The following is a 47,944-nucleotide window of genomic DNA, read 5'->3' on the forward strand; positions in this document are numbered from 1 at the left end:
CAGTCGATGACCATCGGCAGCGACGGCACCATCAGCGTGCAGATGGCCGGTGAAGCCGCATCGGTCGAGATCGGCTCGCTGACTCTCACCGACTTCATCAATCCCGCCGGCCTGCAGTCCAAGGGCGAGAACCTGTACCTGGAAACCACTGCCTCCGGTCCGGCACAGAACGGTACGCCCGGCCTCAATGGCCTGGGCAACGTGGTGCAGGGCGCACTGGAAGGCAGCAACGTCAACGTGGTCGAAGAGCTGGTGTCGATGATCGAAACCCAGCGCGCCTACGAGATGAACGCCAAGGCGATCTCCACCACCGATTCGATGCTCGGCTACCTCAACAACAACGTCTGACCGGGCATCAGAGGATCAACGTCATGCACCCCACACGCTCCCTGTCTTTGCTCTGCGCTGTGCTCGGCCTGGCCCTCGCCGGCGGCTGCACGCTGGCCGGCGACGTCCGCCCGTACCAGCCGATGGCGCCGATCCAGCCGCTGGTCGTGCCTGCTGCCGCCCCCAGTGCTGGCGCGATCTATGCCGCTGGCCCAGGCCTGAACCTGTATGGCGACCGGCGCGCGCGTGACGTGGGCGACCTGCTCACCATCACCCTGATCGAAAACACGACGGCAACCACCACCGCCAGCACCGCCATCAGCAAGAAATCCGATATCGAGATGGGCACGCCCACCTTGTTCGGGGCACCGGTGACGCTGGGTGGCAAGGACATCCTGGGTGCCTCGGCGGCATCGGACCGTGACTTCAGTGGCAAGGGCAACAGCGCGCAGAGCAACCGCCTGCAGGGCAGCCTGACCGTGACCGTCATCCAGCGCCTGCCCAATGGCAACCTGGTGGTGCAAGGCCAGAAGAACCTGCGCCTGAACCAGGGCGATGAGCTGGTGCAGATCCAGGGCATCGTCCGTTCCGCCGACATCGGCGCGGACAACACCATTCCCTCCAGCAAGGTGGCCGACGCCCGCATCGCCTACGGCGGCCGCGGCGCGGTTGCCCAGTCCAACGCGATGGGCTGGCTGGGGCGTTTCTTCAACTCGGCGTTCGCGCTGTTCTGAGCATGACCATGCGTATCCCTACCCTGCTCCGTTGCGCGCTGGTGGCATTTGCCATCAGCGTCGTCCTGCCCGCCCACGCCGAGCGCATCAAGGACCTGGCCCAGGTCGGCGGCGTGCGCGGCAATGCCCTGGTGGGTTATGGCCTGGTGGTTGGCCTGGATGGCAGTGGCGACCGCACCAGCCAGGCCCCGTTCACCGTGCAGAGCCTGAAAAACCTGCTGGGCGAACTGGGCGTCAATGTTCCGGCAAACGTCAATCCGCAGCTGAAGAACGTTGCCGCCGTCGCCATCCATGCCGAGCTGCCACCGTTCGCCAAACCCGGCCAGACCATCGACATCACCGTGTCCTCGATCGGCAATGCGGTATCGCTGCGTGGCGGCTCCTTGCTGATGGCACCGTTGAAAGGTGCCGACGGCCAGGTCTACGCCATTGCCCAGGGCAATCTGGTCGTTGGCGGCTTTGGCGCGCAGGGCAAGGATGGCTCGCGCGTGTCGGTGAACATCCCCAGCGCCGGTCGCATTCCCAATGGCGCCACCGTTGAGCGTGCCCTGCCCGACGTCTTCGCCGGTGGCGGCGACATCACCTTGAATCTGCACCAGAACGATTTCACCACCGTCTCGCGGATGGTCAGCGCGCTCAACGCCACCTTCGGCGAAGGTGCGGCGCGGGCGGTCGACGGCGGCACGGTGTCGGTGCAGACGCCGACCGATCCGGGCGCACGCATCGGCATGCTTGCACGCATCGAGAACGTGGAGCTCTCACCCGGCACCGCACCCGCGCGCATCGTGGTCAACTCGCGTACCGGCACCGTGGTCATCGGCGCGCAGGTGCGGGTCAGCCCCGCAGCCATCTCTCACGGTTCCTTGACGGTGACCGTCAGCGAATCGACCCAGGTCAGCCAGCCCAACGCATTTGCAGGTGGGCAGACGGTTGCCACGCGGCAGTCCACCATCACGGCCAGCAACGAAGGCAGCCGCATGTTCCGCTTTGACGGCGGCGCGACCCTGGACGAGATCGTACGCGCGGTCAACGAGGTTGGGGCTGCACCAGGCGACCTGATTGCGATCCTGGAGGCCCTCAAGCAGGCCGGCGCGTTGACCGCCGATCTCGAGGTCATCTGACATGCGCATTGCTGCCGCCCCGCTGGAACTGAACCAGAGCACCGCCAACGATCCGGCGCGGATCGACAAGGTCGCGCGCCAGCTGGAAGGCCAATTCGCGCAGATGCTGATAAAGAGCATGCGCGAGGCCAGCTTTGGTGACTCGCTGTTCCCCGGTGAGAACCAGATGTTCCGCGAAATGTACGACCAGCGCATTGCCGAGGCGATGACGCGTGGGCGCGGCATGGGCTTGTCTGCAATGATCGCCCGCCAGCTCGGCGGTGGCGACACCACGGCGCAGGCGCTGGATCCGGCAATCAAGCCCGAAGCTGCGGCCCGCGCCTACCGCCTGGCCAGCCCCGAAGGCGCGGCGCTGCCCCTGCACGACAGCAAACCGGCGCTGGTTGATCCCCTGCAGGGCCTGCCCGACGAAGGGCGCTCTGCATTGCTGGAACCGCAGGCTCAGGCCCTGGACCTGATCGCCGGTCGCGAAAGCAGCAACCTGCATGCAGCACTCGGCGGCAGCAATCCCTACCAGGAGAGCGCACCGCTGGCAGCTGCGGATTGGGCAGCCCTGAGCAATGACCGCTGGAGCAATGTCTCGGCCGCTGAGCGCGGCGATAGCGTGGACACCCGCAGTGCCGACGCCGCTACCGCCCAGCTGGGGGCACATACACCGGAAGGCTTTGTGGCCAGCGTCTGGCCACACGCCGAACGCGCCGCCCGCGAGCTGGGCGTGGACCCGCGCGCCCTGGTGGCGCAGGCCGCACTGGAAACCGGTTGGGGCAAGCGCCACATCAAACGCGACAACGGCAGCAGCAGCCACAACCTGTTCGGCATCAAGGCCGCGGGCTGGAGTGGCGAGCGCGCCACCACCGGCACCCATGAGTACGTCAATGGCCAGCGCCGCAATGAAGTTGCCAGTTTCCGCGCCTATGGCTCGGTCGCCGAAAGCTTCAACGATTACGTGCGCATGTTGAAAAACAGCCCGCGCTACCAGTCCGCACTCAAGGCCGGCGGTGACGTGCGCGGTTTTGCACAGGGCTTGCAACGGGCCGGTTATGCCACCGACCCCGCCTATGCCAACAAGATCGCCGCCATCGCTGCCGGCCCAACCATCGAGCGCGCCGTTGCCGCCATTGGTGACGCCGGTCTGCGCCTGGGCCAGACATTTGCAAGTGCAGCCGGCATGACCGGCCTTACCCGTCGTTGAGATAGCCGTCCATGTCCAATGTTCTTTCCACCGGTACCAGCGCACTGATCGCCTTCCAGCGGGCGCTGTCGACCGTCAGCCACAACGTGGCCAACATCAAGACCGACGGCTACAGCCGCCAGCGGGTGGACTTTGCCACCCGCAACCCCACCGACCTGGGGTATGGCGATGTCGGCAATGGCACCAAGATCACCGACATCCGTCGCGTGGCCGACCAGCTGGCGATATCCCGCCTGCTGGACAGCAGCGGCGAACTGTCCCGGCTGCAACAGCTGTCCTCGATGGCAGATCGCGTGGATGCGTTGTTCTCCGACTCGGCCACCAATGTCAGTGGCGTGTGGTCCAACTTCTTCGACTCCATCAATGGCCTGGCGGCCAACGCTGCCGGCACCGCCGATCGCCGTGATGTACTGGACAACGCCAACACGCTGGTGGCGCGCTACAAACAGCTCAACAACAACCTTGACGCGCTCAACACCGAGGTCAACAACGGCCTGATCGCCGGCACCAACGAGGTCAACCGGCTGGCCAAGGAGATCGCACAGCTCAACGGCACCATCGGCAGCAATGCCAATGCCGCCGCGCCCGATCTGCTGGACCGCCGCGACCAGCTGATCTCGCAACTGGTGGGATACACCGGTGGCAATGCGGTGATCCAGGACGGCGGCATCATGAACGTCTACACCGCCGGTGGACAGGCACTGGTTGTCGGCACCACCGCCTCGGAAATCACCACCGCACCGGACCCCTACCAGCCCGAGCGCCTGCAGCTGGCAATCAAGACCCAAGGCGTGACCGTCACGGTGGACAACAAGTCCGTCGGCGGGCAGATGGGCGGCCTGCTGGAGTTCCGCGACGACGTACTGACGCCGGCCCAGGCCGAGCTGGGCCGGCTGGCCGTGGGCATGGCCCTGCAGTTCAACCAGGCCCACGCCGAAGGCATGGACCTGTACGGGGACATGGGCGGCGACTTCTTCAACCTGGGCGCGCCCAAGACCACTGCCAATACCGGCAACCTCGGCAACGCCGCACTGAGCGCCAGCTACGGCGATACCACCGCCCTGGACGGCCAGGCGCTGCTGATCAAGTTCAACGGCAGCAGCTGGGAAGCCAGCCGCGCCGATACCGGCGTGGGCGTGGCGATGACCGGCTCCGGCACCGCCGCCGACCCGTTCGTGGTCAACGGTGTGCAGTTCGTGGTCAGCGGCAGCGCCGCAGCCAATGATCGCTTCCTGCTGCAACCTACCGCCGGGGCGATCAATGGCCTGGGCGTGGCTGTCACCGATCCGTCGCGCATTGCCGCTGCCAACCCGATCAAGGCAGCGGCCGATCTGACCAATACCGGCACCGGCGTGCTGGGCAAGCTCGACGTCATCGACGCCGGCAATGCCGCCCTGCTCAATCCGGCCAGCATCGAGTTCATCGATGCCAACCAGTACACCGTCGATGGCGCCGGCCCGTTTACCTACACCGCCGGGCAGACCATCACCGCCAATGGCTGGAGCGTGGTGCTGGATGGCAAGCCCGCCGCTGGCGACAGCTTCTCGGTGGGCAGAACCGCCGCCGGCTCCAGCGACAACGGCAACGCCACCCGCCTTGCCGCGGTGGAAGACGCCAAAGCTTTCAACGCCGGCACGGTGACCCTCAACGGTGCGCTTGGCAGCCTGACCACCCAGGTGGGTTCGGCAGCGCGTGCCGCTGACTACTCGCTGCAGGCGCAACAGGTCATCAACGACAACGCCAAGGCCAACCGCGACTCCATCTCCGGGGTGAACCTGGATGAGGAAGCGGCCGACATGTTGCGCCTGCAACAGGCCTACCAGGCGGCATCGCAGCTGATTTCCACGGCCGACACCATGTTCCAGACAATCCTCAAGGCGGTGGGCTGATGAATCGCATCTCCAGCAACATGATGTATGACCAGTCGGTGGCGCTGATGCTGTCCAAGCAAAGCAAGCTCAACCATCTGGAGCAGCAGCTGTCCACCGGCAAGAAGATCGTCAGCGCCAAGGATGACCCGGTGGGCTCGGGCACGGCGGTCGGCATGGACCGCGTGCTGGCCGAGCTGGAAAAGCTGGGCAGCAACGCCAACACCGCGCAGAACCGTCTGGGCCTGCAGGAAAACGTACTGTCGCAGGCCGGCGAACTGCTGCAGCAGGTGTCCGACCTCACCGTGCAGGCCAACAACCCCGCGCTATCAAACGAAGACCGCAAGGGCGTGGCCAACGAGCTGAAAGCCATCAAGGATTCGCTACTGGCGCTGGCCAACACCACCGATGGCAGCGGCCGCTACCTGTTTGGCGGTGCTGCCGACGCCAATGCGCCCTTCACCGTCAGCAATGGCATTGTCAGCTACAACGGCGACCAGACCCAACGCCAGGTCGAAGTCGCCCCCGGCACCTTCATCAAGGATGCCCTGCCCGGCAGCGAGATCTTCATGCGCGTGCGCACCGGTGACGGCACCGTCGACGGCGCCGCCGCATCGGCCAATACCGGCCAGGCTGTGTTGACCGATATCAGCCGCGACGGCTCCGGCAGCTGGGATGGCAGCAGCTACAGCCTGCATTTCACCGCGGCCGATACCTATGAGGTGCGCGACGCCCGCAATGCGGTGATTGGCACCGGCACCTACGCGTCCGGCGAGGACATCACCTTCGAAGGCCTGCGTGTACGCATTGAAGGTACGCCGGCGGCAGGCGATACGTTCAATGCCGGCCAGGCCGGCACCCGCGACGTGTTCGCCACCATCGACCAGCTGGTGCAGACCCTGCAGATGGATGCCTCCACCCGGGCCGGCCGCACCGCCCAGCAGAACGCCCTGCAAGGCAGCATCCGCGACGTGCGCCGTGCGTCGGAACTGATGATCGACGCGCGCGCCGCCGGTGGCGCACAACTTGCAGCGGCTGACGACGCGGCATCGTTGCGCGAAGCCAATACCGTCACCCTGCAAACCTCACTTTCGCAGATGCGTGACCTCAACTATGCCGATGCCATAGGGCAGTACAAGCTCGAAGGTGCGGCGCTGCAGGCGGCACAGACCATCTTCACCCAGATGCAGTCCATGTCGCTGTTCAACATGATCCGCTGATCAACATCGACGGCAGCGTCGCTGCCACATCTACAACGCAAGGCCCTGAGTACAACGGAGAAGCCCCATGGCACAGATCATCAACACCAACATCATGTCGCTGAACGCTCAGCGCAACCTCAATACCAGCGGCACCTCGTTGGCCACCACGATCCAGCGCCTGTCCTCCGGCCTGCGTATCAACAGCGCCAAGGATGATGCTGCTGGCCTGGCGATTTCCGAGCGTTTCACCACCCAGATCCGCGGCATGGACCAGGCCGCGCGCAATGCCAACGACGGCATCTCGCTGGCGCAGACCGCCGAAGGCGCGCTGGGTGAGATCAGCAACAACCTGCAGCGCATCCGCGAGCTGGCCGTGCAGTCGCGCAACGCCACCAATTCCGACTCCGACCGCGCCGCGCTGGACGCTGAAGTGCAGCTGTTGAAGGCCGAGATCCAACGCGTTGCCGAGCAGACCAACTTCAACGGCACCGCGCTGCTGGATGGCAGCTTCCAGAACCAGGCCTTCCAGGTGGGCGCAGACCAGGGCCAGGTGATCAACATCGCGCAGATCGCCAATGCCAACATCCAGGAACTGGGCAACTGGAACCGAGTGAACACCGCTGCTTCGCTGCCGTCTGTTGCTGCTACCGGTGGCGCGGATGCAGGTACGCCCAACACCGCGGCAGGTACGATCAGCAAGGCATCGTTCGCAACCCCTACCGGGTCGGCCGCGCCTTTCACCTATGACAGCTTCAACCTCAGCGTCAACGGCAAGACCGTATCGGTGGCGGGTGTGACCAACGGCACCACCGCAGCTGATGCGCAGGACAAGCTGCTGGCAAACATCGCTACCGCGATCAACAGCGACCCCTCCATCGGTGGCGCCACCGGTATCCAGGTGGATGCAACCAGTGGTGTCATCACCAACAACGGTGCAGCCGTCACCATTGGTGGCCCGGGCGCATCGGTGATCGGTGGGGCCGTGGCCGTGGCCAGTGCCACCGGCTTCGTCGCCGCCGACTTCGGCGCCGGCAGCTTCAAGATCACCGGCACCCAGGGCGAGGCCGTCATCAACTACCCGGCTGCCGGTGGCAGCGCACAACGTGCCAGTGACCTGGTCAAGGCCATCAACAACCAGAGCTACAACACCGGCGTCACCGCGTCGCTGGAAGACGGCAAGCTGGTGCTGTCCTCGGCTACCGGCAACATCGCTGTGTCCGCCACCGGTACGGGTGCGAACGCCAACGCCGACCTGCTGGCAGCCACCGGCCTGGCCGCCGGTGCGACCGGTGCGATTGGCGACACCCCGGCACCGGCAACCACGGTGGGTACCGCGTGGGTCACCGGTTCGCCGGAAACCGGCTTCGAGGATCTGGACATCACCACCTCCGAAGGCGCCGACAACGCACTCAATGCGATGGACGCCGCGCTGCAGGCCATCAACTCGGCACGCGCCGACCTGGGTGCGATCCAGAACCGCTTCACCTCCACCATCGCCAACCTGAACACCTCTTCGGAAAACCTGTCGGCCGCACGCAGCCGTATCCGCGATGCCGACTACGCCAAGGAAACCGCCGAGCTGACCCGCACGCAGATCCTGCAGCAGGCAGGCACGGCCATGCTGGCGCAGGCCAACCAGGTGCCGCAGAACGTGCTGAGCCTGTTGAAGTAACAGCGGCGAGGCTTGAGCGGGTTCGCGCCGCTCAAGCCTCCAAGCTACCCAGGTAGTGCCGAGCCATGCTCGGCAGCGGCTTTACCGGCATATCAGGCCCGTTTCACGGCCTGATATGCCGCAGGGTTTCGCAGCTTGCACAGCACTATCTGCCTATTCCGGCACTGCCGAAACCTGCCCGACGCAGGCTCCACCGCCGTACCCTTTGCCGAGCATGGCTCGGCACTACAGACGCACAAGCCCCGGGAGACCGGGGCTTGTGCGTTCTGCATTCCTGCTTCTGGCCGGCTTGCACTTACGGCAGCCCTAAAGCTGTCCGCGGACCTGCCGTTATTGGTATCAGCAGCGGTGCTACGGCTCCTACACCCCGCCCCACTGCACCCAGTACCGGCCAGGTGATGTGCCGGACCAAACGCCAAACAGGAAGCCCGAATCATGGCACAAGTCATCAACACCAACATCATGTCGCTCAATGCTCAGCGCAATCTGAACACCAGCGGCTCCAGCCTGGCCACCTCGATCCAGCGCCTGTCTTCGGGCCTGCGCATCAACAGCGCCAAGGACGACGCCGCCGGCCTGGCGATCTCCGAGCGCTTCAGCACCCAGATCCGCGGCATGGACCAGGCTGCCCGCAATGCCAACGACGGCATTTCGATGGCGCAGACCGCCGAAGGCGCGCTGACCGAGATCGGCAACAACCTGCAGCGCATCCGCGAACTGGCCGTGCAGTCCCGCAACGCCACCAACTCCGATTCCGACCGTGAAGCGCTGAACGCCGAAGTGCAGCTGCTGAAGGCCGAAATCCAGCGCGTTGCCGAGCAGACCAACTTCAACGGCACCAAGCTGCTGGACGGCAGCTTCCAGGCACAGTCCTTCCAGATCGGCGCCGACCAGGGCCAGACCATCGACATCGCCCAGATCGCCAATGCCAACATCAAGGACCTGGGCAACTGGAACAAGGTGGATACTGCCGCCGCGGCATCTGCTGCGGCACCGACGGGCACCGTCACCGCTGGCGGTACTGGTGAGATCGATCTGACCAGCCTGGCCGTCGACGCCACCAATGGCGTGGCCGCCTTTGACATCGAAATCAACGGCGCCAAGGTGAACATCACCGCGACCGCTTTCGCCACCGACAACGCCACCACCCAGCAGGCTGTTGCCACCAAGGTTGCCGCCGCCATCAACGCCGCGACCGGTGGTTCGGAAGCTACGGCCACCGCTGGCAAGATTGCACTGGACAACAGCGCTGACGGCTCCAAGAGCCTGTCCGTGAAGGCTGCAGGCGGCCAGTTCACCAGCACCTCTGTTGCCGGTGAAACCGTCTCCTTCGACGCCGGCAGCTTCATTCTGAAGGGTGAGAAGGGCGACGTCACCATCAGCTTCGGCGCAGCTGGCAGCGCTGCGCAGCGCGCAAGCGACCTGGTCAAGGCGATCAACAACCAGAGCTACAACACGGGCGTCAGCGCCTCGCTCGACAAGAATGGCCAACTGGCACTGTCGTCATCCCTGGGTGACTTCGAAATCGCCGGAACCGCCGCTGATGTGCTGAAGCAGACCGGCCTGACCACCGGCAAGACGGTGGATGGCAGCGGCGGCAGCGCTTGGGCTGGCGGTGTCGCAGCCACCGGCTTCTCCGACCTGGACATCTCCACCACCGCTGGTGCCGACAACGCACTGAACGCCATGGACGCTGCCCTGAGCACCATCAACTCGGCCCGCGCCGACCTGGGCGCCGTGCAGAACCGTTTCACCTCGGTGGTGGCCAACCTGAACACTTCGTCGGAAAACATGTCCGCTGCCCGCAGCCGCATCAGCGACACCGACTACGCCAAGGAAACGGCCGAACTGACCCGCACGCAGATCCTGCAGCAGGCCGGTACCGCCATGCTGGCCCAGGCCAACCAGACCAGCCAGAACGTGCTGAGTCTGCTGCGCTGATCCAGTAACCGCTGACCGCATCACCCGGTGTCCGCACCGGGCTTGCCAGGCCCTGCCCTTGTGGCAGGGCCTGTCTGTTTCTGACGTTCGCACGCCCTCGCCTGCCCACTGGCACGGCGCTTGCCTATGGATCAGGGATACCCGGCTAAAGCTTGAGCGCCGGGTGCCGATATCCGGGGAGCCAGCAAGGCTGCCCCTTTGCCGCAAGAGGAATCCACATGGCCACGTCTTCCCTGTCCGCCGTCGGCTCCGGCCTGGACATCCCCACCATCGTGTCGCAGCTGGTTGCCGCTGAACGCGCACCGGCAGCAAACCGCATCAACAACCAGGGGACCACCGCCACCGCCAAACTGTCGGCGCTGGGCAGCATCAAAAGCTCGCTCAGCAGCCTGCAGAGCGCAATGGAGGCCATGGGCAAGGCAGCGGATGTACGCGCCTACAAGACCTCCGTGCCGGAAAACAGTGGTTTCAGCGCCTCCATCGTCACCGATCCGTCCACCGGCAAGACCCTGGCTGCGGCAGGTACCTACAACATCGAGGTGATCAGCCTGGCGCAGCCGCAGAAGCTGAGCTCGGCCGCCTTCGATGCGGACGCCACGGTCGGCAGCGGCAAGCTGAGCATTGCCTGGGGCGAGGAATCCATCGACGTAGATATCGCCTCGGCCAGCAACCTGGCCAGCATCGCCGCGGCCATCAACAGCGCCGCCGGCGGCAAAGGCGTCAATGCCACGGTGATCACCGCCAACGATGGCCAGCACTTGGTATTGAATGCCGTCAATTCCGGCACCGAAGGTGCTTTGAAGGTCAGCACGACCGGCGGCGATGGTGGGTTGGCGGCGTTGACCTGGGACGGCAGCAGTGGCGGCATGAGCGAGATCGCTGCGGCCACCAACGCACACGTCAAGGTTGACGGCTTTGATCGCGAATCGTCCAGCAACTCGGTAAGCGACATCATTGCCGGCGTGACCCTGGATCTGACCAAGGCAGAGGCAGGTACCACCAAGACCTTGACCATCACCCAGGACAACGCGCCGCTGAAGACCACCGTGCAGGCCTTTGTCACCGCGTACAACGCCTCGGTGAGCCTGCTCAAGACGTCCAGCGCCTACAACGCCGATACCGATACCGCCTCGGTGCTGACCGGCGACTCGATGGTTCGCGGCTTGCAGCAACAGCTGCGCGGCCAGCTCAGCGCCAACATCATCGACCTCAAGGAACTGGGCCTGACCGTCAGCAAGGATGGCACCCTGGCGCTGGATGCCAGCACCTTCGACAAGGCCATGGCCAAGAATCCGGCAGCGGCCGAGAAGCTGGTGGGCAAGAGCGGCAAGCTCTACGAGGGCATGAACGGCATCCTCAAGAGCAACCTGGACAGCGGCACCGGTACCCTGGTGCAGCGCACCGATGCGCTGAACAAGGAAATCAAGAAGCTGGAAAAGCAACTGGATGACCTGGACGCGCGCATGGAAAAGGTCTCGGCGCGCTATACCGCGCAGTTCACCGCGATGGACACGCTGGTGTCGCAGATGCAGAGCACCAGCAACTACCTCGCCCAGCAGCTAACCGCGTCCAGCAGCTGATCTGCCCGACCTCAAGTTGCCGCCCCCTCGAGCCGATAGCCTAATCAGGCCATTGCAGTTCCATCGTCTGGCGCCCACGGCGCCGCGATCATCAGGAGATCCACCCCAATGTATGGTTCCAGCCGCCACTACGCCGAGCAGTATCGCCAGGTAGGTGTGTCCACCCGCGTGGTGGACGCCGACCCGCACAAGCTGGTGGCCTTGCTGCTGGAAGGCGCGAGCGAGCGCATCCGCCGCGCCGAGGCCTTCATGGCCCGTGGCGACCAGGCCACCAAGGGCAAGGCCATCGGCGAAGCCTGTGCCATCATCGGCCATCTCAATGGATCGCTGGACCATGTTGCAGGTGGCGATATCGCCGACAACCTGGCCGCACTTTACGAGTACATCGTGCAGCGCCTGACCGAAGCAAACCTCAACAATGACGCCGAGGCCCTGCAGGAGTCGCTGGCGCTGGTGGCCGAGATCGAGTCGGCCTGGAACGCGATCCCGGCCGGTCAACGCGCCTTCCCGGGCGCTGCGGGAGCGCGCTGATGCAGCAGGATCCCACCCTCCAGCTCCAGGCCCTGCACGACGATCTGGACCTGCTGAAGAACGCCATCGAAACCGAAGACCACGACACTGCCGAGCAGATCGTGGCCAGCCACGACCAGCGCCTGCGCCATTACATCCACACGCATGGTGTTGGCGCTACCGCCGATGCGCTGCAGGCGCTGCTGGCACAGCAACAGTCCGTGACCGTGCGCATGCGCGAACTGCGCGACCAGGCCGCCGCGCAGCTGCGCAGCGAACGCCAATCCAACCGCGCTGCCAGCGCCTACGTACAGGCCGGGACGCTGGCATGAATGACGCCGTCGTCCATCCAGCCGAGGCCGCGCTGTTCGACGACGCCCTGAGCTGCTCCCTGCTGCTGCCGGCCCAGTTCCAGGTCGATGCCACGGTACAGCGCCCGGGCAGTTCCGAAATGCTGCTGCGCAGTGTGGCCCTGGTGGAGGATGCGCGCGGCAACGACGACGCTGATGAGCGCAGCGATGCCAGCCTGCAACTGCAGCGGCTCGAAGCGCGCCTGGACCTGACCCTGGTGCTGCTTGGCCGCCTGCTGCAGCAGTCCGCGCCACAGCTGCCCGCCACGCCGCTGCGCTGGTCCCGTCATGGCCTTCGCCTGCACCTTGCCAACGCCAGTGGCGCCGCCATTGGCAGCAAGGGCGTGGTACGGCTGCAGCCGGCCGAATGGTTGCCCGACAGCATCGAACTTCCTGTCGAAGTGCTGGCCGAAGCCAGCGACACCACCGGCAGCCTGTTGTGGCTTCGCCTGCACAACCCCAGCGAAGCGTTGTCCGCGGCCTTGGAGCGGCATCTGTTCCGCCTGCACCGCAAGCAGATAGCCGACAGTCGGCGGCCGCGATGAACACCCCCTACTTTTGGCCTGCTGGCGCGGCTGCGGCAGCTCGGCTAAGGTGCAGGCTCTTCTATTCAGCCAACTCCCTGTGCGCGTTCTGATCGTCGATGACCACACCCTGGTCCGGGCCGGCCTGACCCGCCTGCTGCAGACCTTTGACGGTGTCCATGTGGTCGCCGAGGCCAGCAATGCCGAACAGGCATTGGAGATGGCGCTGTTCCACGTGCCGGACCTGGTGCTGATGGACCTGTCCCTGCCCGGCCGTAGCGGCCTGGAGGCACTTACCGACATCCGCATGCGCCTGCCGCATGCGCGCATCGTGGTGATGTCCATGCACGACGATACCGCCCATGTCCGCGATGCGCTGGACCGCGGTGCTGCTGGTTTCATCGTCAAGGACGCCGCACCTGCCGAGTTGGAACTGGCCATGCGCGCCGCCCACAACGGCCAGATTTTCCTCAGCCCGCATATCTCCGCCAAGATGCTGGCCCCGCTGATCGGCCGCGAGCGGCCAACCGGCGTTGCCGCGCTGTCGCCACGACAGAAGGAAATCCTGCGCCGGCTCGGTGGTGGGCAGACCACCAAGGAAATTGCCGCCGAGCTGGGCATCAGCGTCAAAACCGTGGAAACCCACCGCGCCCGGATGATGGAAGCACTGGGCTGCCGGCGCGCCAACGACCTGCTGTTGCTGGCAGTGCGCCATGAAAACGACTTGAGCTGAGTATTTCGGCCCATCGGATTTGCTTGCCGTCACAAAAACGGATTTCCGGCACCCCGGGCGCCTCGACTCAATAAAAACAGTGGGTTACCTGTTTTTTACGAAGCATTCGCGTCAGAAAATCGACGCAATGTAGGGGATCTACCTACAAACTGTAGGGTCGCAAATGACACCCCTCAGGGTGTCCCCTATTTTTACCCCGACAGCAGACACGCAAGATGCGTTCCATAACGCGTCCTTCACATGGCGCCTTGGGGAAACGCATGAAAGCCACTCTGTCCGCCCAACTGGGCCAACAGCTCCACCTCACGCCTGCCCTGCTGCAGTCCATCCGCCTGCTGCAGCTCAATGGCATGCAGTTGGAACTGGAAGTGCGCCAGGCATTGGAAAGCAATCCGCTGCTGGAGCTGCACGAAGAGCGCGAGGACAGCGTGGCCGACACCCCGGCCGAACAGGCACAGACCGACACCGCCGCGTTCGACGAACTGCCGGAAAGCTCGATGTGGGACGTGCACGGCGCCAGTTGGAACGGTGCCGACGAGGACCGCATGGCGCGCATCGCTGGCGGCGAGTCCAGCGATCCGCAGCTGCGGGTACTCAACGCACTGGCGCTGGAACTGGACGATGCCGACCTGGCTGCGGCCGCATTCTGGCTGGAAAACTGCGACGATGCCGGCTACCTGCAGGCCCCCCTGACGCAGCTGTCGCGCCTGGCCAGCGCCCGCCTGGACCGGACTGAAGCGGACCTTGAAGCCATCCGCCAGCGCCTTCTGCTTGGCGAACCGGCGGGCATGGCCGCCGTTGACCTTCGCGAATGCCTGCAGGCCCAGCTGCGCGCCCTGCCCGGCCGGGTACCTGCCCGCCATCTGGCAGCACGCCTGCTGGACAGCGACCTGTACCTGCTCGCCGAGCACGACTACGCCACACTGGCCAAGCAGCTGGACGCCGAGGTGGACGATGTCTGCGAAGCTTTCCGGCTGGTGTTGTCGCTGCGCCCGCGCCCGGCTGAAGCGCTGCTGCCGGAAGTCGATGCCAGCGTCATCCCCGATGTGGTCGCCTGGCACGCCGATGGCCAGTGGCGCGTTGCACTGAATCCTTCCACCACCCCGCGCCTGGGCATCAATGCCGGCTACGAGAAGGTGGTGGCCGAGAGCAGTGGCGAGAGCGCGCAGCCGCTGCGCGAGATGCTGCAGGAAGCCCGCTGGCTGACCCGCGGACTGTCGATGCGCTACGACACCCTCATCCGCACCGCCCGCGTCATCGTCGAGCGTCAGGCCGCGTTCCTGGTCAAGGGCGAGGAAGCAATGGCTCCCCTTACCCTGAAGGAAGTGGCCGACAGCATCGGCATGCACGAGTCCACGGTCTCGCGCATCACCTCCGGCAAGTACCTGCAGACACCGCGCGGCACCTTCGAGCTGAAGCACTTCTTCGCCGTCCGGCTGGAAGGCGCAAGCGTCTCCGGGCAGGCGGTCAAGGCCATGGTCAAGCGCCTGATCGACGCCGAACCGGCCGGCCGGCCGCTGGCCGATGACGCCATCGCCGGCCTGCTCTCACGGCAAGGTGTCAATATTGCCCGCCGAACCGTCGCAAAATATCGCGAACAGCTTGATATCGCCCCCGCCCGCGAACGTCGCCGGCAGGCTGCCAAGCCCCAGCTGGCCCGTGTGGGCTGAAACCAGGAATCGCCATGAACAAGCTCACCGTCCTGCTGGTCGACGACCACGAAGGCTTCATCAACGCCGCCATGCGCCACTTCCGCAAGGTCGACTGGCTGCAGGTGGTTGGCAGCGCTGCCAATGGCCTGGAAGCCATCGAGCGTTCGGAAGAACTGCGCCCGCAGGTGGTGTTGATGGACCTGGCGATGCCGGAAATGGGCGGCCTGCAGGCCACCCGCCTGATCAAGACCCAGGACGACGCCCCCTACATCGTCATTGCCAGCCACTTCGATGACTCCGAGCACCGTGAGCACGCGCTGCGCGCCGGTGCCGACAATTTCGTCAGCAAGCTGTCCTACATCCAGGAAGTCATGCCGATCCTGGAAGCGCTCAAGGAGCCCGGCCATGAGTGAGTCACGCATCCTGGTGATCGATGCCGACGGCGTCCGCGCCGAACGCACCCTCGCCCTGTTGGAGTTCATGGATTTCAACCCGCGGTGGGTCAGTGACGCGCAGGACATCGATACCAGCCGCCACCGCGGCAATGACTGGATGGCGATCGTGGTCGGCGCACTGGAAGACGCCGACCGCGCTGCTGGCTTCTTCGGCTGGCTGGCGGGTGCCTCGCTGCCACCGCCGATCCTGCTGGCCGAAGGCGACCCGCTGGCGTTCTCGCGCCACTACGGCCTGCACGAGGCCAACGTGTGGCCGCTGGAACAGCCGATGCGCCACCCCCAGGTCGAATCCCTGCTGCGCCGTGCCAGCCTCAAGCGTCTGGATGCCGAGCACCAGGCTGGCAGCACCGATGACAGCGGCCCCACCGGTCATAGCCCCGCGGTCACCGAACTGCGCCAGCTGATCGAACAGGTCGCCAATTTCGATACCACTGTCCTGGTGTTGGGTGAGTCCGGCACCGGCAAGGAGGTGGTGTCACGCGCCATCCACCAGCGCTCACCGCGCCGTGATGGGCCATTCGTGGCCATCAACTGCGGTGCCATTCCGCCGGACCTGCTGGAAAGCGAACTGTTCGGCCACGAAAAAGGTGCTTTCACCGGTGCGCTCAGCGCCCGCAAGGGCCGCTTCGAAATGGCGGAAGGCGGCACCCTGCTGCTGGACGAAATCGGCGACATGAGCCTGCCGATGCAGGTCAAGCTGCTGCGCGTACTGCAGGAGCGCAGCTTCGAGCGGGTCGGCGGCAACCAGACCATCCGCTGCAACGTGCGGGTCATCGCCGCAACCCATCGCAACCTGGAATCGCGCATCAGTGAAGGCAAGTTCCGCGAGGATCTGTTCTATCGCCTGAACGTGTTCCCGATCGACGTGCCGGCGCTGCGCGAGCGCACCACCGATATCCCCGCGCTGGTGGAAACCATCGCTGCCCAGTTGGCCCGCACCGGCCGCGGCGAAGTGCGCTTCACCAACGAGGCACTGCAGGCATTGGCCGGTTACGCCTGGCCGGGCAATGTGCGCGAGCTGACCAATCTGGTCGAACGCCTGGCGGTTTTGCATCCGGGCGGCAACGTGCGGGTGCAGGACCTGCCCAGCCGCTACCGGGGTGACCAGACCATGGCCGCCACGCCCGTCACCGAGGAAGAGCGCCCCATGCTGCTGGGGCAGATCAGCGCACCGGCGCAGGCCAGTGCCGTGGCGTCCAATGCTGGCGGCATCACCGCATTGGCCAGTCTGCCCAGCGAGGGTCTGGACCTGCGCGACCACATGGCCGGCATCGAGTTGACCCTGATCAACGAAGCACTGGAGCGTACCCACGGTGTGGTTGCCCATGCGGCCCAGTTGTTGGGTCTGCGCCGCACCACCCTGGTCGAGAAACTGCGCAAGTACGGCATCGAACGCGAACCGGCCGAAGCCACCGGTTGATCCGGCAGCAGGGCAACGGCAGGAGCGGCATGGCCGCCAGGCCGGCGACGCATCGGCAGGTGCAGATGCGTCGCCACATAGGCAGGCCCTTGCCGGGCATGGCTCGGCACTACCCCGCGATGGCGCTTGGCGCGGCGTAATCCGGTAAGCGAGCACCGGCGCAAGCCTGGCGTCCGGCTCCAAGACACATCCATCGCAAGGCCCTTGCCGAGCATGGCTCTGCACTACACGGCACTCCTCTGCGCGCAGCGCACGCCGCGAAGCACGAGCGCAGCCATGACCGCGAACCTCACTCGGCTCCGGCTCTGGCGCATCAGGGCCAGACAGCATCCTCACTCTGCGGACCAATGCCCGCCTCTCGCCAAGCGCCAGGTTCTCGCGCTCAGCGGCAACTTCGTCCCGCCAGCTTCGCGCCTGCAAAACGCCATCCCGATTCACCACAAACCGTAGGCCGAACATGACAAGACAGATGCACGGCGCATCCGTCGTGACCTTGACCCATCGGCATGTCGATTTACCGGCGCGGTGTCGGCTTTCAGACAGGTCCGGCCTCTCCTGCGCCAGCAGATCCCTTCACATTCGTGGCACACCACTTGCAAGTGTGAAGACCGAAACGCTTGCTACCGGAACCCCACCCGATGTCCCATTCGATTACCTCCGTGCTTTCCCAGATCCGCAGCCTGCAGAGCCAGGTGGGCCAGGTAGCGCCCGCCGCCGATCTGCCCCGCAGCAACGCGATCCAGGGATTGGCCGAAGGCAACGCCGTCAACGCACCGTCCTTCAGCCAGACCCTGGAAGGGGCACTGAAAGGCGTCAACGAAGCACAGCAGAAGTCCGGCCAGTTGGCCGCCGCGTTTGAACGCGGCGACGCCACTGCCGATCTGGCCAAGGTCATGGTCGCCTCCCAACAGTCCCAGCTGGCGTTCCGCGCCACCGTGGAAGTCCGCAACCGTCTCGTCCAGGCTTACCAGGACGTGATGAACATGCCGCTGTAAGGATAGATACGCATGGCATTCGCGCTGTCCAAAGAGTCGTTGAACTCCGAACAGGCCGGGGCCTGGTTCGACCGTCTGCACAGCCTGCAGATCACCCGTCGGCTGGGCTTGATGGCGATGATCGCCGTGGCCGTGGCGGCCGGCCTGTTCGTGTTCTTCTGGGCACAGAAAACACCGATGGTGCCGCTGTATACCGGGCTGGACCAGAAGGCCACCGCCGAGGCCACCGACCTGTTGCGGGCAGCACAGATTCCGTTTGCGCTGGACGCAGCCACCGGTGCCATCACCGTGCCGGAAAAGAACATCCACGACGCGCGGCTGAAGCTGGCCGGCTCCGGCCTGACGGACAGCGGCCGTCTGGGCTTTGAGCTGATGGAACGTGACCCCGGTTTTGGCGTGAGTCAGTTCGTCGAGAACGCCCGCTACCAGCATGCGCTGGAAACCGAACTGGTACGCACCATCACCGCGTTGCGCCCGGTACGCGATGCACGCGTGCACCTTGCCATCCCCAAGCCAAGTGCCTTCACCCGCCAGCGTGACGTCGCCAGCGCCTCGGTGGTGCTGGAGCTGCGTGGTGGCCAGCAGTTGGAGCGCAACCAGGTGGATGCCATCGTGCACATGGTCGCCTCCAGCATCCCCGACCTGGCCCCCGAGCGCGTCACCGTGGTCGACCAGAGCGGGCGCATGCTCACCATCGCCGATCCCAACAGCGATGCCGCACTCAATGCCGCACAGTTCGACCAGGTGCGACGCCTGGAAGGCTCCTACAACCAGCGCATCCGCGAGCTGCTGGAGCCGATGACAGGTGCTGGCCGCGTCAATCCGGAAGTCAGTGTCGACATGGACTTCTCGGTGGTGGAGGAAGCGCGCGAGATCTACAACGGCGAACCGCAGAAGGTACGCAGCGAGCAGATCAGCGAGAACAGCAGCAACGTGCCGGGCCCGCAGGGCGTACCCGGTGCGGCCAGCAACACCCCTCCGGGCCCTGCCGCTGCGCCGGCCACGGCGGCCACCCCCACAGAAACCTCAAAGAACGCTACCCGCAACTACGAGCTGGACCGTACCCTGCAGCACACCCGCCAGCCGGCCGGCCGCGTCAACCGCGTCTCGGTGGCGGTACTGGTCGACCACGTGCCGCGTGCCGGCGCCAACGGCAAAGTCAGCGACCAACCCCTGAGTGCGGCCGAACTGACCCGCGTCGAGGCACTGGTCAAGCAGGCGGTGGGTTTCAATGCCGAGCGCGGTGACACCGTCTCGGTGATGAATGCCCCGTTCGTGCGCGAGGCCGTGCCGGTGGAGGCCCCCAACTGGTGGGAGAACCCGCAGGTGCGTGACGCACTGCGCCTGGTACTGGGTGCGATCGTGGTGCTGGCGCTGTTGTTCGGCGTGCTGCGCCCTGCCCTTCGCCAGATTGCTGGTCCGCCGAAGGCCCTGCCCGGTGCGCTGGACGATCCGCTGCGCGCCGATGTCCAGGTGTTGGACGACGGCACTGAAATGCCGGCGCTGGCCGCCGATCGCCTGCAGTTGGACGGTGCCCCGACCCTGGCGCTGCCGGTGGATGCCTACGAGGAACGCCTGCGCATGGCCCGTGAAGCAGTCAAGACCGATTCCAAGCGCGTGGCCCAGGTAGTGAAGGGATGGGTGGCAAATGACTGAGGTGATTCCAATGACCGGCGTGCAGCGCGCTGCCGTGCTGCTGCTGTCGCTGGGCGAGGCTGACGCGGCCGAAGTGCTGCGCCACATGGAACCCAAGGAGGTGCAGAAGATCGGCATCGCCATGGCCACCCTCACCGACGTCACCCGCGAGCAGGTGCAGCAGGTGATGGACGAATTCGGCAACGAGCTGGGCAACAAGACCTCACTCAGCGTCGGCTCCGACGACTACATCCGCAACATGCTGGTGCAGGCACTGGGCAACGAGAAGGCCAGCAACCTGATCGACCGCATCCTGCTGGGCCGTAACACCACCGGCCTGGACGCGCTGAAATGGATGGACCCGCGGGCAGTGGCCGACCTGGTGCGCAACGAGCACCCGCAGATCATCGCCATCGTCATGGCCCACCTGGAAACCGACCAGGCCGCCGAGGCACTGAAGCTGCTGCCCGAACGTACCCGCGTCGATGTACTGCTGCGTATCGCCACCCTGGACGGCATTCCACCCAATGCCCTGAACGAGCTCAACGAGATCATGGAGCGGCAGTTCGCCGGCAACCAGAACCTGAAGTCGTCCAATATTGGCGGCGTGCAGTGCGCGGCCAACATCCTCAACTTCATGGACGGCGGCCAGGACCAGACCATCCTGACCGAAATCGCCCGCATCGATGCCCCGCTGGGCAGCCGCATCCAGGACCTGATGTTCGTGTTCGACGACCTGGTGGACCTGGACGACCGCGAGATGCAGCTGGTGCTGCGTGAGGTCAGCGGCGAGCGCCTGGGGCTTGCCCTGCGTGGTGCCGACATCAAGGTACGCGACAAGATCACCCGCAACATGTCCCAGCGTGCGGCCGAGATCCTGCTGGAAGACATGGAGGCACGCGGACCGGTGCGCCTGTCCGACGTGGAAGGTGCGCAGCGTGAAATCCTGGCCATCGTCAAGCGCATGGCCGACGAAGGCACCATCACCATTGGCGGCGCCGCGGAGGCCATGCTGTGAGCAATGTCGTGCGCTGGCATGCACCGGATCTCAATGCCGCCGCGTTCGTGCCGGAGGCCGTGGAAGTGCCGGCCACGCCCATCGAAACCGTCACCGCCGAACCCGCTCCCCCGCCGGTGCTGCCGCCGACGCTGGAGGAAATCCAGGCCATCCGTGACGCCGCACAGGAAGAAGGCTTCCAGCAGGGCCATGCCGAGGGTTATGCCCAGGGCCAGGCTGAAGTGCGTCGCCTCACCGCGCAGATCGAAGGCATCCTGGACAATTTCAGCCGCCCGCTGCAGCGGCTGGAAAACGAAGTGGTTGGTGCCTTGGGTGAATTGTCGGTGCGCATTGCCGGCTCCTTGCTGGCGCGCGCCTATCAGGCCGACCCTGCCCTGCTGGCCGAACTGGTCAATGAGGCACTGGACACAGTGGGCGGCGCCAAACGCGATGTCGAGGTGCGGCTGCACCCGGACGACATCGGCGCGATCCACACCCTGTTGAGCCTGCCCGAAGGCCAGCGGCTGGTACCCGATGCCAGCCTGAGCCGAGGCGATCTGCGCGTGCATGCCGAGGCGGTGCGCATTGATGGCACCCTTGATGCCCGCCTGCGTGCCGCGCTGGGTACCGTACTGCGCCGCGCCGGGGCAGCACAATGAGCGCAGCAGGCTCGCCCGCTCCGGCCGAATGGGCCGCCGCCCGCGACCTGCGCCTGGCCGCACGGCTGGATGCGATCGCACTGGATGCCAGCAATGGCCACGGACTCGTGCGCGAAGGCATCCTGCGCCGCGCCGTCGGCCTCACCCTGGAAGCCGTCGGCTGCGAAGCGCCGATGGGGGCCAGTTGCAAGGTCGAGATCATCGATGGTGGCTGGGTGGAGGCCGAAGTGGTCGGCTTTTCCGGCGACCGCACCTACCTGATGCCCAGCGCCGAACTGCATGGCCTGCTGCCCAATGCGCGGGTGGTGCCCTCCTACCGCCGGGGGGGCGTGGAGGTAGGTGAAGGCCTGTTGGGCCGGGTCATCGACTCCGATGGTGTGCCGCTGGATGGCAAGGGCCCGATCCGCGCCGAGGGCAACGTCGGCATGGCCGGTGTCGCCATCAATCCGCTGGCACGTGAACCCATCACCCAGCCACTGGACGTGGGCGTACGTGCCATCAATGCCCTGCTGCCGATCGGCCGTGGCCAGCGTGTTGGCCTGTTCGCCGGCTCGGGCGTGGGCAAATCCACCCTGCTGGGCATGATGACCCGCTACACCTCGGCCGACGTGATCGTGGTGGGGCTGATCGGTGAACGTGGCCGCGAAGTCCGCGACTTCGTCGAAACCACCCTGGGCGAGGAAGGCCTGCGCCGCGCCGTGGTGGTGGCCAGCCCCGCCGACCGGCCGCCGCTGGCGCGCCTGCACGGCGCCTACCGCGCCACGGCCATCGCCGAGTGGTTCCGCGACCAGGGGCTGAACGTGCTACTGCTGATGGATTCGCTCACGCGTTTTGCGCAGGCACAACGCGAGATTGGCCTCTCTGTGGGCGAACCGCCAACCACCCGCGGCTACCCGCCGTCGGTATTCGCCAAGCTGCCGGCGCTGGTGGAACGCGCCGGCAACGGCGCCAAGGGCCGTGGTTCGATCACTGCCTTCTACACCGTGCTGACCGAAGGCGACGATCCGCAGGACCCGATCGCCGACGCCGCACGCGCCATCCTTGACGGCCACATCCTGCTCTCGCGCCGCGTCGCCGACAGCGGCCTGTACCCTGCCATCGACGTCGAATCCTCGGTCAGCCGCGTGGTCCAGGACATCGCCGACGATACCTGGCGTGCCCGTATCCGCAAGCTCAAGCGGCTGGTATCGGCGTACTCGGCCAACCGCGACCTGATCGCCATTGGCGCCTACCAGCGCGGCAACGATCCGGTCACCGACGAGGCGCTGGAGCGTTGGCCGGAGATCATGGAATTCCTCGGTCAGGACGTACACAACGCCGCTGACCTGCACCACAGCCTCACCGCCCTACAAGCCCTGGTAGACAGCGAGAAAACCGCATGAGCCCTTCCCGTCGCCTCGACCCGCTGCTGCGCCGTGCGCAGGACCGCGAAGACGAAGTTGCCAAGGCGCTGGCCGAACGCCAGCGCACGCTGGACATGCACCAGTCGCGTCTTTCCGAGCTGCGCCAATATGCCGACGAGTACGCCAACGCACAGCTGGCCACCACCAGCGCCGCCCAGCTGATGAACCGCCGCGCCTTCCTCGACCGGCTGGACAATGCCGTGCAGGCACAGAGCAAAACGGTGGACAGCAATCAGGAGCGCGTTGAAGCCGAACGCGCCCGCCTGTTGCTGGCCAGCCGCGACAAGGCCGTGCTGGAGCAGTTGGCCGCCAGCTATCGCGCCCAGGAAAAACAGGCCGCCGACCGCCGCGACCAGCGTGAGATGGACGATGTAGGTGCCCGCCGCGCCCGCCTGGCGCAGGCCGCAGCCGACCCTGACGACCAGGGCGAATCACGATGAACGTGCTCGCTGCCGGCAGCATCGCCAACACGACCGAGATCAGCGCCTCACCGCGTGCGACGGGCAATGACGGCGCGCGTGCCGACAAGCCGTTCGACAAGCTGCTGCAGGACCGCCCTGCAGCGGACAACCAGGCCCGGCAGGCAAGCCGCGACACGGATGGCACCCAGCTCGATGCCCCTGGCAGCGATGCCGAGGCCGCAGACCAGAGCGCCCCCTCAGCCGCGGCAACGGAGCGGCCGAATACCGACGACAGCGATGGCAATCGCGGCGCCGATACCGATGCGCCTTGGCCACCGCCCGGTCTTGCGGTCCTGCTTGGCGTGCCGGCACCCGAACCTTCCGCGCCCAACGCCGCTGCTGCTACCAACCCGCCGGCCGGCATAGGCCAGGACAAGGCCACTCCCTTGGCCTTGGCGGCGCAGCCGCCGGTCGCGGCGACTGGCACGACCGCCATGCCTGCAACGGAGGATGCCGCAGCGCCCCTGGTCACCGCACAGATCGCCGTCAAAACCGTGACCGACGATACCGACGTCGATGCCCCTGCCCCGGCCAACGTTGCCCCGCTGCTACAGAGCCAGCCACTGCAGGAGCTGCGCGCGCCCAGCGCGCTGGCGGTGACCCAGGCGCCCACGCCAACCCCGGATCTGGACAGCGGCGATTTCGACGAGGCCATCGGGGCACGCGTCGGCTGGCTGGCGGACCAGAAGATCGGCCATGCGCATATCCGCATCAGCCCCGACCAGATGGGCCAGATCGAGGTGAAGCTGCAGATGGACGGCGACCGCGTGCATGCCAGCTTCACCGCTGCCAATGCCGATGTACGCCATGCGCTGGAAAGCAGCCTGCCGCGCCTGCGCGAAATGCTGGGCGAGCAGGGCATGCAACTGGCGCATGCCGACGTAGGCCAGCAGCAGAACGAAAGCCCTGCACAGCACGCGCCCCGCGGCGCCGGCAACGCATCGACAGGCAGCAGCGCCGAGAGCCCGGATCTGAAGGCCGGCCGCCCCCTGCGCATGCGCGGCCTGCTCGACGCCTACGCCTGAGCTCCCCGGGTAGCAGCGGCATAAGCCAGGAAGCCAACAGGCTACCCGACCGCTTTTACAGCGGCGGCAGCCCCCGTTTCGCGGTTCCGGCCGCACCAGCCCCGACGTGACGGAAATCCGTCGGGCGCTTTCAGGCACACGGCTTGCATCTACAGGGGCAGCAATCCTGAGGAGCACCACGTGGCCGTTGCCGCAGACAAGTCCCGCAAAACCGAACCCGCCAAGGACGCGCCGGCCAAGCCGCGCCGTTCCCTGCTGGTGCCGGCCCTGATCGCCCTGTTCGCTGCGGCCGCCGCCGGTGGTGCGGTCTGGTATTTCACCCAGGGTCAGACCGCCGACCATGCGGCCGCTGCCAAGAAGCCGGCAACCCCGGCCCCGGCGCAGTACTTCGCGCTGGATCCGGCCTTCGTGGTCAACCTCAATGGCCCCATCGACGGCCCGCGCTACCTGCAGGTGGAAGTGCAGCTGATGACCCGCGATCCGCTGGCCCTGACGGCGTTGCAGACCCATGCCCCGGCCATCCGCGCGCGCTTGCTGATGCTGTTCTCGCAGGTGGAACCGGCGCAGATCGCAGACCGCCCCGGCAAGGAAAAGCTGCAGGCCAATGCCCTGGCCGAAGTGCAGAAGCTGATGAAGGCCGAAACCGGCAACAACAGCGCCGACCAACTGCTGTTCACCAGCTTCGTCACCCAGTAAGGCGGCCCGATGAGCATCAACGACCTGCTGTCACAGGACGAGATCGATGCCCTGCTGCATGGCGTGGATTCGGGCGCGGTCACCACCGACGAGCCCGGCCCCGCGCCCGGCGAAGCAAGGGCCTACGACTTCGCCAGCCAGGACCGCATCATCCGCGGCCGCATGCCGACCCTGGAGATGGTCAACGAACGTTTCGCACGGCTGTGGCGCATCGGTCTGTTCAATCTGATCCGGCGCTCGGCCGAGTTGTCGGTGCGCGGCATCGAGCTGATCAAGTTCGGTGACTACCTGCACTCGCTGTACGTCCCCACCAACCTCAACCTGATCCGCTTCAAGCCACTGCGTGGCACTGGCCTGATCGTGTTCGAGCCGACCCTGGTGTTTGCCATCGTCGACAACTTTTTCGGGGGTGATGGCCGATACCCCACCCGTATCGAAGGCCGGGAGTTCACTGCCACCGAGATGCGGGTCATCCAGCTGATGCTGAAGCAGACCTTTGCCGACATGCGCGAGGCCTGGGGCCCGGTGATGAACGTCGACTTCGACTACATCAATTCCGAGATCAACCCGCATTTCGCCAATATCGTCAGTCCGCGCGAGTACGTGGTGGTCAGCCGCTTCCACGTTGAGCTGGATGGCGGCGGTGGCGACATCCACATCACCCTGCCGTACTCGATGCTGGAGCCGATCCGCGAGCTGCTGGATGCCGGCATCCAGAGTGATCGCAACGACCGCGACGAAAGCTGGGCCACGATGCTGCGCGAGCAGCTGGACACCGCCGAGGTGGAACTGTCCAGCGTGCTGGCCAAGCGCCGCATGAGCCTGCGCGAGCTTACCCGCTTGAAAATCGGCGACATCCTGCCCATCGAGATGCCCAAGGAAGTGCCGTTGTGCGTCGAAGGCATACCGGTGTTCACCGGCGAGTTTGGCGTCGCCAACGAACGCAACGCAATCAAGATCACCGCCACCCATCCGCCGGGCCGGCGCCCCACCGTTCCCGTGATCCAGGACAACAGCAATGAATGACACCCAATCCCCTGACAACGGCAACGCCGCTACGCCGGCGCAGTTCGCCAACCTGCAGGCCGACGGCGCCAACACCACCGACCTGGACCTGGACGTCATCCTGGACGTTCCGGTGACCCTGTCGCTGGAAGTAGGCCGCGCCCGCCTGCCGATCCGTAACCTGCTGCAGCTCAACCAGGGCTCGGTGGTGGAACTGGAGCGTGGCGCTGGCGAATCGCTGGATGTATTCGTCAACGGCACCCTCATCGCGCATGGCGAGGTGGTGGTCATCAACGACCGCTTCGGCGTGCGCCTGACCGATGTGGTCAGCCCCAGCGAGCGTATCCGGAGACTGCGTTGATCGCACTGCTCGCCCATGCCGCACCTGCCGCCAAGGCGGCCGCGCCGGTGGGCCAGCATGCGGCCACCTCCCCGGGGTTGTTCGGTGCGTTCTTCACCTTGTTGCTGGTACTGGGCCTGATCATCGGCCTGGGCTGGCTGCTCAAGCGCATGCCCGGCGGTGCGTTCCGTCCTGCCGAGGGCCTGAAAATCGTCGCCAGCCTCAATATCGGCGCCAAGGAGCGCGTGGTGGTGGTCGACGTCAATGGTCAGCAGCTGCTGCTGGGTGTGACCGCCGGCGGCATCAGCAACCTGCACCAGCTGCCCGAGCCGCTGCCGCAAACGCCGCCCCCGGCACTCCCCCATCTCAAACAACTTCCGAATTTCGCGCAGTTGCTGCAACAGAAGCTGCGCAAGGACGCCTGACCATGCTGGCCCATCGCTTCAACCCCCGTCTTTGTTGGCAGCTGCTGGCACTGGTAGCCGTGTTCGCCCTGCCGCTGTTTGCCTGGGCCGCACCGGCCGCACCGCAGCTGCCAGCGCTGCCGGACGTCAACGTGGGCAAGATCGGCAACCAGGCGGTGAGCCTGCCGTTGCAGACCCTGCTGTTGATGACGGCAATCACCTTGTTGCCGTCGATGCTGCTGGTGCTTACCGCCTTCACCCGCATCATCATCGTGCTGGGCCTGCTGCGCCAGGCGATGGGCACAGGACAGACGCCCTCCAACCAGATCCTGCTGGGCCTGGCCCTGTTCCTGACCGCGATGATCATGATGCCGGTGTGGGACAAAGCCTGGTCCACCGGCATGGCCCCCTATCTGGACGGCCAGATCGATTTCCAGACGGCGTGGACGTTGACGACCGAGCCATTGCGGGCCTTCATGCTGGCGCAGGTACGAGAAACAGACTTGATGACATTCGCCGGTCTGGCCGGACACGGCGCCTATGCCAGCCCCGATGCCATCCCGTTCCCGGTACTGGTGGCCTCGTTCGTCACCAGCGAGTTGAAGACCGCCTTCGAGATCGGCTTCCTGATCTTCATCCCCTTCGTCATCATCGACCTGGTGGTCTCCAGCGTGCTGATGTCGATGGGCATGATGATGCTCTCGCCCATGCTGGTCTCGGCACCGTTCAAGATCCTGCTGTTCGTGCTGGTCGATGGCTGGGTGCTGGTGGTGGGCACCCTGGCGGCGAGCTTCAACGCGGTGTGATACCGCCGCTGGCGGCAGGCGCTGCGTCAGCATTGCAGCCATCAGCGTCTCCGCCAAGGCGTCAAAAGCGATCTGCCGGCAATTATGCCGCCTGTCGGAAGCAACTCCATCTGGCGGCCAGGCGATTGCCTGCAAGGTTCTGATCCGGGACTGCGCTGCGGCCTACTTCAGGCGGTCAGCGCCGCGACTATGGTGCCGCCGGATCATCTCGTCCAGGTACAGATCCAGAGCGGCCTGCGCATCAGCGGCGACCTCCTTGTTCTTCAGCGCCCGGCGCAGGCGTTCCATCAATACCGAATCACGACACTCGGCCACGCTTTCGTTGTCGCGCTGGCGGCTCATGCGGTAGCGGCGCGCGCGTTCGGCAGGCGTCAGCGCGGTGTCATAGAGCTTGGGCCGTCCCCTGCCACGTTTTGGAGCGGGCGTGGTGGGCTGGGTCGTGTCGTCGTCGTGTTGCACTGCTTCGTACCGGCGGTTTTCAGCGCCTGATACTAATGTAATGCGTCACGAATTGAACGCGTTGCCGTCGCGGACACCCCAAGGGAAATGCCCTTGCCCTTGGCAAGGCGTGAACCGACAGACCACCTGCGTTGCACTGCGTACCGTTGAAGCTCGAACGCGGTCTTCCACGGCTGCCCTCCCCTCGGTACGACGGCATCGCATGGGCGGCTGCCGAACTCCAGCGAGCAACGCCGGTGATTGGCATCAAGCATCCCGACATACGCAGATTGTTGATCGGCTTTGCGCGGCTTTCAAAGCCGCGCCGCAAGCAGTTCCTGAACGCCCTCAACCGTTTCATGTACGCCTCGCCACAGCGCCAGCGCTTGTGGCTGCAGGAGTGGGATGCTGCCGCCGGTACGGTGACAGCGCGTACCGCGGACACCAACACGGATGCGCACAAGGACAAGGATCCGGATGTATCGGCCCGCGGCGCTCAGGATTCTTCGGACTGAACCGGCGAGACCGCCACCGGCGCGGATGATCCCACCAGGCCGTTCTCCATCGCGTAGCGCAGCAGGTCCACATCGCGCTCGATGGAGAGTTTTTCCATGGCCTTGGCTTTCTGCGAGCTGATGGTCTTCTTGCTGCGATGCAGGCGCTCGGCGATTTCGTTGACGGTCAAGCCGGATGCATACAGACGCACGACTTCCGATTCGCGCTGGCTCAGCACGCCCTCCGCATTGCGGCTACGTACGTTCCAATCAATGCTGCGTATGACCGTGTCCACTGTCGGCGAGTAGTACTTGCCCTGCCGGTTCGCCGCATGGATGGCCGGACCAAGATGGGCAACGGCATCGGACTTGCTGACGATGCACGTCACCCCGCTGCTTACCAGGGTGTGCAGTACCGCCGGGTTGTCCAGCATCGTAAGCACCACCAGTTGGATGTGCGGGTAACGCCGTCGCATCAGGCCAAACAGCGCAATGCCATCCCCATGCTCACCTGCCGGCATGGCGTAATCGGACACCACCACATCACAGGGCGTGGTGACCAACAACCGCATCAATTCAGTGGAGTCAGCCGCAGTCGCAAGCAGCCTGATTCCGTTCAGTTGCGCCAACTCATGGCGCACACCGGCGATCATGCCTGGATGGTCATCAGCCACCACGACCCGGATCTCGAGACCGTTCATTCCACCTGCCCCGCACGAAGTCATTGCCTGAACGGGATGCTACCCCGTCCGGCTTGACGACGGCGGCAGCCCCGCAACTCGCTGGCGTGTCTGGAGGCAAAAAACTGAAGCGTTCAGATCAACGGCCCCCCTTCCGCACTGTTGCCCAGCTCCCTGGGCACTCAGCAGGCATGGTGGGCGCAGTAATCCAGGTAGGCATCGCGTGACATCGGCTTGGCGTGCAGATAACCCTGGCTCACCTGGCAGCCCAGCGCCCGCACCATCTCCAGATCGGCCGCGTCTTCGACGCCCTCAGCCACCACCGTGGTCACCAACTGCTTGCCCATGGCCACGATGCTGGCCAGCACGCTGCGCACATGTGCGTGGGTGCGTGCCTGGGCAATCATCCCGCGTTCGATCTTCAGTTCACTGAAAGGCACCTGCAGCAACCGCTCCAGCGAGGAGCTACCCGAGCCGAAGTCATCGATCGCGCAGGAAAAGCCGCGCAGACGTAACTGGGTGACCGCACCTACCAACGCCTGGTTGCAACGCTTGCCCCCATCTTCGGTGATCTCAATGACCAACCGCGCTGGATCCACCCCCGCCGCTATGGCACGGTCGGCCACGCTTTGCGCCCAATGCACGGAGTCGGCCACCACGGCCGGCACATTGACCGCGATCTGCCGGCTGCCCGGGCCGCCGTCGGTGGCAAGGCATTCGAAGGCACTGGCCAGCATGTAGTCGGTCAGCGCCTCCAGCAGCCCGTGTTCGGAGAACGCCTCCAGAAAGGCTGCCGGTGTCAGCACGGAACCGTCGGGGTGGTGCCAGCGCGCCAGCAGCTCGGCACCACGCAAAGTCCCATTCTGGATGCTGTGCTGCGGCTGGAAATAAGGCGCGATCTGCTGCAGTCGCAGCGCGTCCCTGAGTTCTTCCGTACTGAAGTCCATGGCGACTTTGCCTTCGTTGATTACCGGTGCGTGGATGGAACGCGGACCAAACGCCAGCTCCTGCAGGATGGTCTTCAGCTGCGGCAGCTCCATTGGCCTGCGCACCGCTGCCACCACATCAATCCCGCGGCCTCCGGCATAGCTGGCTGCGGCCTGCAGCACCCGGCTGGAGCGTGCACTGGTCAGTACGACCGCCGCGGTGGAGCCGCGGTCGGCGAGAATGTCGATCAACTGCAGGCCGGTGCTCTGCGGCAGGTCCAGATCCAGCACCACCAGGTCCCACTCGCGTCGGCGAAGTGCCGCTATCGCCGCAACGCCATCGTCGGCAACCCGCACCTTGTCCACACCATTGCGCCCCAGCTTCTTGCTGACCGGGGCCGAGTGCAGCGCATTGCCTTCCACCACCAAGGCGGACCGGACAAAGCTGGCCGGATGAAGCTGGGTGTGCAGGGGGACGAAAACGTTCATGGGAGGGCTCCGGATGGGCGGGGTGCTCTGCGTGCCGTTGTTGACGGGAACCATCTTTCCAGTCCGGGCGGGGCAGCCATATCAGCCAAGTCCTAAAAATCGGGATCAAACACGTACACGGCCCTGCGGCATCCCCCTATGATGAACGGACGTTCAGCTGAGAGTCCCCGTGATGCCTGCCGAACCTCCACCCTCCCCGCTTCCCGCCACCGACCGCACGCTCGGCCTGCTCAATCGCAACCAGCGCCGCATGCTGCTGATTGGTGGCGTGCTGACCACCCTGATCCTGTTGGCGATCACCGTCGTCATGGTCCACTCGCAGGTCAAGGACTATCTGGGCGAGCGCTATGCAGACCACGTAGTGCGGCGTACCGCGTTGCAGTCCGCCTTCGCCGTACGCGAGGGCGCAATGCGTATCAGCATCAAGCAGGAGGAGTACGCGTGGGTGTCGCAAGCCGCGCCGGACCCGCGCCTGCTGCAACAGTTCCGCGAACAGGGCGGCCGTATCACCCTGCAGCGCACCCCAAACTTCCCGCCGGTGCTGGTGCGTGCCGACCTGAGCGAGGACAAACCCGCGTCCAGTTTCGCCCCTTATCTGCGCCTGGCGGATGAAGTGAGCTACCAGACCGGCGCGTATACCCAGGCGTTGCTGGCATCGGGCTACTTCTTTTCGCCGGAACGGGACTTCATCGGCATAGGTCCGCTCACGCCAGCCATGCAGACGCGGCTGGGCAATGGCGGCGCGGCACAACTCATCGCGCGGCTGAGCACCGGCCTGCCCTCTGCAGACACGGAGCCACCTGCCGATACACCGGTATGGCTGCCTCCGGCCCAGGACGCGCTGGCAGGCACTGCAACCATCCGCGTGCTGCAGGTCGCGCGCCATCAAGGGCGGCCGTTCGCTACCTTCGTCGCCGCTTATCCATTGGATGTCTTCAGCCAGCAGCTGCAGCCGTCAGCTACCGGGCGAACGTCACAGTTGCTGGCCGGTGATGGCACCCCACTGATGCAGATCGACAACGATGGCACCCTGCCGCAGATGGCAGCTGCGATTGCAGCGGCCCCGGCTTCCACCGGCACCGGCTTTCATCAGCATGCCGGCATCTTCGTTGCCCGCGACGTCATCAACAGCTCCGGCTGGCAATACGTGTTCGCCTTCGGCTGGCCAGCGATCCTGGCAGACCTGTGGCCGCGCCTGGCCAGCTACATCGCCGCGATGCTGCTGGCCATTTCCTTCACCTGGGGCGTGCTGCTGTGGGTGGACAGGAAAATCTTCAAGCCTGCATTGCAGCGCTCGCAACGCATCATGGAAAGCGAGGGACTCAACCGCACCATGGTCGCAACGGCCCCTTTCGGCCTGGCCTTGATCGCATGCGACAGCGGCGAGGTGATCCTGCAGAACGCTGTCATGGGCAGGTATGCGGCACGTATCCCGGTTGATCAGCCGCCCCTGCACCGTCGCCTGTTGAACCTCACGCCGCCGCCCGGCAACAGCCAACCCGTCGAATGCGAGCTGATCGTCACCCAACGCGATGACGCCGCCTGCACTTTGTTTGCCAGCGTTGTGCGCAGTCGCTACCAGGGCCAGCCAGTGGCGCTATGCAACTTCACCGATATCAGCCTGCGCAAGCAGGTGGAGCAGGAACTGGAAGCTGCCCACGATGCCGCAACCTCCGCCAATGCCGCGAAGTCTTCCTTCCTGGCAATGATGAGCCATGAGATCCGCACCCCGCTCAATGCCATCCTTGGCAACCTGGAGTTGCTGAGCCGCAGCACTCTGCCTGCCGCAGAACTGGCACAGCTGCATACGGTGAGCCAATCCTCCAATGCGTTGCTCACCATCATCAATGACGTGCTCGACTTCTCCAAGATCGAAAGCGGGCAGATGACGCTGGAGCACATCGCGTTCGACCCCCGTGCACTTGCTCGCCAGGCCGTGGCGATGTTCCAGCCGGTGGCCAGCGAGAAAGGCCTCACGCTGGAACTGAGCATGGATGATGGGTTGCCGCCGGCCTATCTGGGCGATCCCAACCGGATAAGGCAGGTGCTCTACAACCTGCTCAGCAATGCCATCAAGTTCACCGAACACGGCGATGTACTGTTGGAGCTGTATCTGCAGGACGACAGCCTGCCCGGCTCCCCCCTGTTGATTGGGGTCAGCGACACCGGCATAGGCATGAGCGCCGTACAGCAACAGGCGCTGTTCCAGATCTTCAGCCAGGCGGATGCCTCCATCCCGCGCCGCTACGGTGGCACCGGATTGGGGCTGGCCCTGTGCAAGCGACTGACGGAACTGATGAACGGTGGCATCCGCGTGATCAGTGCCCCCGGACAGGGCAGCACGTTTCTGGTCACGCTACCCTTGCCCATTGCACAGGCAGCAGCGTTGGCGGGCCCTGGAGGGGCTGGCGGCGGGCCTACCGGGCCCGCACCGGTAAACATACTCGTGGTGGATGACCAGTTGGCCAACCGCGAACTGCTGCGCCTGCAGCTACAGGCACTGGGTTGCAGTTCGGACGAGGCCGCAGATGGCGCAGGTGCGCTGGTGCTGTTTGCAAAACGCAGCCACGACCTGGTGATGACCGACCTGAGCATGCCAGGGATGGACGGCTATGCCCTGGCCCGCGCATTGCGCGAGCAGGGCTCGGCCGTGCCCATCGTCGCGATCACCGCGCATGCCTCGGATGCAGAGCGCAACCGTTGTGCTGCTGCCGGCATCGATGCAGTGCTCACCAAACCCATCCTGCTGGATGCGTTGTGCGAAATGATCCAGCGACATGGCCAACGTTCCGACAGGAGCGCCGCGCTTGCCACGGCAGCGAGCATCGCCCAAGGCCCCCTGCCCGCATCGGTACATGCTGCACTGCTGGCGGGCCTGGATGCGGCGCTTGCCGACATCCATGCGTCGCTTCGGAATCACAGCGCTGAGACGCTGGACGATTCAGGGGCCCGCACCCGGATTGCCGGGCAGTTGCACCTGCTGCGTGGCTCATTTGCATTGGTTCACGAATCGGCCTGCGCCGACGCCTGCATGCAGATGGAGCAGCAGATGGACAATGCCGCCTTTGCGGTGGATGACCTTGCACCACTGTTGGATGCGTTCGAGCACATGGCCCGTGAGGCGCTTGGCCAGCGCGCCCCGACCCTGCCGGCTGCAGTTGATGTGCCCGCAGCTGCCAATAGCCCTCAGCGGCAGACCTGATGCACCCGGTTGTCCCAATAGCTGGACAGCGCGAAGCTGCGCTTCAGCCCCGCAGCCGCATAGGCCTTTGCGCGTCCCTGGCGCTCGCGTTCACAGGGGCTCAAGGTCTGCCGCGGGCCGCTGCGACGGCGCGCCTTGCCGACCGTGCGCGCTTGCCGTCGATAGGAGCGCTCCAACTCGGCCTGTATCTGCAGCAGGCGGCGTTCAAGCAAGGGATCATCCGCCTGCGGCACCGCATCCCAGCGCGCCAGCTCAGGCCCCTCGCAAGCGGCCGATTGATAGACCGGCCCGGCAGGACCGGCACACTTGAACACGTGTTGCGCCTGGGTGCTCGGCATGCCCACGGCAAACATCACACCCACGATCAACAGCACGCCACTACCCTTCACCATGCGCATTACGCTCAGCGCCTCGCCGTAGCTGGAGTCGCCTCCCAGGTTGCGCGATAGCAGCGCTCGCATCAGTCGGTCGAACGACTGTCGGCACTCAGATACTGGAAGGAGACTCGGTAGGCAACGGCCTTGGACCGCAGCGAGAGATGTGAAGATTTTTTTTCACAAATTACTTGCGGGAAAAAAGAAGGCCCGCTATTATTTCTTTCTCGGCAACAACGCAACAACGGGGCCATAGCTCAGCTGGGAGAGCGCCTGCATGGCATGCAGGAGGTCAGCGGTTCGATCCCGCTTGGCTCCACCAAATCCGGACATTAGGCCGTCTGGATTGCCGAACAACTTGATGAAGTATACGCGTCCCCATCGTCTAGAGGCCTAGGACATCACCCTTTCACGGTGGCGACCGGGGTTCGAATCCCCGTGGGGACGCCATTCATCTTGTTTTACCAGTTCCAGTACACCGGATCTGTTTGTTGGAAAAGGCGCCTACCAGGGCCGCCACGCAGGAAGAAATCAACCTCTTGCGTTCCAACAAAAGTTCGCTATAATGGCGGGCTAGCAGTAACAACGTGGGGCCATAGCTCAGCTGGGAGAGCGCCTGCATGGCATGCAGGAGGTCAGCGGTTCGATCCCGCTTGGCTCCACCAATTCAGACATTAGGCCGTCTGAATCTACAATTTGAGATTTGAAGAATACGCGTCCCCATCGTCTAGAGGCCTAGGACATCACCCTTTCACGGTGGCGACCGGGGTTCGAATCCCCGTGGGGACGCCATTTTTAAAAAGCTCTGGGAAACCAGGGCTTTTTTCTTGCCTGTTCTCCGGCGCCGACAACAATGGCCGACTCCATTGCATACAGCAAGGGTATCCGCCTGGCTCCTGGCGGCCGGCCATCCAGGAGGCCTGCACAATGCCACGCCATTAACCACGATCCCGCACGGATCTATCGGCTCGCCGCATCTGCTCCCTCCGATAAAAGAAAACCCCGGCTTGCGCCAGGGTTTATTTCTTTGACACCGGACGCAATCAGTCCACAAGCCGAAGCAGGCGACGCAACTCATCCTTCGCAGCCTTGGCTTCGGCCAACGTATCGTAGGTCAGCTTCAACTGGCCCACCTGTTCGGCGACCAAGGTCATCCGCACGCGACCATCGCCAGCCTCGGTGATGGCCGAGACGGTGATGATCTTGCGCGGATTGATAAGCATGTTCTGGTACTCAAACACTGGTAATTCTTCGCTCCCCTGAAGGTGTCAAAAAATTAGCACATGCATCAAAACGCGACAAAGCAGAACGCACCCTATGTGTGACAGGCTGCGCTGACTGGGCAAGAAAATACAGTGCCGCGCGCAACCCACCACGTGCAGCACTGCAAAGCGCATGATCCAGCTGTTGTGCCGATGACATCACTACGCTCGTCCGCACAAAACCCCCTGCACCCGCCTCGTTGGCAAGAAGGTTTGAGCGAATGCGGATTCAACGCGCTTAACGCGCATCCTGCGCCGGATACACGGCGCCTGACTGCGAAGGCCAGATGATGTCGGACAAGTCATAGCCGCGCGCCCGTGCGATTTCCAGCCACTCCATCGCATCGTCCCTGCGCATGCTGCCCTGCCGATGCAGCAGCCACAGATACTTGCGCTGCGGGTCACCCACCAGCGCCGTCTGGTAATCACCGTCCACCTTGATGATCCAGTAGTCGCCTTTGGTGAAGGGAATCCATTGCAGCCCCTGTGGCAGGAAGCTGACCTCGAGTTTGGCATTGGTTTCATCCACCGCCTTGGCGGTGCCCTCGGATTGCTCCAGCTTGCCCTCGGCATTGATGCAGGAGTTCAACACCCGCACCGACCCATCCGCGTTCAAGGAATATTCCGCGGTGATGTCGCGCGCATCGGCATCTTCGTGCCGCATGGGCTTGCGCGCAATCTCGAACCACAACCCCAAGTAGCGGTCGAGTTCAACATGGGGAGCGGTCAATAGTTCTTCGGTCATGGCATCCTCCTGCAGGTCTGGTGACCATCAGAACGCAGGGCCGGCTAATGAAGGGTGAAAAGCGGCTGCAGGAACCTTCACGTCGCCAAGGGCCTGCTGAAGCCATTGCGTGCCGCACTGCCTCACCCGCATGAAGGTCACGAAGCGCGGTCGCAACCCAACGCATCAGGCCGGGACAAATCCGCCCCTGCACCATTCCGGATTCAGCCGAAACATCGCTGCAACGCGACGGCAAAGCCCGATCGCAGACAAAGAAAAAGGCACCGAAGTGCCTGTTTTTTTCCTGGTGCCGAAGGTGGGACTCGAACCCACACGCTTTTAAGGGCGGCGGATTTTGAATCCGCTGCGTCTACCGATTCCGCCACTTCGGCTGGCAAGGCGGCGAGTATAGCGGAGCTTTGTTCAGTTGGGCAGGGGTCAGGGCCAAATTTTTCTGTAATGCCGATTTCCACCGGCGCTATACTCTCGCCAACGGAAATGGGGACGATCAATGGCATCGTTACAGGGAACGCGCGCGCTCATCGTCGAGAACGACGAGCTCAATGCCATGCTGCTGCAGCTGCAGCTCGAGGCAGAGGGCCTTTGCGTGGTCGGCGTTGCCTGCAGTGTCGCCGAGGCGCTGCAGCTGCTGGATGAAATGCAACCACAGCTGGCATTTCTGGATTACTGGTTGTCGCATACCGAGACCAGCACGCCTGTCGCCGAACAGCTGCAGCAGCGCGGCATCCCCTTCCTGGTGGCCACCGGCATGGACACCTCGCAGCTGCCCCCGGTATTCGACGCCGGCATCAAGCTGGCCAAGCCCTATACCGGGGCCGACCTGAGCCAGGCGCTGGCCCATTCGCTGGCCATCAGCTGATACCGTCCGTCGCCAGCCAGAGGCCCCGCCATGCAGGGCCTCAACGCCACGCCCGTAATCAGCCGCCCTTCCGGGCCCGTGCAAAGGCTTCTGCCAAGGCACTGTTGGCAGGCGCTGCCGATTGCGCCGGGCGCGGGGAGGGATTGCCGGGGCGGCCGCCGCCATTGGCCTGGCGCGGTTGTCCGCGCTGCCCGCTGCCGTCGCGGCGCAGTGAGGCACCCTGCTCCGGTTTCTTCGCTACCGGCGCATCTTCCAGCCGCCGGGTCAGGGCGATGCGCTTGCGTGCCACATCCACTTCCAGCACTTTCACCTTGACGATGTCGCCCGCCTTGACCACGTCACGCGGGTCCTTGACGTAGCTGTCGGACAGCGCCGAGATATGGACCAGGCCATCCTGGTGCACGCCGATATCGACGAAGGCGCCAAACGCAGCGACGTTGCTGACCACACCTTCCAGGATCATGCCTTCACGCAGGTCCTTGATGTCTTCCACACCGTCGGCGAAACGTGCTGCCTTGAACTCCGGGCGTGGGTCACGGCCGGGCTTTTCCAGCTCCTTCAGGATGTCCCGCACGGTCGGCACGCCAAACGTGGCGTCGGTGAACTGTTCCGGCTTCAACCCGCGCAGGAAGCTGCCGTCGCCGAGCACCGCCTTGATCGGGCGCGCGGCGGCAGCCACGATACGCTCGACCACCGGGTAGGCCTCCGGGTGCACCGCCGACGCATCCAGCGGCTCGTCGCCGTCGGCGATGCGCAGGAAGCCGGCGCATTGCTCGAAGGTCTTCTCGCCCAGTCGCGGCACTTTCAGCAGCTCCTTGCGGCGCTTGAACGGGCCGTTCTCATCCCGGTGGCGCACGATGTTCTCGGCCACCGTGGAGGACAGGCCCGACACGCGCGACAGCAGCGCCGCCGAGGCGGTATTGACGTACACCCCCACGGCGTTGACGCAGTCTTCCACGCGCGCATCCAGCGCCTTGGCCAAGCGGAACTGGTCCACGTCGTGCTGGTACTGGCCCACACCGATGGCCCTGGGTTCGATCTTTACCAGTTCGGCCAGCGGATCCTGCAGGCGCCGGGCGATGGACACCGCACCACGCAGCGAGACGTCCAGGCCCGGGAACTCCCTGGCAGCGAATTCCGACGCCGAGTACACCGATGCACCGGCCTCGCTGACCACCACCTTCTGCAAGCGGGGGTTGTTGCTGGCCTTGATCGCCTCGCCCGCCAGCTTGTCGGTCTCGCGGCTGGCGGTGCCGTTGCCGATCGCGATCAACTCCACATTGTGCCTGCTGCACAACTGCTTGATCGTCTGCAGCGACTGCTCCCACTGCCGCCTGGGTTCGTGCGGATAGATGGTATCCGTGGCCAGCAACTTGCCGGTGGCATCGACCACGGCAATCTTGCAGCCGGTGCGGATGCCGGGGTCCAGACCGAGCACGGCCTTGGGGCCGGCCGGTGCGGCCAGCAACAGGTCCTTGAGGTTGTCGCCGAACACGCCGATCGCCTCGGCCTCGGCCTTCTCGCGGGCTTGGTTGAACAGGTCCAGCAGCAGATGCATGTGCAGCTTGGCGCGCCAGGTCAGGCGGCAGGCATCCAGCAACCAGCGGTCAGCCGGGCGCCCCTGGTCGGCGATGCCGGCATTGCGGGCAACACGGCCCTCGGCATACTGGTGACCCGCCTCGGCCTCTTTGCCCGGGTCCAGTTCAAGGAACAGGATTTCCTCGCGGCGTGCGCGAAACAGCGCCAGCAGGCGGTGCGAGGGAATGCGCGCCAGCGACTCGGCATGGTCGAAATAATCCCGGTACTTGGCGCCCTCGGACTCCTTGCCCTCGGCCACGCGTGCACGGATCACGCCCTGCTCGGCCAACCACTGGCGCAGCTCACCAACCAGCGCGGCGTCTTCGCCCCAACGCTCCATCAGGATGGCGCGCGCGCCCTCCAGCGCTGCCTTGCTGTCGGCAACGCCCTTGTCGGCACCGACAAAACCGGCAGCAAAGGCCTGCGGATCCAGTCCGGGATCGGCCAGCAGACCATCGGCCAAGGGCTCCAGCCCGGCCTCACGGGCAATCTGCGCCTTGGTACGGCGCTTGGGCTTGTACGGCAGGTACAGATCCTCCAGACGGCTCTTGGTGTCTGCCGCAAGGATGTCCTCGCGCAGCGCATCACTGAGCTTGCCCTGCTCCTGGATGCTGGCCAGCACGGCCTTGCGCCTGTCCTCCAGCTCCCGCAGGTAGGTCAGGCGCACCTCCAGGTTGCGCAACTGGGTGTCATCGAGCCCGCCGGTGACTTCCTTGCGGTAGCGCGCGATGAACGGGACGCTGGCACCTTCGTCCAGCAACGCGATGGCGGCCTTGGCCTGGGCGGCCTGGGCGCCGATCTCGTTGGCGATGGTCTGCGCGATCTGCTGCGCGAGCTTGATGTCTTGCATTGCCGGGTGCGGAAACCACGTTCTGGGGAATCTGCATTCTGGCAACGCTGGCGCTGCGACGGAAGCTTGACAATCCATTGCACCGGGCATGCAGCCCGGCACGGAAGGTACAGGTTCAGGCCAGGTGCTGGCTCAACCGCTGGCAGGCAATGTCATCGCGCAGGTCTTCCAGCACCATCACGCGCATCCGGCCGCGGCCGGTGACGCTCATCATCCGCTCCACATAGAACTCCGGACCGTATTCGGTGTCCGCGCGGGTCTTGCTGAAACCGTAGGGCACCACGCCCTTGTCGCCATCCTTGCTGCCACCGATATAAAGAACAATTGCCATGGTGGTTGGTACTCCTGTTGGATCTATAACGCCGCCACACTACGCGGGCCTGCGTTAGAAGGATGTACACAAAAGGTTTTCACTCCATGACCAAGGCGTTGCCGACTGAAGACAGGTTCAGCCAACGCCGGGAAACCAGCCCCTGCCCTGTAGTGCATAGCGGTCGGCTGCACGCTCGAAGGGATTGCGCACACTCACCCCGCCACTGAGCAGATACACCGGCAGGAACAGGGGCCCCAACACCATGTACTGGTACACATGCGCGCGCTCATGATCCCCCAGACGCACGCGTGGATGCTGGCATCGCCCTGCACGGTGTTCGTAGGTCATGCACAGCCCATCCAGGTCGGCCCCGGTATGCAGGATCACCATGCCCAGGGTGATGGCGCCGCCAGGCCCCCATGGCCAATACCGGAATACAAGCGCGCATTCGCGGCGACTCCAGTAGGCCTGCGCCCCGGCCAGGCACCCAGCCAGGCCAGCCATTACGCCGATCAGGGTATTGGGCAGGGTCCATACACCGCCCACGGCCTGCAACACGCGCTTGCCCCACTCCGGCAGTACCTCGTTCATTCCCGCGCCTGATGCCCCGTTTCGCGCAATTGCCGCAGCTGGGCGAGAAACCAGGTTGCGGCATCCTGTTCCGCGCTGCCGGGACAAGCCACCCGGTAGGCCTTGCCACTGATGCTGCTGCGGCTGGCCGCACGCTCGATGAACTGCTCGCTGCTGTCGACCAGATCGCGTTTGAGCAGGTAGTCGTACTTGCGCTGCAGGTGGCTGCGCGCCTGCGCCGGATCGTGCCAACTGCCGTTACGTTGGAAGCGGCAACCAGAACGTTCCAGCGCCTGCATCAGGCCGCTGATTTCGCGTTGGGTGGCGGCACTTGGCGCCGCCTGCACCGTAGCGCTGGTGGCAGCAAGCAACAACGCAACCAGCAATGAATGTTTATGCATCAGCGGTTCCTGCTCAGCCACTGGTGGATTGCCGACGGCACCTCGCGCTGCGCGCGGCCTGAAACATAGATGCCGATATGGCCACCCCGGAATCCCAGTTCGGTGTAATCGCTGCTGCCGATTCGGCCCGCCATCGCCCGCGAGGCGGCTGGCGGCACCAGGTGGTCCTGCTCGGCATAGATGTTCAGCACCGGCATGCGCACGGCCTGCAGGTCCACTGCCTCCTCGCCGATACGGATGCTGCCGTGCATCAGGCCGTTGCCCTGGTAGAACTGCTTGACGAACTCACGGAACGCTTCGCCTGCCAGATCCGGCGAGTCGAAGATCCATTTCTCCATGCGCAGGAAATCTTCCAGCGCCTGCTTGTCGTCCAGGATGTCCATCAGCCCCACGTACTTCTGTACGTTCAAGCGGAACGGTTTGAGCATGAGGTAGCTGGCGTTCATCAGGTCGGCCGGGATATTGCCCAGCGTATCGACGAACAGGTCCACGTCCACCTGCCGCGCCCAGTGCGAGAGCATGTTGTCAGGCGTCTGGAAATCCACCGGCGTGACCATGGTGATCAGCGAGCGCACCTTGTGCGGGCGCAGCGCGCTGTAGCACAGCGAGAACACGCCGCCCTGGCAGATGCCCAGCAGGTTGACGGCTTGATCGTCATGCTGCGCACGCAGGTGGTCCACCGCGCCGTCGATGTAACGCAGCAGGTGGTCCTCCAGGGTGAGGTAACGCTCGGACCGGTCCGGGTAGCCCCAGTCCAGCACGTAGACGTCCTGGCCCAGGGCCAGCAGCTTCTGCACCAGAGAACGGCCATCCTGCAGGTCGACCATATAGGGCCGGTTGACCAGCGCGTAGACAATCAGCAGCGGCGGTTGGCCGTTGCCAGGGTGCTCGCTGACAAAGCGGTACAGCTTGACCTTGCCATCGCTCCATACTTCCTGGCGCTCGGTGACGCCGTAATTGACGTCCTCCACCCCCGGCAGCAGCTTCAGCCCCTCAACCAGCTTGCGCTGCCACTGCAGTGTTTCCTGCAGCAGGTCGTCATTGCCAAACCCCAGCGGCCCCTTCATGCCCGGCCTCCACGGCGCGCTGCTGCAGGTTTGCTGCGGGCCGGCGCCTTGCTGGCGGGCGCAGCCTTCCGGATTGCAGCCGGCGGGTTGATGGAACGGGCGTTCTTGTTGGCGCTGGCCTTTTTGACCACCGCCTTCTTGACGGCCGGTTTCTTGCCTGCGGTTTTGTTTCCGGCCACCTTCTTCGCGGCGGTCTTTCTTGCCGCAGGTTTGCCGGAGGTTGCCCTGCCAGTTGCCGCACGCGCCGCTTTTGCCGGCGCTGGCGACGCTGCAGTCTGATCCTCGGCGCGCGGCTGCTCAGCGCCGGCGACCATCTGCCCCATGCGCGCGACCAGACGCCGCAGCTGCCGCTCCAGCTCGGTGATGCGACGGTGGGCGGCGTCCATCTCGCTGCGGGTGGGCACGCCCATCGCTTCGCAGGCGCGCTCCAGCTCGCCCTGGCTGGCCGCACGCAGGCGCATCTGCGCATTTGCCAGCTCGCCATAGATCCGCTGGAAGTCCTCGGACAGCGCCATCTGCGCATAGGCCTCCTCGGCCGCATCGATCCACAGATCGAACATGGCGCGGGCGCTGGTCAGCTGACCTCCGGGCACCTCATGCTCGCCCAGTTTGGCCTCGAAACGCTTGAATGCATCGTCCAGCACCGTGCGGATCGCATCCACGTAGTGCTCGGCACGGGCCTGGTAGTCCTGCTGCATCTTCAGCAATGCCTGCCAACGCGCCTGGTGCTCGCGTGCGGGGCCGAAGGCGGGTGCATCCAGCCAGTCACTGCCCCCCAGGCCCGTTTGCACCGCGCGCGCGAATTCACGCACCCAGGGTTGATCGTTGAGTGCACTGCCACCGCGCGCAGCGCCCAGCATCCAGTGCAGCAGCGCATCGCCCTGCCCCTGCGTGGCTTCGCGCCAGGTACCGGCCACTTCCGCGGCACTGGTATCGCGCCCGGCAAAACGGGCGGCCACCGCCTGCATCGTGCTCAACCAGTCACCGGCCTGATGCTGGAAGCGCGCTCCCAGCTCCTGCACCTCGGGCGGGGTATCGGTGGTCACCAGCCGGGTCCACTGCGCGATGCTCTCGCGCCAAGGGAAAGCAGCAGCGTCCTGCCCCCCCATGGACTGTGCCAGGGCGTCCCAGTAGCCGCGCATCTGCGCTTCAAACGGGTTGTTGTCGTTGTTGCCCGGTGCCGCCATCGTCTGCCTCTCCCAATACCCGCCGATGATAGCAACGCGGGCGGGAATGCAGCGTCAGGGCTTGGGAATGCGCAGGGTCTTGCTGATCATCAGCGAACCAGACAGTGCAAACAGCAGGACCAGCGGATGCAGCTGCCACGGACCCAGCTGCCAACTGCCGCCCCACAGCGCCGGGCCAATGGCCTGGAAGTGCGCGGCCAACGCCAGCACCACCACCAGCGCCAGGCTGGTCGGGATGGGCGTGCCCTCGAAGTACGGCACCTTGTCCGACTCGCCGGCAATCTCCTCGGCGGTGACGTTGTAGCGCGCCAGCCGGCTGACACCGCAGCAGACGAAGTAACTCAGCACCAGCCAGTCCCAGCCCCCCTGCATGCCGCAGGCATAGGCCAGTGCTGCCGGCGCCACGCCGAAGGAGATGACATCGGCCAGCGAATCCAGCTCGCGCCCCAGCGTGGACGAGGACTGGCGCCAGCGCGCCACCCGTCCGTCCAGGGCATCGAAGATGAAAGCCAGCGGGATCAAGGCCATGCCGAACAACAGGAAACCCCGCTGGCCGTCCTGCAGGAAGCGCATCGCCGCGAACACCGCGCCGGTGCCGCAGAACGCGTTGCCGAGGGTGAACCAGTCCGCAAGCTGGAATTCGCGGAGCATCGAGAAATGGCGTTTCATATCGGGTCTTTGGGCCTTGTTGCGCGCAGCCTAGCGCGATTGGAGTGAATGCGCCCTGCGCAGGCACCGCATCGACCTAGACGCGGGAGTAACTCCAGGACTGCATGCGGCCGTCGCGGTAAGGCATCACGCCATGGAACGGACGTGGGTCAGCATCAAACACCAGCGGCAGGAAGTGGCGGTCGCCCTCCCACAGCGGCAAGGATTCCAGCTGGTCTACCGGCACCCATTCCAGCGTGCCTTCCGGGTTCGATTCCAGCGGGGTGCCGGTGTAGTCGTCGATGATGAAGATGAAGGCGAACCAATCCTCGCCGTTCTTGCCAAACCCGGGCCAGCTGATGGTGCCGCGCAGGCGGGTGGTGCCGCATTCCACACCAGCTTCTTCGCGGATCTCGCGGTGCATGCAGGCCAGGATGTCCTCGTCGGCCTCCATCTTGCCGCCCAGGCCGTTGTATTTGCCCAGGTGGATGTCGCCGGGACGGGTGTTGCGATGGATCATCAATGCCTTGCTGCCATCGGGGGACAGTACGTAGCCAAGCGTGGCCATGATCGGGGTATACGGCATCAGCAGCGACAACCAGAAACCTTGGGGCCTGCAAGTATGACCGATCCGGCCAGCGACTCAGTCCGTGGCAGCGCCCGGACTGCGCAACTGCAGCACGGTCGCCGATGCGCGCTGCAGCGTGGCCACGCCGTGGCCGCGCTCGGCCAGGTAGGCCATCCATTTGCCCAGGAAGGTGTTCATGCGCATGCGATGGCTGATCAGCGCGTCGGCCGGCGGGTACATGCCCACCACGTCCTGCCAGCGCCGCCCCACGTAGCAATGGGTGGTTTCGGCCTGGCGCGCATCGCGGTACAGGCGCACATAGGCCGACGGATCGGGTTCACCGGTCAAGGGATCGCACAGATCGTAGGTGAGCCGCAGCTCGACGGTGTACCGATGGCATTCGATCACGTCCAGGCGCAGGTCAAGACCATCGCCGATGCTGGACACGTAGTGGCCTTGTTGCAGGCGGTCAGGTGCGAACAGCCGCATCAGGTGCACATAGTTTTCCGCATACAGTCCCATCAGCCAGCTGAGCCGGCTCAGCCGTGGGATGCGATCGATGCGGGAAAGTGCCTGTGCCATGGGCTGATCCTACACGACGAACAGGCACCCGCCGCATCGGCCGACGCGGCACCACGGCCTGCCGGACGGAGGCCTGGACAGGCCGCGCCGAGCGCGCAACGTCATTGGCCCGGCGTGGCGGCCCGGGCACCCTGCCCGCCTGCGCGTCAGAACATTTCGCGCTGCAGCCCCAACGTACCCAGCACCTTGCTGGAAATCTCCTCGATCGAGGTGTGGGTGGTGCTGAGGGTAGGAATGCGCTCCATGCGGAACATGGTCTCGGCCGCGGCCACCTCGCGTTTGCAGGTTTCCAGGCTGGCGTAGCGCGAATTTGGTCGGCGCTCCTGGCGGATCTGCTGCAGCCGCTCCGGGTCGATGGTCAGACCGAACAGCTTGTTGCGGTACGCGCGCAGCCGTGGCGGCAGGCGATCCTGCTCCAGGTCTTCCTCGGTCAACGGGTAGTTGGCGGCGCGGATGCCGTAGTGCAATGCCAGGTAGATGCAGGTCGGGGTCTTGCCGGCACGCGACACGGCCACCAGCACCACATCAGCCTCGTCGTAGTTCACCGCGATGCCATCGTCATGACTGAGCGCGAAATTCATCGCATTGATACGGCGATGGTAGGTATCGAAGTCGACCATGCCATGTGCCTGGCCCACCTTGGAATGGCGGGCAGCGCTGAGCTCCTGTTCCAACGGCCCGATGAACGGGGCAAAGACATCCAGCACCAGCGCCCCGCTCTCTTCCAGGATCAGGCCCAGGCTGGAATCCACGCAGGAACTGACCACGATCGGCCGCACCTGGTAGCGCTCCCCGGCCGCCCGTATACGCGCCGCCGCCTCATGGGCCTTGTCGGTATCGTCAACGAACGACATGCGATCTGTAACGAAACTGAAGCCATTGAACTGCGTTAGCAGACTATGGCCCACGGTCTCGGCGGTAATGCCGGTGCCATCGGAAACATAGAAAACCGGCCGGATTGCCGTCATGGGATCCCCTTCAAAAGTATGTTCCTGACCAGGGGTCAGGACGATGACCAGCGCCTGTCCCGGAAAAGACAAGCACAAGACAAAGTATTGTCACAAGCTTGTGCGGCTTCGGTGTGCACTGCATCATATTGGCTTCTTCCTACGGACGTGGCCATCCCAAGCCCGCCTCGGGCGATGGCCTCAACGGAGCATCGCGCTTGAACGAGAATATCCTGTGGTTGCATGAGCTGCGCTTGGCCGACCTGGCCCGCGTAGGTGGCAAGAACTCCTCGCTCGGGGAGATGATCGGCAATCTTGCCGGTCTGGGGGTGTCCGTCCCCGGTGGTTATGCCACCACCTCCGAGGCGTTCAAGGACTTCATCGCCCATAACGACCTGTCCAAGCGCATTTTCGACAAGCTGGCCACGCTGGATGTGGAAGATGTCACTGCCCTGACCGCTGCCGGCAAGGAAATCCGTGGCTGGGTGATCGACGCCCCGCTGCAGCCGCAGCTTGACAAGGACATCCGCGATGCCTACGCCAAGCTGAGCGCGGAGAACGGCGGCGGCGACATCGCCGTGGCCGTGCGCTCCTCGGCCACCGCCGAAGATCTGCCGGATGCCTCGTTTGCCGGCCAGCAGGAAACCTTCCTCAACGTCACCGGTGCCGACGATGTCGTGCACAAGGTCAAGGAAGTGTTTGCCTCGCTTTATAACGACCGTGCCATCGCCTACCGCGTGCACCATGGCTTCAAGCATGAAGACGTGTTCCTGTCCGCCGGCGTGCAGCTGATGGTGCGCTCGGGCGTGGGTTCGTCGGGCGTGCTGTTCACCCTGGACACCGAGTCCGGCTTCCGTGACGTGGTGTTTGTCACCTCCTCGGTCGGCCTGGGCGAAATGGTCGTGCAGGGCGCGGTCAACCCGGACGAGTTCTACGTCTACAAGCCCAGCCTGCATGCCGGCAAGCCGGCGATCCTGCGCCGTTCGCTGGGCTCCAAGGCCATCCGCATGGTCTATTCGGACGTCCCGGGCGAGCGCGTCAAGATCGAGGACACCCCGGTCGAGGTGCGTAACACTTTCTCGATCAGCGATGAGGACGTGCAGGAACTGTCCAAGCAGGCGCTGGTCATCGAAAAGCATTACGGCCGCCCGATGGACATCGAGTGGGCCAAGGACGGCGTCAGCGGCAAGCTGTTCATCGTCCAGGCACGCCCGGAAACGGTGAAGTCGCGCGCCAAGGCCACCCAGATCGAGCGCTACGCGCTGCAGGGCAAGGGCGAAGTGATCGCCGAAGGCCGTGCCGTCGGCGCCAAGATTGGTGCGGGCGTGGCCCGCGTGGTCAAGTCGCTGGACGACATGAACCGCGTGCAGCCGGGCGACGTGCTGATCGCCGACATGACCGACCCCGATTGGGAACCGGTGATGAAGCGTGCCTCGGCCATCGTCACCAACCGGGGCGGGCGTACCTGCCACGCCGCCATCATCGCCCGTGAGCTGGGCGTGCCGGCCGTGGTCGGCTCGGGCAATGCGACCCAGGTGATCCAGGACGGCCAGGAAGTGACCGTCAGCTGCGCCGAAGGCGACACCGGCTTCATCTACGCCGGCAAGCTGGATTTCGAGCGCAGCACCACCGATCTGGGCAACATGCCGCCGGCACCGTTGAAGATCATGATGAACGTGGCCAACCCGGAACGCGCCTTCGACTTCGGCCAGCTGCCGAACGCCGGCATCGGCCTGGCCCGCCTGGAAATGATCATCGCCAGCCACATCGGCATCCACCCGAATGCGCTGCTGGAATACGACCGCCAGGACGCAGCCACCAAGAAGAAGATCGACGAGAAGATTGCTGGCTACAAGGATCCGGTGAGCTTCTACGTGGACCGCCTGGCCGAAGGCATCGCCACACTCACCGCCTCGGTCGCACCGAACCCGGTGATCGTGCGCCTGTCGGACTTCAAGTCCAACGAGTACGCCAACCTGATCGGCGGCAGCAACTACGAGCCGCACGAAGAGAACCCGATGATCGGCTTCCGCGGCGCCAGCCGTTACGTCGACCCG

The 47,944-nt window shown here is 64.9% G+C and carries 48 protein-coding genes and 5 tRNA genes; 36 read left to right on the plus strand and 17 right to left on the minus strand.

Annotation, left to right across the window (positions count from 1 at the left end; genetic code table 11):
• The 28 genes from B2527_RS04280 to fliP form a co-directional block, all read left to right on the plus strand.
• On the plus strand, nt 1-348 hold a 348-nt coding region (locus B2527_RS04280), incomplete at its 5' end, for a flagellar hook-basal body complex protein (protein ID WP_293706308.1).
• 23 nt (nt 349-371) lie between these two features.
• A complete protein-coding gene (gene flgH / locus B2527_RS04285) occupies nt 372-1,061 on the plus strand; it encodes a flagellar basal body L-ring protein FlgH (protein WP_293706309.1) in 690 nt (229 codons plus the stop codon).
• Nucleotides 1,062-1,069: 8 nt separating this feature from the next.
• Complete coding sequence (locus tag B2527_RS04290) at nt 1,070-2,182, plus strand: flagellar basal body P-ring protein FlgI (RefSeq protein WP_293706310.1); 1,113 nt, start codon at nt 1,070-1,072, stop codon at nt 2,180-2,182.
• 1 nt (nt 2,183) lies between these two features.
• Nucleotides 2,184-3,374: a flagellar assembly peptidoglycan hydrolase FlgJ gene (gene flgJ / locus B2527_RS04295; RefSeq protein WP_293706311.1), complete on the plus strand. Its 1,191-nt coding sequence runs from the start codon at nt 2,184-2,186 to the stop codon at nt 3,372-3,374.
• Between the two features lie 11 nt (nt 3,375-3,385).
• Nucleotides 3,386-5,263: a flagellar hook-associated protein FlgK gene (flgK, locus tag B2527_RS04300; RefSeq protein ID WP_293706312.1), complete on the plus strand. Its 1,878-nt coding sequence runs from the start codon at nt 3,386-3,388 to the stop codon at nt 5,261-5,263.
• Entirely contained in the window at nt 5,260-6,462 is a 1,203-nt protein-coding gene (gene flgL, locus B2527_RS04305; RefSeq protein WP_293706354.1) for a flagellar hook-associated protein FlgL, read from the plus strand. The genes flgK and flgL overlap by 4 nt, the downstream gene beginning before the upstream one ends.
• Before the next feature lie 67 nt (nt 6,463-6,529).
• Complete coding sequence (locus B2527_RS19565; protein WP_414716992.1) at nt 6,530-8,116, plus strand: flagellin; 1,587 nt, start codon at nt 6,530-6,532, stop codon at nt 8,114-8,116.
• Between the two features lie 435 nt (nt 8,117-8,551).
• Nucleotides 8,552-10,057: a flagellin gene (locus tag B2527_RS19525; RefSeq protein ID WP_343124737.1), complete on the plus strand. Its 1,506-nt coding sequence runs from the start codon at nt 8,552-8,554 to the stop codon at nt 10,055-10,057.
• A 218-nt stretch (nt 10,058-10,275) separates the two neighbouring features.
• A complete protein-coding gene (gene fliD / locus B2527_RS04330) occupies nt 10,276-11,637 on the plus strand; it encodes a flagellar filament capping protein FliD (protein WP_293706313.1) in 1,362 nt (453 codons plus the stop codon).
• Between the two features lie 108 nt (nt 11,638-11,745).
• Nucleotides 11,746-12,168 (plus strand): flagellar export chaperone FliS, encoded by a 423-nt coding sequence (gene fliS / locus B2527_RS04335; RefSeq protein WP_293706314.1) that lies wholly within the window; start codon nt 11,746-11,748, stop codon nt 12,166-12,168.
• On the plus strand, nt 12,168-12,479 hold the full coding sequence (locus B2527_RS04340; RefSeq protein WP_293706315.1) for a hypothetical protein: 312 nt from the start codon (nt 12,168-12,170) through the stop codon (nt 12,477-12,479). The genes fliS and B2527_RS04340 overlap by 1 nt, the downstream gene beginning before the upstream one ends.
• A complete protein-coding gene (locus tag B2527_RS04345) occupies nt 12,476-13,042 on the plus strand; it encodes a PilZ domain-containing protein (RefSeq protein ID WP_293706316.1) in 567 nt (188 codons plus the stop codon). Before B2527_RS04340 ends, B2527_RS04345 begins: the two co-directional genes overlap by 4 nt.
• Before the next feature lie 79 nt (nt 13,043-13,121).
• Nucleotides 13,122-13,754 (plus strand): response regulator, encoded by a 633-nt coding sequence (locus B2527_RS04350; protein WP_293706317.1) that lies wholly within the window; start codon nt 13,122-13,124, stop codon nt 13,752-13,754.
• Between the two features lie 260 nt (nt 13,755-14,014).
• Nucleotides 14,015-15,424, plus strand: a complete 1,410-nt coding sequence (rpoN, locus tag B2527_RS04355) for an RNA polymerase factor sigma-54 (protein ID WP_293706318.1) — start codon at nt 14,015-14,017, stop codon at nt 15,422-15,424.
• A gap of 14 nt (nt 15,425-15,438) precedes the next feature.
• Nucleotides 15,439-15,819 (plus strand): response regulator, encoded by a 381-nt coding sequence (locus tag B2527_RS04360; protein WP_293706319.1) that lies wholly within the window; start codon nt 15,439-15,441, stop codon nt 15,817-15,819.
• A complete protein-coding gene (locus B2527_RS04365) occupies nt 15,812-17,281 on the plus strand; it encodes a sigma-54 dependent transcriptional regulator (RefSeq protein ID WP_293706320.1) in 1,470 nt (489 codons plus the stop codon). Before B2527_RS04360 ends, B2527_RS04365 begins: the two co-directional genes overlap by 8 nt.
• A 638-nt stretch (nt 17,282-17,919) precedes the next feature.
• Nucleotides 17,920-18,276, plus strand: a complete 357-nt coding sequence (gene fliE / locus B2527_RS04370; protein WP_293706321.1) for a flagellar hook-basal body complex protein FliE — start codon at nt 17,920-17,922, stop codon at nt 18,274-18,276.
• 12 nt (nt 18,277-18,288) lie between these two features.
• Nucleotides 18,289-19,932: a flagellar basal-body MS-ring/collar protein FliF gene (gene fliF, locus B2527_RS04375; protein WP_293706322.1), complete on the plus strand. Its 1,644-nt coding sequence runs from the start codon at nt 18,289-18,291 to the stop codon at nt 19,930-19,932.
• A gap of 10 nt (nt 19,933-19,942) precedes the next feature.
• Nucleotides 19,943-20,929 (plus strand): flagellar motor switch protein FliG, encoded by a 987-nt coding sequence (gene fliG / locus B2527_RS04380; protein ID WP_293706357.1) that lies wholly within the window; start codon nt 19,943-19,945, stop codon nt 20,927-20,929.
• Entirely contained in the window at nt 20,926-21,567 is a 642-nt protein-coding gene (locus B2527_RS04385) for a FliH/SctL family protein (RefSeq protein WP_293706323.1), read from the plus strand. Before fliG ends, B2527_RS04385 begins: the two co-directional genes overlap by 4 nt.
• Nucleotides 21,564-22,949, plus strand: a complete 1,386-nt coding sequence (gene fliI / locus B2527_RS04390; protein ID WP_293706324.1) for a flagellar protein export ATPase FliI — start codon at nt 21,564-21,566, stop codon at nt 22,947-22,949. Before B2527_RS04385 ends, fliI begins: the two co-directional genes overlap by 4 nt.
• On the plus strand, nt 22,946-23,410 hold the full coding sequence (fliJ, locus tag B2527_RS04395) for a flagellar export protein FliJ (RefSeq protein ID WP_293706325.1): 465 nt from the start codon (nt 22,946-22,948) through the stop codon (nt 23,408-23,410). Before fliI ends, fliJ begins: the two co-directional genes overlap by 4 nt.
• Nucleotides 23,407-24,456 carry a flagellar hook-length control protein FliK gene (locus tag B2527_RS04400; protein ID WP_293706326.1) on the plus strand — a complete coding sequence of 350 codons (1,050 nt, stop codon included), beginning with the start codon at nt 23,407-23,409 and terminating at the stop codon, nt 24,454-24,456. Before fliJ ends, B2527_RS04400 begins: the two co-directional genes overlap by 4 nt.
• A 180-nt stretch (nt 24,457-24,636) precedes the next feature.
• Nucleotides 24,637-25,152: a flagellar basal body-associated FliL family protein gene (locus tag B2527_RS04405; protein ID WP_293706327.1), complete on the plus strand. Its 516-nt coding sequence runs from the start codon at nt 24,637-24,639 to the stop codon at nt 25,150-25,152.
• Nucleotides 25,153-25,161: 9 nt separating this feature from the next.
• Complete coding sequence (gene fliM / locus B2527_RS04410) at nt 25,162-26,178, plus strand: flagellar motor switch protein FliM (protein WP_293706328.1); 1,017 nt, start codon at nt 25,162-25,164, stop codon at nt 26,176-26,178.
• Nucleotides 26,171-26,518 carry a flagellar motor switch protein FliN gene (gene fliN / locus B2527_RS04415; protein WP_293706329.1) on the plus strand — a complete coding sequence of 116 codons (348 nt, stop codon included), beginning with the start codon at nt 26,171-26,173 and terminating at the stop codon, nt 26,516-26,518. Before fliM ends, fliN begins: the two co-directional genes overlap by 8 nt.
• Complete coding sequence (gene fliO / locus B2527_RS04420) at nt 26,515-26,922, plus strand: flagellar biosynthetic protein FliO (protein WP_293706330.1); 408 nt, start codon at nt 26,515-26,517, stop codon at nt 26,920-26,922. The genes fliN and fliO overlap by 4 nt, the downstream gene beginning before the upstream one ends.
• A 2-nt stretch (nt 26,923-26,924) precedes the next feature.
• Complete coding sequence (gene fliP, locus B2527_RS04425; protein WP_293706331.1) at nt 26,925-27,707, plus strand: flagellar type III secretion system pore protein FliP; 783 nt, start codon at nt 26,925-26,927, stop codon at nt 27,705-27,707.
• A gap of 162 nt (nt 27,708-27,869) precedes the next feature.
• Here the strand turns inward: fliP and B2527_RS04430 are convergent, their stop codons facing one another.
• Nucleotides 27,870-28,166 (minus strand): hypothetical protein, encoded by a 297-nt coding sequence (locus B2527_RS04430; RefSeq protein WP_293706332.1) that lies wholly within the window; start codon nt 28,164-28,166, stop codon nt 27,870-27,872.
• Between the two features lie 236 nt (nt 28,167-28,402).
• On the opposite strand from B2527_RS04430, the gene B2527_RS04435 reads away from it, so the two are divergent.
• A complete protein-coding gene (locus B2527_RS04435; protein WP_293706333.1) occupies nt 28,403-28,660 on the plus strand; it encodes a hypothetical protein in 258 nt (85 codons plus the stop codon).
• Here B2527_RS04435 and B2527_RS04440 read toward each other — a convergent pair.
• Both B2527_RS04440 and B2527_RS04445 read right to left on the minus strand, forming a co-directional pair.
• A complete protein-coding gene (locus B2527_RS04440; RefSeq protein ID WP_293706334.1) occupies nt 28,642-29,340 on the minus strand; it encodes a response regulator in 699 nt (232 codons plus the stop codon). The two genes, B2527_RS04435 and B2527_RS04440, sit on opposite strands and share 19 nt — an antisense overlap.
• A 161-nt stretch (nt 29,341-29,501) precedes the next feature.
• Nucleotides 29,502-30,734, minus strand: a complete 1,233-nt coding sequence (locus tag B2527_RS04445) for an EAL domain-containing response regulator (protein ID WP_293706335.1) — start codon at nt 30,732-30,734, stop codon at nt 29,502-29,504.
• A 172-nt stretch (nt 30,735-30,906) separates the two neighbouring features.
• On the opposite strand from B2527_RS04445, the gene B2527_RS04450 reads away from it, so the two are divergent.
• Nucleotides 30,907-33,936 (plus strand): ATP-binding protein, encoded by a 3,030-nt coding sequence (locus tag B2527_RS04450; RefSeq protein ID WP_293706336.1) that lies wholly within the window; start codon nt 30,907-30,909, stop codon nt 33,934-33,936.
• Here the strand turns inward: B2527_RS04450 and B2527_RS04455 are convergent.
• Complete coding sequence (locus tag B2527_RS04455; protein WP_293706337.1) at nt 33,921-34,397, minus strand: hypothetical protein; 477 nt, start codon at nt 34,395-34,397, stop codon at nt 33,921-33,923. The genes B2527_RS04450 and B2527_RS04455 overlap by 16 nt on opposite strands.
• Nucleotides 34,398-34,556: 159 nt before the next feature.
• Here B2527_RS04455 and B2527_RS04460 point away from each other — a divergent pair.
• The 4 genes from B2527_RS04460 to B2527_RS04475 all read left to right on the plus strand — a co-directional run bounded on the left by B2527_RS04460 (nt 34,557) and on the right by B2527_RS04475 (nt 35,102).
• Nucleotides 34,557-34,632, plus strand: a tRNA-Ala gene (locus B2527_RS04460).
• A gap of 52 nt (nt 34,633-34,684) precedes the next feature.
• Nucleotides 34,685-34,760, plus strand: a tRNA-Glu gene (locus tag B2527_RS04465).
• Nucleotides 34,761-34,899: 139 nt separating this feature from the next.
• Nucleotides 34,900-34,975: transfer RNA gene (locus tag B2527_RS04470), tRNA-Ala, on the plus strand.
• Nucleotides 34,976-35,026: 51 nt separating this feature from the next.
• Nucleotides 35,027-35,102: transfer RNA gene (locus B2527_RS04475), tRNA-Glu, on the plus strand.
• Between the two features lie 251 nt (nt 35,103-35,353).
• On the opposite strand, the gene B2527_RS04480 is transcribed toward B2527_RS04475, so the two are convergent.
• The 3 genes from B2527_RS04480 to B2527_RS04490 form a co-directional block, all read right to left on the minus strand.
• The gene (locus B2527_RS04480; RefSeq protein ID WP_293706338.1) at nt 35,354-35,533 is read right to left on the minus strand and encodes a hypothetical protein; all 180 of its coding nucleotides are present in this window, start codon (nt 35,531-35,533) and stop codon (nt 35,354-35,356) included.
• Between the two features lie 277 nt (nt 35,534-35,810).
• Nucleotides 35,811-36,317, minus strand: a complete 507-nt coding sequence (locus tag B2527_RS04485; protein ID WP_293706339.1) for a lipocalin family protein — start codon at nt 36,315-36,317, stop codon at nt 35,811-35,813.
• A gap of 284 nt (nt 36,318-36,601) precedes the next feature.
• Nucleotides 36,602-36,688: transfer RNA gene (locus B2527_RS04490), tRNA-Leu, on the minus strand.
• A 119-nt stretch (nt 36,689-36,807) separates the two neighbouring features.
• On the opposite strand from B2527_RS04490, the gene B2527_RS04495 reads away from it, so the two are divergent.
• Nucleotides 36,808-37,176: a response regulator gene (locus B2527_RS04495; protein WP_293706340.1), complete on the plus strand. Its 369-nt coding sequence runs from the start codon at nt 36,808-36,810 to the stop codon at nt 37,174-37,176.
• Nucleotides 37,177-37,234: 58 nt separating this feature from the next.
• Here the strand turns inward: B2527_RS04495 and B2527_RS04500 are convergent, their stop codons facing one another.
• The 10 genes from B2527_RS04500 to ppsR all read right to left on the minus strand — a co-directional run bounded on the left by B2527_RS04500 (nt 37,235) and on the right by ppsR (nt 45,908).
• Nucleotides 37,235-39,604: a Tex family protein gene (locus tag B2527_RS04500; protein ID WP_293706341.1), complete on the minus strand. Its 2,370-nt coding sequence runs from the start codon at nt 39,602-39,604 to the stop codon at nt 37,235-37,237.
• 115 nt (nt 39,605-39,719) lie between these two features.
• Nucleotides 39,720-39,935 (minus strand): hypothetical protein, encoded by a 216-nt coding sequence (locus tag B2527_RS04505; RefSeq protein WP_293706342.1) that lies wholly within the window; start codon nt 39,933-39,935, stop codon nt 39,720-39,722.
• A gap of 117 nt (nt 39,936-40,052) precedes the next feature.
• Complete coding sequence (locus B2527_RS04510; protein ID WP_293706343.1) at nt 40,053-40,508, minus strand: hypothetical protein; 456 nt, start codon at nt 40,506-40,508, stop codon at nt 40,053-40,055.
• Nucleotides 40,505-40,888 carry a DUF5329 domain-containing protein gene (locus B2527_RS04515; protein ID WP_293706344.1) on the minus strand — a complete coding sequence of 128 codons (384 nt, stop codon included), beginning with the start codon at nt 40,886-40,888 and terminating at the stop codon, nt 40,505-40,507. Before B2527_RS04515 ends, B2527_RS04510 begins: the two co-directional genes overlap by 4 nt.
• The gene (locus B2527_RS04520; RefSeq protein ID WP_293706345.1) at nt 40,888-41,955 is read right to left on the minus strand and encodes a class III poly(R)-hydroxyalkanoic acid synthase subunit PhaC; all 1,068 of its coding nucleotides are present in this window, start codon (nt 41,953-41,955) and stop codon (nt 40,888-40,890) included. The genes B2527_RS04515 and B2527_RS04520 overlap by 1 nt, the downstream gene beginning before the upstream one ends.
• The gene (gene phaE, locus B2527_RS04525; RefSeq protein WP_293706346.1) at nt 41,952-43,142 is read right to left on the minus strand and encodes a class III poly(R)-hydroxyalkanoic acid synthase subunit PhaE; all 1,191 of its coding nucleotides are present in this window, start codon (nt 43,140-43,142) and stop codon (nt 41,952-41,954) included. The genes B2527_RS04520 and phaE overlap by 4 nt, the downstream gene beginning before the upstream one ends.
• 54 nt (nt 43,143-43,196) lie before the next feature.
• The gene (locus B2527_RS04530) at nt 43,197-43,811 is read right to left on the minus strand and encodes a CDP-alcohol phosphatidyltransferase family protein (protein ID WP_293706347.1); all 615 of its coding nucleotides are present in this window, start codon (nt 43,809-43,811) and stop codon (nt 43,197-43,199) included.
• A 76-nt stretch (nt 43,812-43,887) separates the two neighbouring features.
• A complete protein-coding gene (locus B2527_RS04535; protein WP_293706358.1) occupies nt 43,888-44,376 on the minus strand; it encodes an NUDIX hydrolase in 489 nt (162 codons plus the stop codon).
• Between the two features lie 57 nt (nt 44,377-44,433).
• On the minus strand, nt 44,434-44,940 hold the full coding sequence (locus tag B2527_RS04540; RefSeq protein WP_293706348.1) for a DUF1249 domain-containing protein: 507 nt from the start codon (nt 44,938-44,940) through the stop codon (nt 44,434-44,436).
• Between the two features lie 146 nt (nt 44,941-45,086).
• A complete protein-coding gene (ppsR, locus tag B2527_RS04545; RefSeq protein ID WP_293706349.1) occupies nt 45,087-45,908 on the minus strand; it encodes a posphoenolpyruvate synthetase regulatory kinase/phosphorylase PpsR in 822 nt (273 codons plus the stop codon).
• Nucleotides 45,909-46,105: 197 nt separating this feature from the next.
• On the opposite strand from ppsR, the gene ppsA reads away from it, so the two are divergent.
• Nucleotides 46,106-47,944, plus strand: a 1,839-nt coding sequence (ppsA, locus tag B2527_RS04550; RefSeq protein WP_293706350.1) for a phosphoenolpyruvate synthase, incomplete at its 3' end; no start/stop codon positions are given.

Origin of the sequence: Stenotrophomonas sp. UBA7606 (genome assembly GCF_002477705.1) — a bacterium.
Lineage (GTDB): Bacteria > Pseudomonadota > Gammaproteobacteria > Xanthomonadales > Xanthomonadaceae > Stenotrophomonas.

Excerpts from the sequence above, each read along its gene's own strand:
- fliS (WP_293706314.1), top strand. The coding sequence starts at position 11,746 with ATGTATGGTTCCAGCCGCCACTACGCCGAGCAGTATCGCCAGGTAGGT.
- B2527_RS04290 (WP_293706310.1), top strand. The coding sequence starts at position 1,070 with ATGCGTATCCCTACCCTGCTCCGTTGCGCGCTGGTGGCATTTGCCATC.
- B2527_RS19525 (WP_343124737.1), top strand. The coding sequence starts at position 8,552 with ATGGCACAAGTCATCAACACCAACATCATGTCGCTCAATGCTCAGCGC.
- fliJ (WP_293706325.1), top strand. The coding sequence starts at position 22,946 with ATGAGCCCTTCCCGTCGCCTCGACCCGCTGCTGCGCCGTGCGCAGGAC.
- B2527_RS04440 (WP_293706334.1), bottom strand. The coding sequence starts at position 29,340 with ATGAACGGTCTCGAGATCCGGGTCGTGGTGGCTGATGACCATCCAGGC.
- B2527_RS04505 (WP_293706342.1), bottom strand. The coding sequence starts at position 39,935 with ATGGCAATTGTTCTTTATATCGGTGGCAGCAAGGATGGCGACAAGGGC.
- rpoN (WP_293706318.1), top strand. The coding sequence starts at position 14,015 with ATGAAAGCCACTCTGTCCGCCCAACTGGGCCAACAGCTCCACCTCACG.
- fliN (WP_293706329.1), top strand. The coding sequence starts at position 26,171 with ATGAATGACACCCAATCCCCTGACAACGGCAACGCCGCTACGCCGGCG.
- fliE (WP_293706321.1), top strand. The coding sequence starts at position 17,920 with ATGTCCCATTCGATTACCTCCGTGCTTTCCCAGATCCGCAGCCTGCAG.
- fliF (WP_293706322.1), top strand. The coding sequence starts at position 18,289 with ATGGCATTCGCGCTGTCCAAAGAGTCGTTGAACTCCGAACAGGCCGGG.
- B2527_RS04340 (WP_293706315.1), top strand. The coding sequence starts at position 12,168 with ATGCAGCAGGATCCCACCCTCCAGCTCCAGGCCCTGCACGACGATCTG.
- B2527_RS04520 (WP_293706345.1), bottom strand. The coding sequence starts at position 41,955 with ATGAAGGGGCCGCTGGGGTTTGGCAATGACGACCTGCTGCAGGAAACA.
- B2527_RS04510 (WP_293706343.1), bottom strand. The coding sequence starts at position 40,508 with ATGAACGAGGTACTGCCGGAGTGGGGCAAGCGCGTGTTGCAGGCCGTG.
- B2527_RS04540 (WP_293706348.1), bottom strand. The coding sequence starts at position 44,940 with ATGGCACAGGCACTTTCCCGCATCGATCGCATCCCACGGCTGAGCCGG.
- B2527_RS04365 (WP_293706320.1), top strand. The coding sequence starts at position 15,812 with ATGAGTGAGTCACGCATCCTGGTGATCGATGCCGACGGCGTCCGCGCC.
- B2527_RS04450 (WP_293706336.1), top strand. The coding sequence starts at position 30,907 with ATGCCTGCCGAACCTCCACCCTCCCCGCTTCCCGCCACCGACCGCACG.
- phaE (WP_293706346.1), bottom strand. The coding sequence starts at position 43,142 with ATGGCGGCACCGGGCAACAACGACAACAACCCGTTTGAAGCGCAGATG.
- B2527_RS04445 (WP_293706335.1), bottom strand. The coding sequence starts at position 30,734 with ATGAACGTTTTCGTCCCCCTGCACACCCAGCTTCATCCGGCCAGCTTT.
- B2527_RS04495 (WP_293706340.1), top strand. The coding sequence starts at position 36,808 with ATGGCATCGTTACAGGGAACGCGCGCGCTCATCGTCGAGAACGACGAG.
- fliG (WP_293706357.1), top strand. The coding sequence starts at position 19,943 with ATGACCGGCGTGCAGCGCGCTGCCGTGCTGCTGCTGTCGCTGGGCGAG.
- B2527_RS04500 (WP_293706341.1), bottom strand. The coding sequence starts at position 39,604 with ATGCAAGACATCAAGCTCGCGCAGCAGATCGCGCAGACCATCGCCAAC.
- B2527_RS04535 (WP_293706358.1), bottom strand. The coding sequence starts at position 44,376 with ATGCCGTATACCCCGATCATGGCCACGCTTGGCTACGTACTGTCCCCC.
- fliP (WP_293706331.1), top strand. The coding sequence starts at position 26,925 with ATGCTGGCCCATCGCTTCAACCCCCGTCTTTGTTGGCAGCTGCTGGCA.
- B2527_RS19565 (WP_414716992.1), top strand. The coding sequence starts at position 6,530 with ATGGCACAGATCATCAACACCAACATCATGTCGCTGAACGCTCAGCGC.
- flgH (WP_293706309.1), top strand. The coding sequence starts at position 372 with ATGCACCCCACACGCTCCCTGTCTTTGCTCTGCGCTGTGCTCGGCCTG.
- flgK (WP_293706312.1), top strand. The coding sequence starts at position 3,386 with ATGTCCAATGTTCTTTCCACCGGTACCAGCGCACTGATCGCCTTCCAG.
- ppsR (WP_293706349.1), bottom strand. The coding sequence starts at position 45,908 with ATGACGGCAATCCGGCCGGTTTTCTATGTTTCCGATGGCACCGGCATT.
- flgJ (WP_293706311.1), top strand. The coding sequence starts at position 2,184 with ATGCGCATTGCTGCCGCCCCGCTGGAACTGAACCAGAGCACCGCCAAC.
- fliD (WP_293706313.1), top strand. The coding sequence starts at position 10,276 with ATGGCCACGTCTTCCCTGTCCGCCGTCGGCTCCGGCCTGGACATCCCC.
- B2527_RS04360 (WP_293706319.1), top strand. The coding sequence starts at position 15,439 with ATGAACAAGCTCACCGTCCTGCTGGTCGACGACCACGAAGGCTTCATC.
- B2527_RS04515 (WP_293706344.1), bottom strand. The coding sequence starts at position 40,888 with ATGCATAAACATTCATTGCTGGTTGCGTTGTTGCTTGCTGCCACCAGC.
- fliM (WP_293706328.1), top strand. The coding sequence starts at position 25,162 with ATGAGCATCAACGACCTGCTGTCACAGGACGAGATCGATGCCCTGCTG.
- fliI (WP_293706324.1), top strand. The coding sequence starts at position 21,564 with ATGAGCGCAGCAGGCTCGCCCGCTCCGGCCGAATGGGCCGCCGCCCGC.
- B2527_RS04400 (WP_293706326.1), top strand. The coding sequence starts at position 23,407 with ATGAACGTGCTCGCTGCCGGCAGCATCGCCAACACGACCGAGATCAGC.
- B2527_RS04455 (WP_293706337.1), bottom strand. The coding sequence starts at position 34,397 with ATGCGAGCGCTGCTATCGCGCAACCTGGGAGGCGACTCCAGCTACGGC.
- B2527_RS04480 (WP_293706338.1), bottom strand. The coding sequence starts at position 35,533 with ATGCTTATCAATCCGCGCAAGATCATCACCGTCTCGGCCATCACCGAG.
- B2527_RS04345 (WP_293706316.1), top strand. The coding sequence starts at position 12,476 with ATGAATGACGCCGTCGTCCATCCAGCCGAGGCCGCGCTGTTCGACGAC.
- B2527_RS04530 (WP_293706347.1), bottom strand. The coding sequence starts at position 43,811 with ATGAAACGCCATTTCTCGATGCTCCGCGAATTCCAGCTTGCGGACTGG.
- B2527_RS04485 (WP_293706339.1), bottom strand. The coding sequence starts at position 36,317 with ATGACCGAAGAACTATTGACCGCTCCCCATGTTGAACTCGACCGCTAC.